This window comes from Kitasatospora sp. NPDC036755 (assembly GCF_040636595.1).
Taxonomy (GTDB): domain Bacteria; phylum Actinomycetota; class Actinomycetes; order Streptomycetales; family Streptomycetaceae; genus Kitasatospora.
In genome coordinates this window covers 1-50,175 of sequence record NZ_JBEZUT010000015.1, presented here as the reverse complement: position 1 = coordinate 50,175, position 50,175 = coordinate 1, and the positions used below count along the sequence as shown (strand labels likewise).

The window sequence follows — 50,175 nt, the reverse complement described above, 5'->3', positions numbered from 1 at the left end:
CGGGACGTCGACGTGCTGCGCGCGGCGCTCGGCGAGCAGCGCACCTCCTTCTTCGGGCAGTCCTACGGCGGGCTGCTGGGCGCGGTGTACGCGCAGCTGTTCCCGCGGCGCGTCGACCGGCTGGTGCTGGACAGCGCCCTGGACCCGGCCCGGTACGGCATCGGGGCGTTCCAGGACATGGCGGGCGCCAACGAGCGTGCCCTGGACGGCTTCGCCGCGTGGGCCGCGCCGCGGGACGCCGCCGTCCACCTGGGCGCCACCCCGGCGGCAGTGCGGGCCACCGTCGAGGACCTGGTGCACCGGGCCGAGGCCGCGCCGATCGCCGTCGACGGGTTCCGGCTCGACGGCGCGATGCTGCCGGTGCTGCTCGCCCTGCTCCAGAGCGACGACCGCGACAACGCCCTCTACGCCGACGTGCTGCGGCAGTTGCTGGACGCCGCCGACGGCGGGCCCGTCCAGGCCGGCCCCGTCCTGCACCAGCTGCTGACCCTGCTCCTCACCCCCAGTGCGGAGGCCGGCGCCGGCCTGTCCGCCACGCTCGGCATCCTGTGCGACGACGTGGCGATGCCGCGCACGGCCGCCTGGTACCGCGACGCCGTCGAGCGCTCCCGCGCCGCCGAGCCGGTCTTCGGCCCGGTCTACAACGGCCCCGTGCCGTGCGCCTCCTGGCGCGGCACCCCGCTGGAGGCCCCGGTCGAGGTCCGCAACGCCGTCCCCGCCCTGCAGCTCCACGCCACCGGCGACACCCACGCCCCGTACCAGGGCGCCCTGGCCCTGCACTCCCGCCTGACCGGCTCCCGCCTGGTCACCGTCCCGGGCCGCATCCACACCCTCACCCTCAACGGCTACGACGCGTGCGCCAACGGCGCCGTGGACGCCTACCTGTCGACGGGGGTGCTGCCGGCCTCCGACACCGTCTGCTGACGGTCCCGGCCCGCCGGCGGGCACACCCGCGCGAGCCAGGAGACCAGCAGGCGGTTGACCTCCCGGGGGCGTTCCTGCTGGACCCAGTGGCCGCAGCCGTCCAGCAGGTGGGAGGAGACCAGGGCGGGGAGCGTGGTCGGGAAGGCGGCGATGGCGTCGGCCAGCCAGGTCGTGGAGGCGTCCAGGGCTCCGCCGACGAACAGGGACGGCTGGGTGAGCGGGGCCCCTTCGAGGTCGGCGAGGTCCTCCCAGTCGCGGTCCATGTTCCGGTAGCGGTTGAGCGCCCCGGTCATGCCGGTGCGCTCGAACTCCCCGGCGCAGTGGTCGAGATCGTCCTCGGTGAGCCAGGAGGGCCGGCCGGCGGGGAAGCGGTCGCGCAGGGTGCCGCCCGCGCTGACGAAGTGCGGGTCCGGCTCCCCCGGGGCCGGCATGGTGTCGGCGGACAGGGCCGCGTAGAAGCCCGCCAGCCAGCCCCGGACGTCGGGCTCGATCTCGGCCTCGGCGCGGCCCGGCTCCTGGAAGTAGGAGACGTAGAACTCCTGCCCGCCGGCGCCCGGGCCCGCGCCCATCCGCGCGAAGACCTCGCTGGGGCGGGGGCCGCCCGGCGGGGTGTAGGGAACGCTCAGCAGGCCCACCGCGCGGAACACCTCGGGGTGGAGCAGGCCGGAGGCGGCCGCGATGTTCGCGCCCCAGTCGTGCCCGACGACCACCGCCGTCCGCTCGCCCAGGGCGCGCACCAGGGCGAGGTTGTCCTCGACGAGGGCGCGCATCCGGTACTCCGGCGTCGCGGACGGCTTGGAGGAGCGGCCGTAGCCGCGCACATCGAGGGCCACCGCCCGGTACCCGGCCGCCGCGAGCGCGGGCAGCTGGTGGCGCCAGGAGTACCAGGACTCGGGGAAGCCGTGGACGAGCAGGACCAGCGGCCCGGCCCCCTGCTCGACCAGGTGCAGCCGCCCGGCGGGGGCCTCGACGGTGCGGTGGCGCGGACGGCTCGACTCGGTCATGGGGACTCCTCGGGATCCGGTGGCCGCGGTGGCTGCGGCGGTGGCTGCGGCGGTGGAACCGATCATGCGGCCCGTCGGCCCGGGGATGCGAACAGCCTTGACGTTTTGGCAAACTCGCAGGACAGGGGCGGTGGGCGGAGGCCCCACCGAGGAAGGGCCCACCGAGGAAGGGCCCCGTCGAGAAGGGCGGAACCGCGATGACCGGGAACGGCACCACCACCGGCGGGCCGGCCGGGGACGACGTCGCCGACGTACTGGCGGCCGTGGGGCCCCGGCTGCGGGCCGCGCGCGTACGGCACGGACACACCCTCACCGAGGCGAGCCGCGCGGCCGGCGTCGCCCTCAGCACCCTGTCGCGGGTCGAGAACGGCCGGCGCAGGCCCACCCTGGACCTGCTGCTGCACCTGGCGAGGGCCTACGGCGTCTCGCTGGACGAACTCGCCGGCCTCGCGCCCGCCCCACCCCGCGAGGCGCCGCGGCCCGCGCCGCGGCGCCCGGCGGGCGGCAAGGCCGTGCTGCCGCTGACCCGGTACGTCGGCGGCCTGCACGCCCACAAGCACGTCCTGCCCGCCACCGAGACCCCGCCGTCGCGGCCCCGGCAGGTCTCGCACGAGGGGTACGAGTGGCTGTGCGTGCTCTCCGGCCGCCTGTGGCTGGCACTCGGCGACCGCGACCTCCTCCTCACCGCCGGGGAGGTCGCCGAGTTCGACACCCGCACCCCGCACGGGCTCGCCAACGCCGGACACGGCGGACCGGCCGAGTACCTGATCATGTTCGGACCGCAGGGCGAACGCCTGCGCCCCCGCACCGGGCCCCCGGCCCCCTGAGGCACCGACCGTACGGCCGGGGCCGGGCCACGGTCGGCGGCCCGCACCCTGACGCCCCCCCCCGGCCCCGGCCCGGCCCCGGCCCCGCCCCCGGTCAGCCGATCACCGCGTCCACCTCGACCTCCACCAGCCACCGCTCGTCGATGAAGCGCGACACCTCCACGAACGTGGTGGCCGGGCGGATCAGCGAGAACCGTTCCCCGTGGGCGCGCGCCGCCTCCCGCCACTGGCTCATGTCGGTGAGCATGACGCGGGTCCGCACGACGTCCGCGAGGACGGCGCCGGCTTCCCGCAGGGCGGCTTCGGCGATGTCCAGGCAGCGGACGGTCTGGGCGTGGACGTCGCCCTGGCCGACCGTCGTGCCGTCCTCGCCGATCGGGGCGGTGCCCGCGACCGCGACGTGGTTGCCCTTGCGCACGGCCCGGGAGAAGCCGATCCGCGGTTCGAGGGGCGAGCCGGAACTGACTGTCTGTCGAGTGCTCTCCATCGCCCCATCGTGCCCCACCGGCACACCCGTCACCCCGCACCGGCACACCCCGCCGCGCCGCGCCCACGCACCCGCCGCGCCGCGGGCACGCGCGGGTCGGGCCGGGCGCCCGGCCGCGTCCGCCACCCTCATCCGCGCGGGTCACCAGCGCAGGCCGAATCCGCGGCCGGAGGGGAGAAAGGAAGCCGACCGACTCCCCGTACGAAGGTATGGACAATGACCCAGAGCATCACCAGGCCCGACGCCGAGCAGCGGCAGGCCGACGCCGCGCTCGTCTCCAGCGTCGAACAGGCCCTGGCCATGGAACGCCTGCACCGGATCGCCGACCCCGAGGAACGCCTGGCCTACTACCAGGACACCGTCTCGGAGGACGTCTACAACCTCGGCATCGCGAACAACGTGCTCCTGTTCGACCTGCTGGACGAGAACGTCTTCTCCCGGATCGAACTGCGGGAGAAGGACGCCAAGTACGCGTCGCCGCCCTACGGCGCGCAGAGCCTGCTCGACGTGGTCACCGCGTTCCTGCGCCCCCGGTTCTCGGCCGGCATCGACCCGAAGTTCGACGTGTACGCGACCGCCGGCGGCTCGGGCGCCCTGGAATGCCTGGCCTTCGGGCTGATCCACGGCGGGGTGCTCAAGCCCGGGGACCGCGTCATGCTGCCGGCCCCGTTCTGGCCCGGCTTCCTGTGGTGCTTCCAGCAGCGGCCCGGACTGCAGTGCGTGCCCGTGCGTCTCGACGGGGCGGACCACCTCACCCTGACCGTCGACGCCCTCCAGCACGCGTACGACGCCGCCTCCGAGCCCAAGCCCAAGCTCCTCGTCCTGACCAACCCGCACAACCCGCTGGGCGTCAACTACAGCGAGGAGCTGCTCGACGACGTCTGCCGATGGGCACTGGACAAACAGATGCACATCGTCTCCGACGAGATCTACTCCTACTCCCAGAGCACCGGCACGGACGGCTTCCACAGCGTCCTGTCGACCCGGGCCTACGCCACCGACCCCGACCGCATCCACCTCGTGTACGGGCTGACCAAGGACTTCGGACTGTCCGGCTTCCGGATCGGCTTCCTCGTCTCCAAGTCGAACGACGTGCGCCGGGTCATGCAGGGCGACGAGACGCTCAAGTCGCTGACCTGGTTCGGCCCGCTCGACTCCCTCAAGAGCGCCTACGTGCGCAAGCTGTTCCTCACCGACGACGGCAAGCCGAGCGACTTCCCGAAGACCCTCATGGCCGACTACGCCGGACGCCTGGAGACGGCCTTCGACCGGACCGCGGCGAAGCTCGGGGAGCACGGCATCCGGTACGTGGGCGACGACGGGAAGCCCGGGGACCGCAACGCCGCCCAGTTCTTCCTGCTCGACCTGAGCGCCCACCTCGACAAGGCGTTCCCCCCGGACCTGGTGCCGATCAACCACGAGATCGACCAGCGCGAGGCCCTCCTGGGGGCGTACCTGCTGAAGGACGCGAAGGTCAGCCTCCTGCCCGGCGGGGAGATGCACTGCCCCAGGCCCGGCTACTTCCGGATGTGCTACACCGCCGACACCACCGACCGGGTCGAGAAGGCCGTAGACGCCATGGCCGCCTCGCTCGCGAAGCTCAAGCCCGCCAAGGCCTGACGCCCCGCACGGCCCTGGCACCGCACGGCCCTGGCACCGTACGGCCCTGAAGCCGCCGGGCCGCTACCGGGTGCGCGGCTGGTTGAAGCGCAGCATGTTGCCCGACGGGTCCCGGAAGGCGCAGTCGCGCACCCCGTAGGGCTGGTCCATCGGCTCCTGGAGGACCTCCGCGCCGGCCGCCCGCAGCCGCTCGAAGGTGGCGTCGCAGTCGTCGGTGCGGAAGATGACGCCGCGCAGCAGGCCCTTGGCCAGCAGTTCGGCGGCGGCCCGGCGGTCGGCCTCGGCGGCGTGCGGGTCGGCCAGCGGGGGCTCCAGGACGATCTCCACGCCGGGCTGGTCGGGCGAGCCGACGGTCACCCAGCGCATGCCCTCGAAGCCGACGTCGTTGCGCACCTCGAAGCCGAGGACGTCGCGGTAGAAGGCGAGCGCCCGGTCGTGGTCGTCGACGGCGATGAAGCACTGTGCGAGTTCGATGCTCATGGGCGTCACGCTACGGGAGCGCCGGGGCCGCCGTCCCCCCGGGCGGCGGGCCCGGCGCCCGGGGTGCCGCGGGTCTCGGTGCGCCGCACCGGGCGGGTGCGGATCTTGGCGATGCAGGCCGGGATCGCCGCGCCCGGCTCGTGGTCGCGGGCCCGGTAGGCGCTGGGGCTCTCGCCGACCAGCTCGGTGAAACGGGTGCTGAAGGAGCCCAGCGAGGTACAGCCCACCGCCATGCACACCTCGGTCACGCTCAGGTCCCCGCGCCGCAGCAGCGCCTTGGCCCGCTCGATCCGGCGGGTCATGAGGTAGCTGTACGGGGTCTCGCCGTAGGCGGCGCGGAAGCTGCGCGAGAAGTGGCCGGAGGACATCAGCGCGGTGCGGGCCAGCGCCGGCACGTCCAGCGGCTGCGCGTACTCGCGGTCCATCCGGTCCCGGGCCCGGCGCAGCCGCACGAGGTCGTCGAGCGGCACCCGGTTCGCGGGAGCCGAGCCGGCGGACGAAGACGGGGACGAGGACGGGGACGGGGAGGACACACCGGCCACCGTACCGACTCCCGCCGACAGCCGGCGCGCGCCGTCCGGGGTCCCCCGCCCGGCGCAGTCCGCTCGCGCCCGGCCCGCCGCACCGACCACCCTGGAGGGACGGCCGGACGGCGGAGAGACGGCGGAGAGGGCGACACCGGGGTGCACGGCGACGACCAGCGACCCACCGGCCCGCGCGCCCCCGGCAACCGGACGGTGGCGCTCGCCGTGCTGGCCGCCACCGCCGCCGTGCTGCTCGTCCAGGCCGCCACCGGCACCAACTCGCGCCTGGTCCTGCAGCTGGTGCTGCTGCCCGCGCTGCTGGCCGGCCTGGGCACCGTCGCCCAGACGGTGGCCGCCGCGGTGTGGGTGACCGCCGTGATCGTCGTCCACTCGCTGCTGTTCCCGCCCGGCGACCTGACGGCCCGCCTCGGCACCCTGCTGCTCGTGGTGGTCGCCCAGGCCGTCGTGATCGGCCTGTGCACCCGGCGGGTGCGGCGCGAGACGCAGCTGTCCCGGATGCGGCAGAGCGCCGTCGCCCTCCAGCGCCAGCTGCTGCGCCCGCTGCCCGTCACCACCCCGGACCTGCGCCTGGACGGGCTGTACCGGCCGGTGGAGCAGGACGCCATGGTCGGCGGCGACCTGTACGACGTCGCCGACACCCCGCACGGCACCCGGGTGCTGGTCGGCGACGTCCAGGGCAAGGGCCTGCCCGCGATCGGGACGGGCTTCGCGGTGCTGAGCGCCTTCCGGGAGGCGGCCTTCCGCGAGGCACGGCTGCCCGACGTCGCCGACGCCCTGGAGGCGGCGGTGGAGCGGCACAACGCCTACGCGGTGCAGAGCGGCGAGCAGGAACGGTTCGTCACCGCCACGGTGCTGTGCGTCGGCGGGGCGGACCCCGAGGCGGGCCCCGAGGCGGACGCGGGCCCCGCCCCGGGCCCTTCTGCGGGCCCCGGGGCGGACACGGCCGGAGGCGCGGGCGGGAGCGGGGGCGCCACCGAGGTACGGGCCGTCAACTGCGGCCACCTCTCCCCCTACCTGCTGCACCCCGACGGCCGCGTGGAGCCCGTCACCCTGGACGCCGGCATCCCGCTCGGCCTCGCCGCCCTGGCCGGCACCGGCGAACCGCGCCCCGTACGGCGCTTCGCGCTGCCCGGCGACGGGGTGCTGGTCCTGCTCACCGACGGCATCACCGAGGCCCAGGACGCCTCCGGCGCCTTCTACCCCGTCGAACAGGGCCTGGCCGACCTCGCCGCCGTCCCCGCCGACGCCCTGCCCGAGGCCCTCGACCGGCGGGCCCGCCGTTGGAGCGGCGGGCGCAGCCGCGACGACGTCACCGTCCTCGCCCTGCGCCGCCCCGCCCCGTAGGCCCCAGGCCGTCCGCGGGGACCATCGGGCCGTCCATGGGGCCGTCCGGCCCTTGACCCCCGGCTGCGGGTTCCACCTGCGGCGATCTAGGGTGCTGGCATGATCCCCACACCGATATCCGGTTCCGAGCCCGACCCGACCGACGGCCTGACGGGCGACCTGACCGACGGTCCGACGGACGACTTCCTGACCGACCCCGTCCAGGCCCTGCGGGTGATGATGGAGGGCAACGCCCGGTTCGTCGCGGGCAACCCCGAACACCCCAACCAGGACGCCGGGCGCCGCACGGCGCTCGCCCCGGCCCAGCGGCCCTTCGCGGTGCTGTTCGGCTGCTCGGACTCCCGGCTGGCCGCCGAGATCATCTTCGACCAGGGCCTGGGCGACCTGTTCGTGGTGCGCACCGCCGGCCACGTCACCGGGGCCGAGGCGCTGGGCAGCATCGAGTACGGGGTGAGCGTGCTGGACTGCCCGCTGGTCGTCGTCCTCGGGCACGACTCCTGCGGTGCGGTGGCGGCCGCGCTGGACTCCCTGGAGGAGGGCCGGCTGCCGGGCGGCTTCGTGCGGGACGTGGTGGAGCGGGTCACCCCGAGCGTGCTGTCCGCCAAGGCCGCGGGCATCGAGGACCGGGACGGCATCGTCGACGAGCACATCCGCCAGACCGTGGACCTGCTGGTGGAGCGCTCGCAGGCGCTGGCCGCGCGGATCGCCGAGGGGAAGGTGGCCGTGGTCGGCCTGTCCTACCGGCTGCTCGACGGCCGGGCCCGGCTGGTCGCCTCCCGCGGGCCGGTGGGCTGACGGGCGGCGCGCGGTAGCGGGGCGGCCGTCCTCGGGGCTCTTCGGGGCTCTTCGGGGCTCTTCGGTGCCGTACGGGAACGTACGGGAACGTACGGAACGCGATGTCCGATCACCGCCAGCGCCCCCGGGCGGGCGGGGGCAGAGTCGGTGACCGACGGCGACGCGGATCTCCCGCGTCGCCGGGTTCCGAGTTTCCCGAGTTTCCGAGGACGGCAGTTCCCGTGCACAAGGTCATCGATCTCAAGGTCCTGTACTTCGGTACCCCCGTGGTGCTGATCGGCTCCCGCAACGAGGACGGCAGCGCCAACCTGATGCCGATGTCCTCGGCGTGGTGGCTGGGGCAGTCGTGCGTGCTGGGCCTGGGCGACAGTTCCCAGACCGCCGCCAACCTGCGGCGCGAGGGCGAGTGCGTGCTCAACCTGCCGTCCTCCGCGCAGGTGGGCTCCGTGGACGCCCTCGCGCTGCTGACCGCCAACCCGCACATCGCCGAGTACCGGCAGAAGCAGGGCTACCGCCACGAGCGGCGCAAGTTCGCCGCCGCCGGCCTGACCGAGCTGCCCGGCGAGCTGGTGAAGGCGCCGCGCGCCGCCGAGTGCCCGGTGCAGCTGGAGTGCCGGGTGGAGTCGGCGACGGCACTGACGGGCGGCGGGCGCACCGCCTTCGAGGTGACGGTGGTGCGCGCCCACGTCGAGGAGAGCCTGCTGGTGCCCGGCAGCGACCACTACGTCGACCCGGTCGGCTGGGACCCGCTGATCATGAAGTTCTGCGAGTTCTTCGGCGACGGTCGGCGTCTGACGCCCTCCCGCCTCGCCGAGGGCTGGCAGATGCCCGGGCGGATGCCCGCCGCCGTGTGACGCGGCCTCGGCTCGGTCCCGCGCCCGCCGTTCCGGCTCCCGCTCCGGCTCCGGTTCCTGCTGGTGCTGGTGGCCCTGTCGTGTCCGCGGCCCGCCCGACCGCTCCGCTCACGGGGCGACGGTCGCGCCGCTCACCGCCGGGTGCCCCGGCTCACGGGGCGACGGTCGCGCCGCAGGAGTCGCACACCCGGGTCGCGGGCAGTTCGAGGAAGCAGTTCGGACAGATCGCCGGCGGGCGCGGCACGGCGGTGGCGGCGGCCTTGCGCTCCACCGAGGCGCGCAGGCGCGGGGCCAGGGCGGGTATGCCGCCGTCGGCGGGCAGGTCGGCGCCGAAGTGCCGGTAGCAGGCCAGCCGGGCGGCGGCCGCGTGCTGCTCGCGGTCCATCTCCGCGGCCACCGGTGGCTGTCCGGCCACCGCCAGCACCTCCTGGTAGCCGGGGCCGACCCTGCCGTCCGTGGCGTGCACCACCAGGGCCGTCAGCGGCGGGTCGCCGCGCCGGTGCGCCTCGCGGATCACCAGGGACAGCACCTTGCCGATCCAGTGCCGCTGGTTGATCCGGGTGCGCACCCCGGAGGCCTCCTGGACCGCCTCGGCCAGGTCCGCGTAGCTGATCACCGCGTGGTAGCGGCCCGCCACCTCCACCAGGGCCGGGTAGGCCGCCCTGGTCCACACGATGTGCGCCTGGCCGGCGCTCACCGCCGCGCCGTCCGACGCCCGCCAGTAGCTGTGCTGCTCCGTCATCCGCCCGCCCCTGTCCGTCTTGTCCGTGTCTGTCCTCCGCAGGCCCCCGCCGGGAGCGAGGCTACCCGGCCCCCGGACGCCACCTTCCGGCGGGGCCTCGCCTCGGGCCGGACTTGACTTCAAGTGCTGTTGAAGTCGTGGAATGGGTGCCGACCGCAGCCGTACGGGCATCGCGGTCGATGCCCCGCCCGTACGGCACCCGTACCGGGGCCGGGGCCGCCGCCTTCCTGATCGTGCCGACGGCGGCCCCGGCCCTCGTACACCCCCCCCCCGCACCCCTCCCGCTCACGCGTGAGCCGCCTGGCTCCCTGGGCTACCGTCCGGCCCTCGCGAATCTCGAAGGTCATTGCACTCCCCAGCTGGGGTGTTGCAACGATCCCCAGAACTCAAGTTCCCTGGCCGGGGGCCTTCGTGTTGGGCGGGCCTCAGCCACCGGAAACCCAGCTGCCCCTGCGGGCACCCGCCCCGGCGCCTCGGCAGGGCTTCCCCCACTTCACCGCCGCGAGGACGACGGTCGGCAATCCATCCCAGTCCCGGGACCGCATCTGACGCATCGTCAACTACCGACCAACAGATCCCCCAGTGCCGTCCGCCGGTGCAGCACCGCCTTGCCCGCCCGCACGGTGGTGATCAGCCCCGCGCCCCGCAGCGCCCCCGCGTGGGCGGAGACCGTGGCGGCGCTGACGCCCAGCCTGCGGGCCAGTTCGCTCGTGGTGTGCTCGCGCGCGAGCAGGTGCAGCAGCTCGCCGCGGGTCGCTCCGAGCACCGCGGCCAGGGCGCGTTCCCCGGAACGGCCGTCGGGGCGGGGCAGCAGCCCGGTCCCGGCCGGGTAGGTGAGGGCGACCGGGCGGCCGGGGGGTTCGGCGGGCAGCGCGGGGCCGTACCAGTGGAAGGTCGGCAGCAGGAGCAGCCCGCGCCCGGCCAGGCGGATCTCCCCGGGCGCGCCCGGCAGCTCCCACACCGCCTCCCGCAGGCGCGCGCCGGGCACCAGAGCGGCCAGCAGCGCCGCCGCGCCGTCCTGCGCCAACTGCACGGCCCGGCGGGCGAATTCGGCGCGGTGCAGGTCCCGCACCTGGTCCCAGACCGGGGCGAGCAGCGTCTCGTACGCCGCGTGCTGCGCCCGGTGGACCAGCCGCCGGGCCGGCGCGTCACCCCGGGCGAGGTCGCGCACCCAGGGCGGCGGGGCGCCCCGCACCGGCTCGTACGCGCGGCGCAGCTCGGTGCGGACGTACCCGGGCGGGGCGGTGCGGACCTGCTCCAGCGCCTCGGGCAGGCCGTCGGCGAAGACGTCGAGGAAGGCGGGCGCGCGGCCGGCCGGGACGAGGTCGGCCAGCGGGGCGGCGGACGGGGGCAGGGCGTGCAGGGCCCGGCGGCGCCAGGGGGCGTGCAGCGGGTCGGCGTCGGTGCGGCACATCGTGGCCAGCGCGGTGTTGAGCTCCTGGAGCGGCGCGGGGCGGGGGGCGAGGGTGATGCGGGTGAAGTCCTGCGGGGTGAAGTGGATCCGCAGCACGGTGCCTCCTCGCGGCCGGTGTCCATCCTTGAGCGCTGGGCCTCAAGGATGGCCCGGGGGCGGCCGCCCGGCCGAACCTGGCCGCATGAACCGCGACTTCGACGTCCGTCTCCCCCTGAGCCGGCGCGCCCTCATCAGGTCCGCGACGGCGGCACCCGCCGCGCTCCTGCTGCCGGCTCCCGCCGCGTCCTCGGCCCCGTCCCCGCCCCCGTCCCCGTCTTCGTCCTCGGCCCCGTCCCCGTCCCCGTCCCCGTCTTCGTCTTCGTCTTCGTCCTCCGTCCCGTCCCCGTCGGGCGTCGTCCTGGCCCTGCCCGCGCCGACCGGGCCGTACCCGGTGGGCTGCCGGTCCGTGTACCTGGTCGACTCCTCCCGGCCCGACCCGCTGACGCCGGAACTCCCGGTGCGGGAACTGATGGTGACGTTCCTCTACCCGGCCGCCGCCCACTCCCCCGCCGTGCCCGCACCGCAGCTGCCGCCCGGGGCGGCGGCCTGCTTCGGGCGGATCGCCCCACTCACCCCGCTGCGGCTGCCCGCCACGGGCGTGGACTGGGCCGCCACCCGCACCCACGCCCGTCCCGACGCCGCCCCCGCGTCCGGGGGCCGCCGGCCGGTGCTGGTGTACAGCCCCGGCGGCGGCGATCCGCGCGGCCTCGGGACCTGCCTGGGCGAGGAGTTGGCCTCCCACGGCGCGGTGGTGGTCCTGGTCGACCACCCGGGCGACGCGCTCGCGGTGGAGTTCCCGGGCACCACCGCCTTCCGCACCGAGCCCGTACGGGCCACCGTCCTGCGCGGTGACCCCCGCGACGAACCGGCGCTGTGGCGCACCGTGGTCGACACCCGGATCGCCGACCTGCGCTTCGTCGTCGACCGGCTCCACCACGCCGCCGAACTGCCGCTGCCACCCGGCCTGGCCGCCGCCCTCGACCTCGGCCGCCTCGGCCTGTACGGGCACTCGGCGGGGGCGAGCGCCGCCACCGAGGTGTTCCACGAGGACCGCCGCGTACGCGCCGCCGTCAACCTGGAGGGCTACCTCGACCACCCGCCCACCACCCCGGGCGCCGACCCGCAACCACTGCGGATCACCGCGGAGGGCACGGACCGCCCGCTCCTGCTGCTCGGCAGCGAACTCTTCCCCCACCGGGAGGAACTCGACCGCTCCTGGTCGGTCCTGGCCGCCCGCTCGCCCGGACGCGTCCGCCGCGCCCTCCTGCCCGCCACCAACCACTGGGCCTTCACCGACTACGCCGCGATGGTCCCCCGCCTCCAGCGGGCCGGCCTCCTGACCCCCGCCCACCGCACCACCCTCGTCGGCCCCCTCCCCGCCGCCACCACCGTCCCCCTCCTGCGCACCACCGTCCGCCGCTTCCTCACCCACCACACCCCCACCCGCACCTGACCCTCGGCGCCCCGTCCCGCGCCAGAAGTCGGCCCCGCCGACTTCCCGCGCGCCCCGCCGCGCACCACGGGCGTGGCACCAGGTCCTGGGACCGACCGGCCTACGTCCGCAGCCCGTTACGCCCGCCGTGCCCGCCCGCGTACCGTCCCCGTCATGGATGCCACAGGGACTTTGGACGAGGCGCTCGAGCGTCTGCACCGCTCGGGGCCCGAGCGGCTCGGGCGGCTCACCAACCACGCGCCGATGGCCGTCGAGGCCCTCGCGGCCCGTGGACGGGCGGGTGCGGTGCACCGTTGGCTCGACCTGTACGCCCGCAAGCTGGAGGAGTTCCCGTCCCGCGTCGAGCCGGTCACGGCCGCCGACTGGCGTTCGGCCCTCGGTGAACCGGGCCGGGTGGCCGACTGGATCGGCTTCTTCGAGCGCGAGGTCTCCGAACGTCCCTGGCGCGATGTGCTCGGCCGGTGGTGGCCCCGTCTTCTGCCCGGCCTGTACGGCGGCTCCACGCATCCGGTGATCCGGGTGGGTCACGCCGTCCGCACGCTGCTGTCCGGCGAGGTCACCGAGCCCCGGCTGTCCGAACTCGCCCACGGCCTGGGCTACTGGGCCGCGCGCCACCGGCCCGTCACGGGTCTCGCCCCGCCGGCCCGCACCGCCGGCGCCGACGGCGCCGCCGCCGCTCTCGACGCGGTGCCGCGCATCGCCGTCCAGGACGGCGGCTTCCCCGCCCGGCTCGACCGCGTCGAGGTGCTGCCGGTGTGGGCGGGCGCGGTGGTGGAGCCGGCCGAGGCGCACCGCCGCCTCACCGAGCTGGTGCGGGCGGCGACCCACCGGTACGCCACCCACGGCCACGGCGAGGAGACGATGCTCGTGCACGCCGCCACGGCTCCCAACGCCGTGCTGCGCGTGCTGCCCGCCCTCCCGCGCGACCTGTGGCCCTCCAGCCTCCGGTCCGCCTGGACGGCCTGCGCGGCGGTGACCGCGATGTACGCGCCGGCCGTGGCCGTCCCGTGCGCCGCGCCCGGTGGCCTCGCTCCCGAGGAGGTCTTCGAACTCGCCCTGTCGCACGGCGACGAGCACGTCATCAAGTTGACGGACACGGCCCTCGACGTCGGCGACGCGCCGGCCCTGGCGGCCGCTCTGCGCTCCATGGAGCTGACCCCTCCGATGGGATGACCGCAGCCCCGTCCGCGCGGGACGCCGTAGGAGGCTCCGGGCCCGGGCCCCGGGGGGTGTCCCGTGGCGGTGCCGCGGTTCACGTTCCCTCCCTGCCGTCGGCGAGACGGCGGCGCCACCACGGGTCGGGGCGCCGCTGCCGCCGGTCGGCGAAGGGATCCGGCGGGGTGCGCCGGAGGCAGGCCGCTTCCGGCACGGCCACGCGGCGTCCTGGCTCCTCGCGGGCGCGGGCGGGCAGTTCCCGCAGCAGCTGGTCGAGGACGTCCCGGGCGTGCCGCACGTCGTCGAAGGAGCATCCTCGGCACGAGCCGTGCGCGCCCTGCGGGTAGCGGGGGCGGCGTCCTGTCGGCAGGGTGAAGGCGCGGTGGCGGCGCGGGGCCCGGTCCGTGGCACCGGGGTGCACGCAGTAGTCGGTGGAGAGCTGTTCGACCCGGTGTGTCGCCGGGCCGGCGCGGGTCGAGAGCCGGGGGATGCGCGCCGGTGGCGGATCGTCCCAGGTGCGCGGCTCGTGTCGGTGGTCGGTGCGGAGCCCGGCCGGCCGTCTGCGCGGCATGGGCCTTTCGGGCGGCGGTCATGAGGGTCGTGACGATCATGAGGCCGGCTCGCCGGGGTGCCGGGAGCCCTTGGCCGTACGCGGGACGTCGGGCCCGCCGGCTTCCCGCGCGGGGGCGGGCCCGGCGGGGCGCTCCTGCGGGGGCACGGTGATCAGTGGGTGGTAGTGGGTGACTTCGGCGGGTTCGTCGACGGGGCGGCCCTCGGCCTCGATCCAGGCGTGGGCGCGGAAGGGCGCGGTGCGCACGCCGGTGCGCCAGGTGGGCCAGGTGCCGCGGGCGCGGCACAACAGGGCCGCGGCGATGGAGCGTTGGAGGCATCCCTGGCCGGCGCAGCGCATGCTGAGGGCGACGACGGCCTGCCGGGCGGCTTGGGCCTGGGGGCGGTCGGCGGGGCGGGCGCCGCGGCGCAGGGCGAGCATGACGCGGCGGATGCGGGCCGGGGGGAGCCGTTCGATCAGCCGGGCCGCGCCGATGGCGGCGAGTGCGGCGGGGCGGCGGTGCCAGGGCGGGCGGCCGGTTCGGGTGGCGTGGGCGTGCAGGCTCATCCGGTGACCAGTCCGGCGGTGCGCAGGTCCTCGTGCAGCCGTCGGGCGTCGGAGCGGGCCCGCTCGGCGGTGACCGGGTGGCGGCGGCCGAGGTCGGTGGCGATCTCGTCGGTGGTGCGGCCGTCCAGCAGGGCGCGCAGGATGAGCAGCCCGGTGCGGTTGAGCTGGTAGTAGCGGCCGGTGCGCTCGTGCAGGAGGACGGCGCCGTCCTCGGTGGCGGTGAGGGTCACGTCGGGGCTCAGTTCGGCGGCCATGCGCGCTCCTTGGGCGAGGGGGCGGCGGTCGGGTGGGCGGCGGCGGGGTGGGCGCGCAGCCAGTGCTCGCAGGCGAGGGTCGCGTCGAGGGCCGCGTAGGGGGTGCCGGGCGGGTAGAGCCCGAGGCAGGCGCGGCGCAGCGCGTCGGGGTCGACGAGTCCGGCGCGGGCCAGGGCGCTGTCCTCGATGAGCGCGGCGAGGGCGGGGCGGTGGCGGGCGAGTCCCTGGTGGGTGTCGGGAGTGAAGTCGCCTTTGCCGGTACGTCGCAGGAGCTCGGCGGGCATGTGGGGGGTGAGGGCCTCGGTGAGCAGCGGCTTGTAGGCGAAGGGTGTGCCGCGGGTGGCGGGGTCGGCGGCCAAGCAGGCGTCGAGGACCTGGTCGTCGAGGAAGGGCACGCTGTAGGGAACGCCGAAGTGGGCTGTGGTGTCGGCGAGTTGGCGCAGGGCGGAGGCGCTGTGCCGGACCATGTGGAGGGTCTGGTGCTGGGTGTGCCGTGGTGCGAGTGGCTCCGTTTCGTCGGCGAGGGCGGCGAGTTGTCGGCGCACGAGGTCGGCGGCGGTGGCGGTGGCCCAGGGCGGTAGGCGGGGTTCGGTTCCCCAGCCGAGGAGTTGGGTGGTGGGGGGCGGGTCGGGGTGGGTGAGGCGGTGGCTGGTGTGGGCGAGCCAGGCCGGGTAGGGGCGGGGGTCGGTGAGGGCGCGGAGGGCGTCGGGGAGTTTCCAGCGCAGGCGGGCGCGGTGGCCGCGCAGGTGGCGGGTGGCGGTGGCGGGGTGGTGCGGGAGGAGGGTGCGCAGGTAGGCGGGGAGGGCCTGGAGGACTTCGTCGCCGCCTTCGCCGCTGAGCCGGAGGCGGGCGCCTCGGGTGGCGAGGAGGCGGGTGACGGCTTCGTCGCGGGCCCGGGTGCGGGTCCAGGCGAACGGTTCGTCGCCCTGGGGGCCGGGGGTGTCGATGTCCGCGAACATGGCGGGGAGTTGCTCGGCGGGCAGGACGAGGCGGGTTCCGGGCAGGTGGCGGGCGGCCCGGTCGGCCCAGGCGGCGTCCTCGTGGTGGGGGTCGAGGGAGCCGAGGGTGACGGTGAGCAGGTCGGCGGGGCCGGTGGCGGCGAGGAAGCACAGGGGGGTGGAGTCGAGGCCGCCGGAGAGGTCGGCGGCGACGAGTCCGCCGACGCGGGTGCGGGCGGCGACGGCGCGGTGCAGGGCGTGGCCGAGGGCGGCGGCGGCTTCGGGGCGGGGCCGGGTGGGGGCCGGCGGGTGCCAGTGGGCACGGGTGCGGGCGGGGTGGCCGGGGGTGAGGACGGCGGTGTGGTGCGGTGGTACGGGGGTGATCCGGTGCCACAGCGGCAGGGTGTCGGCGGGGTGGGGCAGCGGGTGGGCCAGGCGCAGGGCGAGGCGTTCGACGGAGGGGGTGAGGCGGGCGGCGGCGGCGAGGGTGTCGGCGTGGTCGGCGAGGACGGGGATGCCGTGGATCTCGGCGTGGTGGAGGCGGCGCAGGGCGGACAGGGTGCCGCGGGCGGCGACGGTGCCGTGGACGGTGGCGATCAGGTGGAAGCTGCCGGCGAGGGTGTCGGCGAGGGCGAGGGCGTCGTACGGGTCGCGGACGCGTTCGGCGTGGCGGCGCAGGCGGTCGGTGTCGGTGTCGCTGGTGCCGATCACGGCGAGGGCGACCGGTCCGGCGCGGGCGGTGAGCACCTCGCCGTCGGGCCAGTGGCCGAGGATCCAGGGGCGCCCGCTCGGGTGGTGCAGGGCGCGGCGTTCGGCCGCGCCCTGCACCGGGGTCAACGCGGCCGCGGCGGGCCCGGTTTCGGTGTCCGGCAGGACCACGAACCGGGTCTGCCGGTGACCGCTCACGGCCCGGTCCTCAGGGGGCGAGGTAGTAGCCGTGGACGTCGGACTGGTTGCCGATGTCGAAGCCTCGGGTGAGGTCCGCGAAGTCGCCGAGTTCGATCAGCATGGGGGGCTCGTACACGTCGTCGTCGGTCATGGCAATGTCCTCTCGTTGGCGGGGAGTTGGACACGATCGCCGGCCGGCTGGCTCCACTCTTCCCTCTCGGTTCGCCGACGGACAAGCGCTGCCGGGGGCTTCGGCCGGATCCCGTCGGCGCGCGCGGGTGTGGTCGGCGGCGCTGACGGGACTGGTGGGCCCCGGGGTGGCGGGGCGGCGGTGGCGGCGGGAGGTGCGGCCGGTTTCGGCCAGCCTGCGGCGAAGTGGTGTAGACCTGTCCGGACGCCGGGCAGGCCCGGGCCGGGCCGGGAGTTCGTGTTCGCGGCCCGGCACCCCTGAGCCCGGGCACGCCCCTCGGTCCCGGGCACGCCCCTCGGTCCCGGGCGCGCCCCTCGGTCCCGGGCGCGTCCCTGATCCCGGATGTGCGCGAGAAGTCGGCCGGGTCGACTTCTCGCGTGCGGGAAGGGTGTTCCAGGGCCTGCGGCACGCTCAGGCGGTCTGCTCGGCGAGGGTGTGGGCGACGAGGGCGTTGGCGTGGCCGTGGCCGAGGGCGTGCTCGGCCTTGAGCCAGGCGACGAGTTCCATGTGCTTGGTGAGCGGGGAGGCGCGGATGAGGTCCTTCCACTCCGCGATCGGGCGGCCGTACTTCTTCTCGATGGACGGGAAGTAGGAGGCGGGGCCCTTCACGGCGGCGGCCTTGGCAACGGCGGCGGCCTCGGCAGCGGCGGCGGTCATGAGCGGTTCCTCTCGAAGGGCACAGCGGGAAGCGGTGCGGTCACGGATGAGGACCGTGACCGCACCGCGAACTCATCGCCCCCGCCGGGTGATCCCCGTCACACCCCGGCGGTGGCCCGGCCGCGGCGGCGGCGTCCGGCGGGCGGGGTGGGGTCGGCGTCCCAGGCGGCGACGGGGTTGCCGAGCCAGCGGCCGGCGCCGGGGACGCTCTCGCCGCGCATGACCAGGGAGGCGGGGCCGACGGTGGTGCCGGCGCCGAGGGTGGAGTTGAGCAGCACGATGGAGTGCGGGCCGGTGGTGGAGCCGGCGGCGAGGTGGACGGGGCCCAGGCGCATGACGCGGTCGTGGAAGAGGTGGGTCTGCAGCACGGTGCCGCGGTTGACGCTGGCGCCGGCTTCGACGGTGACGAGGTCGGTCTCGGGCAGCCAGTGGGTCTCGCACCACACGCCGCGTCCGATGCGGGCGCCGAGGCTGCGCAGCCAGGCGTTGAGGTAGGGGGTGCCGGTGATGGTGTGGCCGCCGAAGGGCATGGCGAGTTCCTCGACGAAGGTGTCGTAGAGCTCGTTGCGCCACACGAAGGAGGACCACAGCGGGTGTTCGGCGACGCGGAAGCGGCCGACGAGCAGCCATTTGGCGGCGGTGGTGACGGCGCAGGCGATGACGGCGGCGGCGGTGAGGACGAGTCCGGCGGCGGCGAGGGCGGCGCCCAGCCCGTAGTCGTCGCGCAGTTCCTGCAGGGCGGCGAGGACGAGGTCGCCGAGCAGGGCGGCGAGGACGATGGGCAGCAGTCGGCACAGTTCGACGCCGGCGCGCGCCCACATCAGGCGCCGGGGCGGGTCGTAGGTGCGGGCTTCGGTGCCGGTGTCGGCGACGCGGGGCAGGGCGAAGGCGGGGCGGCCGAGCCAGGAGGAGCCTTCGGGGGCGTGGGCGGGGGTGTCGGACAGGACGCCGACGAGGGAGTTGTCGGGCAGGTGGCGGCCGGGGCCGACGATGCCGGAGTTGCCGACGAAGGAGCGGCGTCCGACGTGGGCGGGGCCGAGGTGGAGCCAGCCGCCGCGCAGTTCGTAGGGGGCGACGAGGGTGTCGTCGGCGAGGAAGGCGCCGTCGTCGACGCGCATCAGGCCGGGCAGGGCGAGCACGGTGGAGGCTTCGACGCGGCGCCCGACGCGGGCGCCGAGCAGGCGCAGCCACACGGGGGTGAAGAGGCTGGCGTAGAAGGGGAAGAGGGTGCGCCGGGCGGTGTCGCTGAGGCGGCTGACGGCCCAGGCGCAGAAGGCGACCCGGCCGGTGGCGGGGTGGAAGCCGGGGCGCAGCGGGCGGGACAGGAGGCGGACGAGGAGCGCTATGAGGGTGGCGTAGCAGGCGAGGGTGAGGGCGGCGAGGGGGATGGTGGCGGGCAGGAGTCGGATGACGGCGCCGGCCAGGGTGGCGTCGGTGTCGATCATCGGGTAGACGATGAGCAGGGCGGGCAGGGCGGCGATGATCGGGACGAGGCCGAAGACGGCGAAGCCGGCGCCGTAGGCGAGGTTCCAGCCGCGCGGGGCGGGGGCCGGGGCGGTGGTGGGCCAGTCGGCGGGGGCTTCGGCGGCGGGGCGGGCCGGGGATCCGGTCCAGTGTTCGCCGGGTGGGACGGCGGTGGTGGCGGTGAGGCAGGAGCCGGGGGCGATCTCGGCGCCGGCGCCGACGCGGGCGCCGGGCATGAGGGTGGCGCGGTGGCCGACGCGGGCGCCTTCGCCGATGTCGATGTGGCCGAGGTGGAGGGTGTCGCCGTCGAGCCACCAGCCGGCGAGGTCGGCTTCGGGTTCGACGCAGGCGTGGGCGCCGAGGCGGGCGAGGCCGGTGACGGGCGGCAGGGTGTGGAGGCGCACGCCGGGGCCGACGCGGCAGCCGAGTGCGCGGGCGTAGCGGGGGGCCCAGGGGGTTCCGGCGAGGGCGGCGGTGCCGAACAGGGCGGTGTAGCGTTCGGCGGCCCACAGGCGCAGGTGGACGTGGCCGCCGCGGGGGTGGCTGCCGGGGCGGATGCGTGCGGTGAGCAGGCGGGCGCCGGTGGCGGCGAGCAGGGTGCGGCCGGGGGCGCTGTAGAGCAGGAGCAGGCCGGCGCCGACGGGCCACCAGGAGCTGTGGGGGGCCCAGGCGAGGTGGTCGCCGGTGAGGTTGTCGAGGGCGATCAGGACGAGGATCCAGCGCAGTCCGGCGAGGGAGAACATGCCGAGGAGCAGCAGGGTCTGCCACAGGCCGGCGCTGCGGGGGGTGCGGCGCACGGTGCGGGTGCGGGCGGTGCCGGTGGCCTCGGTGGCGGCGGTGCGGTCGGGCGGGGTGGCGGGGGTGAGGCCGTCGAGGTGGGCGGCGAGGTCGGCGAGGACGGGGTGGGCGTACAGGTCGGCGACGGAGACGCCGTTGTGGCGGGTGCGCAGTTCGGAGACGAGGCGGGCGGCGGTGAGGCTGGAGCCGCCGAGGGCGAAGAAGTCGTCGTCGGGGCCGGGGGTGGTGCCGAGCAGGCGTTGCCAGTGGGCGGCGAGCCGGCCGGCGGTGCCGTCGAGGGGCTGGGCGGTGGGGGCGGTTGCGGTGGTGGCGAGGGGCCAGGGCAGGGCGGCCCGGTCGACCTTGCCGGAGGTGCGGGTGGGCAGGGAGTCGACGAGTGCGAGGACGGGCACCAGGGGGGCGGGCAGGCGTTCCAGCAGCTGTGTGCGGGCGGTGGTGAGGTCGGGGGTGGCGCCGGGGTGGGCGACGAGGTAGCCGACGAGCAGGTCGGCGCCGGCGGGGGTCCTGCGGACGGCCGCGGCGGCGGCCCGGACGTCCGGCAGGGCCTGGAGGGCGGCGTCGATCTCGCCGAGTTCGACGCGGCGGCCGCCGAGTTTGACCTGGTCGTCGGCGCGGCCGAGGAAGACGAGGCCGTCGGGGTCGTTGCGGACGAGGTCGCCGCTGCGGTAGACGCGGGGTGAGGCGAGGGCGGGGTGGGCGCTGAACTTCTCGGCGTCCTTGGCGGGGTCGAGGTAGCGGGCGGTGCCGACGCCGGTGATGAGCAGTTCGCCGGTGGCGTGCCAGGGGACGGGGTTTCCGGCCTGGTCGACGACGGCGATCTCCCAGCCGTCGAGGGGGGCGCCGATGCGCACCGGGTGGCCGGGGAGCAGGCGGGCGGCGGTGGCGACGACGGTGGTCTCGGTGGGGCCGTAGGTGTTCCAGAACTCGCGGCCGTCGACGGCGAGGCGTTCGACGAGTTCGGCGGGGCAGGCCTCGCCGCCGACGATGATCAGGCGGACGGCGTCCAGGCATTCCTGCGGCCACAGGGCGAGCAGGGTGGGGACGGTGGAGACGGCGGTGACGCGCCGTTCGACGAGCCAGGGGCCGAGGTCGGTGCCGGCCTTGACGAGGGCGCGGGGGGCGGGCACGAGGCAGGCGCCGTGGCGCCAGGCGAGCCACATCTCCTCGCAGGAGGCGTCGAAGGCGACGGACAGGCCGGCCAGGACGCGGTCGCCGGGGCCGAGCGGGCGCTCGGGCAGGAACAGGCGGGCTTCGGCGTCGACGAAGGCGGCGGCGCTGCGGTGGGTGACGGCGACGCCCTTGGGGCGGCCGGTGGTGCCGGAGGTGAAGATGATCCAGGCGTCGTCGGCCGGGGTGGGCCAGGCCGGGGAGCCGCCGGGGCGGGCGGCGGGGCCGGGGTGCAGGGCGCGGCCGGGGCCGAGGACGGCGCAGACGGCGGCGTCCTGCCAGATCATCTCGGCGCGTTCGTCGGGGTCGTCGGCGTCGACGGGGACGTAGGCGGCGCCGCAGCGCAGGACGGCGAGGATGGCGGTGTAGAGGTCGGCGGTGCCGGAGGGGATGCGGATCCCGACGCGGTCGCCGCGGCCGATGCCGTGTGCGGCGAGCTGCCCGGCGAGGGTGTCGACCTCGTGGAGCAGGCGGCGGTAGTCGAGGACGGTGTCGCCGGTGTCGAGGGCGGGCGCGTGGGGGTGCGCGTCGGCGGTGGCGGCGACGATGTCGAGCAGGCTGCGGGGGTGGGCGGCCTGGGCCACCGGCCAGCCGGCCGCGGGGCCCTGGTGGGGGCGGGGCAGCGTGCCTGGGCCGGCCGTTTCGTGGCGTGCGTCCATGGATGGGTTTCCTTGGCTCCGGGGGTCCTGGGGAGGCGTGTTCTGGGGTTTTTCGGCCGTACGTCGTTCGGGTTCTTCGGGTTCTTCGGGTGCGGGAGCGCCCACTCACCATGACTCCGCTGGGAGTCGGCTGGATGCAGCGAAGGTTCGATCAAAGGAAATTCTCATCATCGATGCCGCAATAGGGCGACAACGGTATGAATCGAATGGCATTTCGCGGGTTTTCGATCGTTTTCGCTGGTGAAGAGTAATCGCCGAATACCGGAGCGGCCCGACGGGAGAGCGAAGAGTGATGAACGCCATGGCGACCGGCACCGTACCGGTAGTGAGGGGCTCGCTGCCGAATAGGGGGATTCCGGTCGGATCATCGGGCTGTTCACGGTTTTCACATCTTCGTGTGGGAGCCTTTCGCACCCCGCACCGCGGCGCCTTCCTGTGAGCGGGCCGGGCGAAGGCCCTTCCGGCTGGAATTCCGCTGACGACGACGGACCGCGGAACGGCCGCCCCGGCCGGAAAGGGAGCACGCTCGTCTGGTACGTGGCGTACGGCTCGAACCTGCACGCCGCCCGCCTCGCCCACTACCTGCGCGGCGGACGCCCCCAGGGCGCGGTGCGGGCCCACCCCGGCAGCCGCGACCCGCGCCCGCCGCGCCGGTCGGCGGCCACCGCCCTGCCGGGCACGCTCTACTTCGCCGGGCACTCGCTCACCTGGGGCGGCGGCGGCACGGCCTTCTACGACCCGGCACCGGTCGGCGAAGTCCCCTGCCGCGCCTACCTGGTGACGGTCACTCAGTTCAGTGACATCGCCGCCCAGGAGATGCGCCGCTCCCCCGGCACCGACCTCGACCTCGCCCCCGTCCTCGCCGCCGGGCGCGCCGAACTGGGCCCGGGCCGCTACGAAACCCTGCTGCACGTCGGCACCTTGGACGGGCACCCGCTGCTCACCTTCACCTCCCGCGCGGGCGTGGCCGGGGACGAGCCCACCTCCCCCGTCCCGGCCTACCTGCGCAACCTGGCCGTCGGCCTGGCCGAGTCCCACGGCTGGGGCCCCTGGCGCACCGCCGGCTACCTCGCCACCCGGCCCGGCGCGGCCGGGCACTGGACGCCGCGGGCGGTGGCGGCGCTGCTGGACTGACCGGCGGCGGGCCCGGACTCCCCCGCCGGGTGACGCCCGCACGGCGGTGCCCGCACCGCCGAACGGCCCCTCCCCACCGGGCCGTTCGGCAGGCCGGCCCCCGCGGCGGGCCCGCGGCGGCCCCGGGCCGGGGCCCCGGGCCCGGGCCTGTCGGAGGGCACCGCTACGGTGCCGCCCATGACCACCGACCCCACCGCATCCGTGAACTCCCCCACGCCGCAGTCCGACTGGGACCGCGAGCTCGCCGACGCCTTCGCCGTCCTGCTCGGCCGGCCGCTGGAGGAGTACGACCCGAAGGCCGTCTACGCCGCCCGCGTCGGCGGCAACCTGTTCGACGAGTCCGGCTTCGGGCGGGACGCCGCCTGGGTGCACCCGGCAGCCCTGCGCGGCGAGCGGCCGGTCGCCGCGGACCTCTACCTGTACGACGAGGCCGAGCGGACCCCGGACTTCGACGCGAGCCGCTCGGTCTTCGAATTCCGGCCCGCCGACGCGCCGGAGGCGGACCTGCCGGAGGGCTTCGCCGCCGCCGTCGAGGCCGCCTGCTTCCGCGGGGCGCTGCTGCGCGGCGCCGACCTCGGCGCCCTGGCCGAGCGGTACGGGGTCGACCTCGCCTCCCCCTCCCTGGCCGGCGCCTGGACCGTCCACTTCGCCCTGCTCGTCTGCGACGGCACCCTGCTGGACGCCCTGTGCGCCGCCCTCGGCACCGGCCGCACCCCCGAGGACCTGGTGCCCTTCTCGGCCGAGCCCGAGGAGGACTGGGAGCAGGAACTGGCCGCGATACCCCACCCCGGGCTCCGCGCCCACCTCGGCTTCTTCTGCACCGACGGCGACGAGGGCCTGATGCCCCTGCTGGAGGACGCCACCGCGGGCGGCCTGGAGGACGAGGGCTGCGAAGCCGTCGCGGGCTGGGAGGACGGGCACGGCCAGCTCGACGTCACCGTGGTCCGCCTCGGCGACCTCGTCGCCGGCCCGCGCCGCTGACCCCACCGCCGGCCCTGGGCGCCGAAGTGGCTGAACGGCTTCCTCGGCACCCGGGCCCACGGTGTCCTCTTCCCGCCGGCGGCCGTCCCGGTCGCGCTGATGACCGAGCGTCCTCGCACCTCCGCCACGGCCGTGTCGACATCCCGATGGCCCGTGCGGAGCTCCCCCCGGGGTTCGCGCTGTGCGACCGAGCCGTGTCGGCGCCCCGGACACACTACGGATCATGGCCGGTTCCCATGACCGTGGGCGCACGGCGCGGGCCCGGTTGCCTACCCTGAGGCGCCATGTGGACCTCCGCCCCGGCGGTGAGGCGTACAGGCCTCACCGCCGTCATCGCGCTCCTTCTCTGTTTCGTGACCCTGAGCCGGCCGGCCGCCGCCGTCGAGCCGCCCCCACCCCGCTTCGTGGTCTCCGTCGACGACGCCACCATGACGCCCGGCCAGATCTCCAGCGTCAATGTCACCTTCACCAACCGGGAGAGCGAACCCGTCCGGTTCGTCTACGTGATGCTGCGGGAGTTCAAGGCCGAGTTCCTCGGCTGCACCGGAGCGAGCTGGTGCTCGTTCAGTCAGGACAACACCGGCACGGAGGTGTTCAACCTGGCCGCGCCGCTGGTCCCGATCCTCCCGGGGGAGAGCCGGACCGTCCGGCTGCCCTTCCGCTTCCGCGCGGACCTGGACTGCGTCTCGCAGTGGACCGCGACCTTCCGGGTCTGGTACTCGTACTACGAGTTCGGGCAGGGGCAGACCGCCGAGGTCTTCGACCCCCCGGAGTCGATCGCCCACAGCACGCTGGTATGCCCCGCCGCGTGATCGGCCGCGGCCGCTGACGCGCGCGGACCGGGCACGGGGCCCGGACCGGCGGGGCGGCCGCGTCGAGATCCACCCGCGCGGGTGAAGCACCGCCCGCCGAACCCCCACCGCCCGTGCCCGGCAGGCTAGTCGAGGAAGGACTCGGGCCCGAAGCGCCCCCAGACCACGAAGGCGGCCAGCAGGACGTAGACCACGTCCACCGCCACCAGCCGGTACTCCCGGCGGCGCCACCGCACCAACGCCGCCCCGGCCATCAGCAGCACCAGCCCGAGGGCCGCCAACGGGACGAACACCGGCGCGACGCCGAGCACGGCGGGCAGCACCAGCCCGAGGGCCGCCAGCACCTCGACGACGCCGATGGCCCTGACTCCGCCCGCGCTGAAGTCCTCCACCCAGCGGCCGCCGGCCCCGGCCGCGGCGATCCTCTCCTTGGGCACGGCCGGCTTGAAGACCCCGCCCAGCAGGTAGGCGGTGGCCAGCAGCCCCGCGACGATCCACAGCGCGACGTTCACGGTGTTCTCCCTCCGGTGTCGGGGCGGACCGGTCAGCGGCCGCCGTCCTGCCGGCGGCCGCCCGTGCCGGCGGGCGTGCCTGGTCGGTGGGCGTGCCTGGTCGGTGGGCGTGCCTGGTCAGTGGGCGTACATGCCGACCTCGTAGGTGCCGCCGGGCTGGTGGGTCATCACGTTCGCCCGGTTGAAGGCGTTGATGATCGCGATCACGCAGACCAGCGCCGCCAGTTGCTCCTCGTCGTAGTGCTTGGCGGCGTTCGCCCACACCTCGTCGCTGACCCCGTCGGCGGCGTCGGCGAGCCGGGTGCCCTGCTCGGCGAGCTCCAGCGCGGCGCGCTCGGCGTCGGTGAACACGGTGGCGTCGCGCCAGACCGCGACCATGTTGAGGCGCACCGGGTCCTCCCCGGCGTGCACGGCCTCCTTGAAGTGCATGTCGACGCAGGCGCCACAGCCGTTGATCTGGCTGGCGCGCAGCCGCACCAGCTCCTGGACGGCGTAGGGCAGGCTCGACTCGGCGATGGGCTTGTTGGCGGCGATGATGTGCTTGAAGACCTTGCCCATGACGGGGCTGGTGAAGGGGTTGAGGCGGGGTTCCACGGCGGCTGCTCCTCGGTCGGCTTCCGTTGCTGCCCTTTAAGACAGAACAGCCCGCCGCTTTGTGACAGCCCCCGCCGTGACCCGCGTCACACCACCCGCCGCCGCGCCCCGGCCCGCTCCGCACTAGCCTGCCCGCAACGTTCGGAGCAGGGGGATTCCATGACGGGTACGACGGGCGCGACGGGTTCGACGGACGCGGCGGACGCGACGGGCGCGACGGACGGCGGGGCCGCCGGGTACCGGCCGCTGCTGTTCTCCATCGCCTACGGGATGACGGGTTCGGTCGGCGACGCCGAGGACCTCGTCCAGGACACCTTCCTCGCTCTGGCCCGCGCCGAGAGCGCCGGCACCGCGGTCGCCGACCCCAGGGCGTACCTGACGACGGCCGTCACCCGCCTGGGCATCAACCACCTGGCGTCCGCCCGGGTGCGCCGCGAGAGCTACGTCGGCCAGTGGCTGCCCGAGCCCGTCGTCACCACGGCCGGGCGCCCCGGGCCGGCCGAGCACGCCGAGCTGGCGGACACCCTGTCGATGGCGTTCCTGGTGTTGCTGGAGGCCCTCTCCCCGGTCGAGCGCGCGGTGTTCACGCTGCGCGAGGCCTTCGGGTACGGATACCCGGAGGTGGCGCGGATGGTCGGCCGCGGCGAGGCGAACTGCCGGCAGATCCTCGCCCGGGCCCGCAAGCGCCTGGCCGCGTCCGGGGCCGGCACCGAAGGTGCCCCCGGGGGTGCTCCCGCCGCGCCGGCCCGCCGCGCGGAGGGCGAGGAGCTGGCCCGCCGATTCTTCGCGGCCGCCGAGGGCGGGGACCTGGACGCCCTGCTCGGCATGCTGGCCCCCGACGTCGTGCTCCGGGGCGACGGCGGCGGCAAGGCCCGCGCGCTCGCCCGCACCCTCAGCGGCGCGCGCGTCGTCGCCCAGCTGCTCGCCGGGGGCCTGCGCCGCGTGCGCCGCCTGGGCGCCCGCCTGGAACCGGCGCGGGTCAACGGCCGCCCGGGCGCGGTGGTCCGCGACGCCGAGGGGCTCGTGCTCAGCGTCGTCGAGCTGGACGTCGACGCCGACGGCGCGGTGCGGGCGGTCCACGCCGTGTCCAACCCCGACAAGCTCGCCCACCTCGGGCCGCTCTCGCGGCTCGGGCTGCTCCCGGTGCCCGAGCCGCCCGAGTAGCCCGCGCCGCGCGGTGAACGGCCCGCACACGGCGAACGGCCCGGGCCCGGATCGCGGGCCCGGGCCGTTCGCCCCGGCAGGTCAGGGAGTGGTGCAGACGGCGGTCGCCAGGATGGACTCCGTCGCGGTGCCGGTGTTGGTGCCGCGCACCACCCAGGAACTGCCGCTCGGGTAGGAGTCGGTGACGAAGATCCGGAAGGCGCTGGTCTGGCCGCCACCGCCGGTCGGCACCTCGCCGGACGGGCAGCTCACCGTGGCGTACCCGTTCGCGCCGGGGGCCACGTCGACGAAGTCGCCGAAGACCTGGTCGTGCGCGGCCAGCATCGACGGGTTGGCGGCGGCCTGGTCGTGCGGGACGGTGATGCTCGGCTTGCCGCCGGGCTTGCCGTCGGCGAAGGCGGCCGCGGCGCTCGCGGCCAGGACGGTGACGGCGACGAGGGCGGTCAGGGCGAGGGGTTTGGTGCGGGCCACGGCGGCCTCCTGGGGCGTCTGAGGGTTCGTCGGCGGGGGCCACTCCCCGCACCGGCCCCCGATGCGTACCCGAACCACCCGGCCCGCCGGGGGAGGAAACGGCCGCGGCTACTCGGCCGGAGGAACACCGCTGCCCGGCCGGGCTAACCCCGGGCCGCCGGCTCCCCGCGAGCGTGTCCGCGCCGCGCCGGCGGCGGGCGCCCGGCGGCGGGACAGCGGACCGCGGGGCGGCCGGCCCGGGCCGCTGATCGGCCACCCGGTGGCCGACCTGCGCGAGCGCGGCGGCGGGGACGTCGTACGCCGGCTGGAGGAGGGTCTGATCGCCGCCCTGGGCTCGCCGGGCCTGCCGGCCGTCCGCCGGGACACCCCGCCCGGGCGCAGAGCCTGGTCGGGGTGTGGACGCCGGAGCACCGGAAGGCCGCCTCGACCGGCATGCGGATCCCCGGCGGTGCGCGACGCCGTGGCCGCGGCGCTCGGGGCGGCCTGACGGCCCGAGTGCCGCTCAGGCCGCCGCAGATGTCCGGCGGGTGCGGGTGAACCAGCAGGCCAGCAGCAGGTTGGGCACCCAGCACAGCCAGGCGATCACCGTGTAGGAGGTGCGGAAGTCCAGCCGCGCGGCCGCCACGGCGAGCAGCATCAGGCGCAGGGTGACGGCGGCGAAGGTGAGCGCGAAGCTGCGGACCATCCAGCGGCGGTGGTCGGCGACCCGCCCGTCCAGGATCGCCCGCAGCCCGGCCCCGCCGGTCACCAGCCAGGCCACCGCCAGGCAGGCGAAGCCGAGCCCGGACACCGCTCCCCCGTACGCGACGGGCGCCATCAGCAGCGCCCCGACGCCGCCGACCAGGCAGCCCAGCAGGTAGGTGACGCCGATCCCCCGGTGCAGGCGCGGACGGCGCTCGCGCAGCCGCCGGGAGAACTGCCACGGCCCGACGGCCAGGGCGGTGACCGCGCCCAGGATGTGGACGTAGAGCGGGAGTCGGTGGCTCAGGTAGGTGGCGCGCTGGTTCTCGAAGAACGTCGAGGAGTCGAAGCTAAGGTACTTCGCGGAGACGGCGACGACGAGGAGGGAGAGCACCGTCATGACGGCCCGACCGGCCCGGGTGATGCGCATGGACCGAGTCTCGGGCCCGGCGGTACGGCACGGCATCCGGGTCAACCCTGACACGATCCCCCAGTGGACCCCCATCTCCCGTGCGGGGAGGGGTGTTTGGCCTCCCGCACCATCCGCGACGGCGCCGGGCCGGGCGCCGGGGGCGGGCCGGCGGTGCCGAGCGGGTTCTGTTCGCGGTGAATCGTCAGCTCCACCTGCCGGGCGCAGGGGTGGGTGAGGGCGTAGGTCTCAACGGCTTCGGCCCCGGCGACGGGGTGGGTGCTGGTGAGCACGGCGATCCGGCGGAACCCGGCGACGGTGAGCTGGGCGAGCGCGTGGCCGAGCATCGGGGTGCGGCCGGCGTCGGTGTCGATCGGCACCAGCACCTTCGGCGTGCGGCGCAGCTCGGCATCGGGCGCGTCCCGCATCCGGCTGCCCTTTCCTCCGGCCAGGAGCAGTGCGACGGCGCGGGTGGGCAGGGACACGAGCGTGCTGCTGTAGTACGGGGCGGGGGTCTCGGTGGTGCTCCGTTCGGTCACGGGGTCCTCCCGGACGGCGGGTGGGTGGGCGTGGGGTGCCGGCCCGCCCGCTCCGGGATCACAGGAGGTTCAGTGCGTCCAGTGCGAGGTAGGCGGCGGCGGTGTCGGTCATCTCACCGCGGCGGAGCACACCGCGGCGGAGCTCCGCGAGGTCGAGGGTGACGACGTCGATGAACTCGGTGCGCTCGGGGGCGGGTTCGGCGACCCTGACGCACCCAGTGGCGTAGAAGGCGAAGCGGCGGGCGTTGGAGTAGGCGTCCAGCCAGTAGGGGCCTGCGGCGTGGACCTCGCCCTGGTAGCCGGTCTCCTCCAGCAGTTCCCTGGCGATGGCGTCCGGCGCTTCCTCGCCGGGTTCGAGGAAGCCGCCGGGCAGTTCGTAGAGCACCTGGTCCGGGCCGGGCCGGTACTGGCGGGCGAGGACTACCCGCTGGTCGGTGGTGAGGGCGAGTACCGCGCCGGCCGGACGCTCGTTCTTGAGGTAGAACTCCTCCTTCCGGCCGTCGGGCAGCTCGAACTCGACGCGGTCCACGGATCGTCCGAACTTGCTGAACACGGTGGTGCGTTCGATCTCGCGCCACGAAGCGCTGGTGGTGTCGGTCGTCATGGCCGGGACTGTACGGCCCCGTCCCCGGCACGGGTGGCCGTTTCCGCTGTCGCTTGTCGGCCGGTGCCTGGTGGCGGGTGGGGCACGTCCAGGAGACCACCGGATCGGGTGACGGCGGCAGGGCAGATCGGTAGGCAGTCCGTGGCCGCCTCGGTACGCTGATTTCTCTGCCTGGACCGGGGGTTGGGGGCGGGGCACCGTGGCGAACGTGCTGTTCAGACGCGCACGGCTCGCGCTGGGCCTGACACAGCGGCAGGTGGCGGAGCGAGTGCGGGCGCTGGTCGAGGCGGCCGCTGGGCGGGAATCGCCGTTTGACGCCGCCTACGTCTCGCGCATAGAACGTGGCCTCATCACCTGGCCGCACGGGCACTACCGGCAGGCCCTCTGCACCGTGCTGGGGGCGGGGACGGCGGCCGAGCTGGGCCTGATCGCCAAGCAGGTCCACCAACACGAGCCCGATGAGGTGAGTTCCTCGAACCGCCGAGACGTCCTGGCCGCCGCGCTGTCCGCCCTGCTGCCGTCCGCACCGCCTCTCTCGCGCCTGCGCATGGGTGACATCCGCGCCATCACCGAGCGCACCAGCGTCCTGGAGCACTGGGACCGGACCTCGGGAGGGCGGGCCGTGCGTGATTTCGCGCTGCGCGAGCTGCACACCGCGGTCGGGCTCACCGCGGCGTCGACCAGCCCGGCCGTACGCGGCGCGCTGCTCGGCGCGATCGCCCGCCTGGCGAACCTGACCGCCTGGTCCTCGTTCGACGCCGGTCTGTTCGACGAGGCCCACCCGCTGTTCCGGCTCGGCCTGACCGCCGGCCGCGAGCACGGCGGCACCGGGCTGCTGTGCCATCTGGCCACCAACGCGGCCCGTCAGGAGATCCACTTGCGCCGCCCCGAGCGGGCTCTGGAACTGGCCGGCCAGGTGGGCGGGCGTCTTCCCGCAGCGGCGCGGGCGATGCTCTGCGCCGTACGGGCCCAGGCCCACGCCCTGGCGGGCGACGAGCGGCAGGTGGCCCGCCATCTGGTCGCGGCCGAGCACGCCTACGACAAGGTCACCGACCTCGCCTCCGGCCCGGCCTGGACGCAGAGCATCACGGCGGCCAAGGTCGGCAGCGACAGTGGCTTCGCCCTCTACCTGCTGTCCGCCGCCACCGGCCGTGACAACCCCCGGGTCGTCGCCGATCTGCGCCGGGCTGCCGAGGCCGACACCGCCCAGGCCGCCCGGGTACGGGCGATGGCCACCGCCCGCCTGGCCACCGTGCTCTACCGTCAGGGCGAGCGCGCGGAAGCCGACCGGCACGCCGCCCGGGCCCACGACCTGGCGGCCACCATCGGCTCCGCCCGCCTGGCCACCGCGCTCACTGTCATGCACCACGCCGCCCTGCGGTAGGACTTCGGGAGCACAGGACCGGAAAGGCCGGTGGATCCGGCGCGAACGTCCCGGCCCGGCGCGAACGTCCGCGCCGGGCCGGGGTGGTGTGCGCGGTCGGGGTCAGGCGGCGCGCTCGCCGTGGAGGAGGACGGGCAGGGAGCGGTTGGCGAGGGCCTCGACGGCCCGGGCGGCCTGGGAGGGCGCCATGAAGTCCCGCAGGTCCTGGACGGCGACGAAGCGGGCGCCGAGCAGCCCGCTCCTGCGCCGCGAGGGGACCGTGATCCGGGTGCTGTCCGGCACGGTGCCGCCGTCGAAGACGAGGTTGAGGCGCTCCAGGTAGCGGTCGGCCGGGGTGTAGTCGACCGCGACGATGTGGCTGACGCGCACGATCAGGCCGGTCTCGGCGTGCAGGTGGCGGGCGGCCGCCCGGTGCGGGGGCTCGTTGGGGCGGGCGGAGCCGCCGGGCAGGATCATGCCGTCCAGGTAGTCCGGGTCGACGAGCAGGACGTCGCCGCGCTGGTTGCGGATCAGGACGAGGCAGCCGAGCCGGCAGACGGGGGGCTTGGCGAGCAGGCGGGGGTCTTGCATGGGGGTGGTCGTCGCTTTCGGTCGTCTTCAGTCGTCGAAGGTGAGGCGCTCGTAACGCAGGCCCTTGCGCAGCAGGTCGACCATGCGCAGGAGGTCGAGGGGACGGGCGGTGATCCGCAGGAGGTAGCTGCACGTCAGTCGGCCGGTGTCCCAGTCGACTTCGAGGGTGGGGAGGGTGACGCCGCCGATCGCGAGGACGGTGGTGAGGTCGTCCAGGACGTCGGCGGCCCGGCGTCGCTGCTCGGCGGTCGCACGGGAGAGGGTGGACATCACCGCTCCCCGGGGCGCTTGTGGACTTCGAAGGTGCGCCAGGCGCTGTAGGCGTCGCCGAAGAAGACGAAGGCGGCCAGTTCGCCACCGGGCCGGCGCAGCCACTCGCCGGTCGTCTCGTTGCGGACCCGGTAGCGGTCGGCGGCGGTGTCCCAGCGGACGCCGTAGCCGGGCAGGAGGGGTGCTTGGTCGTGAGCCATGGGAAGGGAACCCTCTGCGATCGTAGATTCACGTTCTGTGCACATGATGGCCCGCCAGCACCTACGATCGGAAGCGCAAACAACTTGACTGCGGTGCCAGCGTGGATTTGGAGCAGCCATGGTGAACATCAAGGAGATCGACCCGGAGTCCGGCCCCTGGGCCCCCTTCGCGATCCAACTCCGCAACTCGCGCAAGGCCAGGGGCCTCCTGCAGTACCAGCTCGCCCGCAAGTGCGGAGTCAGCGCGTCGTACGTCTCGTTCGTTGAACTTGCGCATCGGCCGCCGAGTAGAAAATTTGCTACCAAGGCCGACGAAGTCCTGGAGACCGGCGGGACTTTGATGCTGATGTACTTCCAGGCCAAGCACACGGCCCTGGTTCCGGGCTTCCCCGAGTACGCCAACTACGAGGCGACCGCCGAGAAGATCAGGCTCTTCGAAATCAACGTCATCCCCGGACTGTTGCAAACCCGGTCGTACGCGGTCGCTTGGGAGCAGGGCAACCTTCGGCGAGGAACCGTCACGCCCGATCAGGCCCATGAACGAATCGAGTTTCTGCTCGCCCGGCAACACATCTACGACCGCACACCGCCCCCGCTCCTGCACGCGGTGATCGACGAGAGCTGCCTCAGGCGACCCATCGGCGGCCGAGACGTCATGGTCGAGCAGCTGCTCCACCTCGAAGAGATGGCCTCCCGACCCAACATCATTCTCCAGGTGGCACCGTACTCCTTGGGCGAGAACAGGCCGTTCACCCGACTGGTACACCTCCTTACCATGCCCGACCGTAAAGAGCTTGCTTACGGCGAGACTGAACAGCGGGGCTACCTCGATCGAGACTCCGACGCGATCACCGCACTGAACAACGACTACGATCGGCTCGTGGTCGAGGCCTTGGGTCAGACCGAGACGGTAGGCGTGGTCCGTGCGGTACGGAGGGACTTTGAATGGATGTCGACCTGACTAGCGCCCACTGGCGGAAGAGCTCGTACAGCGGCAGCGGTGGTACGTGCATCGAGGTCGCCGACGGCTTCGCCGGCGTCATGCCCGTACGCGACTCCAAGGACCCCTCCGGCCCCGCCCTCCTCTTCCGCTCCTCCGCCTGGCAGGCCTTCGTCACCGCCGTCCGCACCGGCGAGTTCGACGTCCGCTGACCGCAGCGACCGGCCCCGCCGCCCCCGGGGCGGCGGGGCCGACTGCTTTCCGCCAAATTGGTCTCTACCATTGCCCCGAATCCGGGATTCCGGAAGGCTCGCCGCCGAACGCCGGGAAGCGGACTCCGGCGTTCTCGTTCGAGGTGAGGAAGACACCGACATGGCTCTTCGCAAGGCGGTTTCCACCATGGCCCTGGCCGGACTCCTGACGGTCGCGGGCGGCCTGATGGCCTCCCCCGCCGCCCAGGCGTCCACCACCCGCACCACCGGTTACACCTACGTCGGCATGTACCCGAGCGGCGCCGCGTGCGAGGCCGCCGGCAAGGCCTACGTAGCCCGGGGCGAGGCCGTCTCCTACTTCTGTGACGTCGCGCCGAACACCGCCCGTCTCTCCGTCTGGTTCTTCTAGTCACCCCCGGAGCGGGAAGTCGGCATGGCCGACTTCCCGCTCCTCCCCTACGCTGGTGGCCGGTTGGCGGCGCGGCCTCAGGAGGGCATCACGATGGACACCACCGGCATCACCACCTGGCGCAAGAGTTCGTACAGCGGCACCGGTGGCGGCGCGTGCGTCGAGGTCGCCGACGGCATCCCCGGCCTCGCACCCGTCCGCGACTCCAAGGACCCCTCCGGCCCCGCCCTCCTCTTCCGCGCCCCCGCCTGGCAGGCCTTCGTCACCGCCGTCCGCACCGGCGAGTTCGACGCCCGCTGACCATCAGCGCGGCCGCGCCTACGACTTCACCGCCGGCAGCACGTTGGCCGCGAAGTCCTGCGCCTCCTGGCCCAGCCGGTAGGAGTTGCCCGGCGGCGTGAAGTCGCACGCGATGTAGGTGTCGAACCAGAAGTCGCCGTCCGCCCGGGTACTCGCGGGGCGCAGGCCGCCCACCCGCGCGCAGCCGACCTTCGTCGTGGACTTCCACACCAGTTGGGTGAAGTTGCCGGCCTTCCTGGTGAAGCCGGGCTTCGCGAAGTCGTAGTGCTGGATCTCGCCGTACCAGACGTCCACCGACTCCTTGCAGGTGCGCGGGGTGTACGCGGCGTCGGAGTGGTCGCTGAGGTAGGCGCCCCAGTCGAGGAGTTCGCCGTAGGCGGTGCCCAGGCCGTCATGGTTGAAGCCGCCGGGCTGGGACACCTTCTGCGCCCTCGCGCGGGCGTAGGTCACCAGCTCGGGGTCGACGGTGAGCGGGGGCGCCTGGTGCTTGGCGCGGGCGGCGTTGAGGGCGGTGAGGCACTCGTTCTGGAACGCGCTGTCGGCCTGTTCCGTGAACGCGCGTTGGGCCGCGCCGGCGGTCGGTCCGGCGGCCGTCGCGGGCTGCGCCGCCGTCATCGTCGCCATCGCCATCGCCGTGGCCAGGGTGGTGGCGGCCGCGGCCCGGGCGGTCCTGCGGATCGGGGGTGTCGTCACGGTGTTCTCCCTCTCGCGTTGATCTCGCTGCACCGATCAACGCGGCCGGGGGCCGCCGGGGCACGGACCCGCGGCGGCCCGTCGGCGGGCGCGGAGGCGGCGCGCCCCGCCCCGCCGGAGCACACCGCCGTCCCGGCCCTTCCACCTGAAGGGTTCCTCTCGCACGCGCAAGCTATGTGATGGATCATCACCGGATCAGGTGATCTTCTGCCCGGCTTCCTTGTGCCCTGATCACCCCGCGCGGTGTGCTGGCCGCACGGGTCGAGGGACGACCCCACCGAGGGGAGCCACACCATGAAGACTCCGGTCACCACCGACGTCAAGGTCAGGGACAAGTCCGCCTGGGTGCGCTGGCTGCCGAACGCCCTGCCGGCCGCGGGCTACATCACGCTCGACAACACCGCCGACAAGCGCTATGAGATCACCAAGATCAAGAGCCCGGACTACAAGAACATCACGATCTACCAGACCGTCACCGACAGCGAGTCCTCGAAGATGGTGAAGCTCGACAAGGTCACCCTCTCCGCCAAGGGCGGGTTCGCCTTCGTGCCGGGCCAGTTCCACCTCATGCTGGAGAAGCCGACCCACCTGATCACCCCCGGCGACAACGCCCGCCTCATCTTCTTCCTCGACGACGGCACCGTCCTCAAGGTCAGGATCCCCGTCCGCACCTCCCCCGAGCTGTACTGACCCCGCCACCCCCGCCCCCTGGAGATCCGGACATGACGACGTACCACCTCGACCTCGGCGACAACCGGGCCGAAGCACTCGACTCCGTCACCAAGCTCACCCTCGTCGGCAGCGACCTCGACCTCGACTCCCTCCTCACCACCGGCGTCAGGGCCCCCGTCCCGCTGTGGGGCGACGTGCTGCTCACCCGCGGCGACGACCGCCACCCGGCCACCACCGCCTGGGCCGAGGACGTCGAGAACACCGCCACCCACCAGGACGTCGTCCTGATCGCCGGCGACCCGGCCGACCCCTCCTCCCACCGCGTCCGCCTCGCCGACGCCTGGGCCAGCACCACCTACCACCTGGACGAGGACGACGACCCGGACGCCTTCGTCATCAGCTTCAAGGACATCAGCATCGAGAAGTAGCGGTACCGGAGCGGGACTTCGGCCCCGCCGGCTTCCCGCTCCTTCCCCGCGCGCAGGGGGCCGGTACGCTCCGGAGATGACCGACCACGGCATCGCCCAGCCCCTCTTCCGCCGCCAGGTCGTCCAGGCGGTCTCCGCGCTGGCCGATCCCGCGCTACCGCGCCAAGTGCGGCTCGATCCGGCCGGGTTCGAGGACCTCGACTACACCGTCTGCGTCCTGTTCGACGAGTTCTGCGACACCGACGAGCCCTTCCCCTGGCTCGGGCAGAGCCTGCGCACCGAGGAGGAGGTCGAGCTGATGGCCGCGCTCGGGGTCGCCTACACCGCCGTCCAGGACGCGCTCGGCCCCTGCGCCCCCGACGCCGCCCACCTCGACGCCCCCGGCTGGCCCGCCGTCGTCGCCGCGGCCGCCCGCCTCGCCCCGCTGCTCGCGGCCAACGACCTGGCGGCGTGAGCCCCACCGCACACGCGTGAGCGGGACGCCGGCCGGGCCGGCGTCCCGCTTCCTGCTTCCCGCTGTCGGGTCCGTCGGCGCCGTCAGCGCTGTCGGGTCCGTCGGGTCCGGTAGCGCCACCGGCGTCGTTCGGGCGTGAACCGGCGGGCCCGGGCGAGGAACGGCAGGGCCGCCACGGCCACGGCCGCGACCACGACCGTCGCCCACGGCCGGCCGGCCAGGCACCCCGCCCCCAGCACCCCGAGGACGACGCTCATCACCAGGACGGTCCCCAGCGACGCCGAACCGGCCTCGGGGTCGTCGCCGGCCGGGCCGACGCCGCCGCCCACGAGGCGGCTCCCGGCGATGGCGAGGCGGGCGTTGCGGGCGTGGACGCGGGCGGTGGCCGGGCAGCAGCCCAGCTGTTCGGCGATCTCGCCGTAGTCCCACCCCATCACGTAGCGCAGGTAGGCCACCTGCCGCCGGCGCCGCTGCGGCATGCCCCGGATGACGGCGGTGACCTCCCGGGCGGCGGCGAAGTCCTCGGCGCCGGCGGCCGGTACGGCCGGGCTCCAGCGGACGGCCCCCAGCTCGGCGTGCCCGGCCGGGTCCCCGTGCGCCCGGCGCATCGCCCCCGGGACGCACCCGGCCACGCGGCGCCGGGCCACGGTGTGGAGCCAGGCCCGGGGGATCCTGACGGTGTCCCAGACCCGCAGGGCCTCCTCGAAGGTGTCCTGGACGATGGCCTCGGCGTCGGCGTCCCGCTCGGCCAGTCCCAGCGCGGCGGCCCGCGCGCGCACCGAGCGCACGAGCCCGCCGTAGTACAGGCCGTACGCCGTCTCGAAGGGCATCGCCGGCGCGGCTCCGCACGCGCCGCAGGGCTCACCGTTCACCGCTCACCGCCCGCCGGCCCGTTCCCCGCGCGGTTCCCCGCACCGTTCCCCGTCTGCCGGGCGCAGCGGGCCGGGGTCCGGGCCCGAGTCCGGGTCCGGCCCTGGGCCTGGGTCCGGGCCTGGGCCTGGGTCTGAGCCCGGGTCAGGTCGGCGCGGGCGCGCAGCAGCAGGCTCCGGGCGAGGGCGTCGGCGACTTTCAGTACCGCGGGGGCGGTGCCGAGCAGGAGCAGGGTCACGGGATCCATCATGGCGGCGTACCTTCCGGTGCATCCCGCCCTCGGCGGCTCCCGGTCCGGGGCGCCTGGGCGGCTGACCGGAAGTGGCGTGCGGGGGCGGGGGCGTTTACCGCGCGGACCATGATCTTTTCACCGCCGCCGTCGGCCGGGCGCGGCGGGCGGCGGGCGGCGGGCGGCCGACCGGGGAACTCTTCGGCGTCCGGGGGTGGTTCGGCCGTCGGGCCTCGATGTCTACAGCTGTATACTTCCGGGGTCGGCGGGCACTTCGCGAGCACGCCCACGAGAGGGGAGAACACCGGATGGACCTCGAACTGACCGGAAAACGCGCACTCGTCACGGGTTCGAGCGCGGGGCTCGGCCGAGCCATGGCGAAACTGCTGGCGGCGGAGGGGGCCGCGGTCGTCGTCCACGGCCGCGACGGGGAACGCGCCGAAGGCGTCGCACGGGAGATCCGCGAGGCGGGCGGAACGGCGCACGCGGTGGTCGGCGACCTCTCCGACGACGGCGGCGCCGAACACGTCGCACGCGCCGCCACGGCGCACGGGCCCGTCGACATCCTCGTCAACAACGCCGGCTTCTACCGGCACCTGTCCTGGGCCGAGGCCACCCCCGACGAGTGGCGCGACACCTACAACGTCAACGTCGTCTCGGGCGTGCGGATGATCCGGCACCTGGTCCCCGCCATGCGCGAACGCGGCTGGGGACGCGTCGTCACCATCGGCGGCGGACTCGCCTCCCAGCCCACCGGCGCCCTCCCCCAGTACAACGCCACCCTCGCCGCCCGGCACAACCTCGCCGTCTCGCTCGCCCGCGAACTCAAGGGCACCGGCGTCACCTCCAACGTCGTCTCCCCCGGGGCGATCCTCGTCGACGCCACCCGGGAACTCATCACCGGCATCGGACCCGGCCACGGCTGGGGCGACACCTGGGAGGAGATCCGGCCCAACGCCGTACGGGCCATCGCCCCCAACGACCAGGAGCGCTTCGGCGAACCCGAGGAGATCGCCGCCGCCGTCGCCTACCTGTGCGGCCCCCGCGCCCAGTACGTCAGCGGCGCCACCATCCGTGTCGACGGCGGGCTCGTCCGCTCCGCGTTCTGAGGCTCCGCGCCCGGTGGCCGGCGACGAGTTCAGCACCCAGTGGAGACCCGCAGGAGAGAGCCAGCCCACCGCCCTACGGTCCTCCCCCGCCCATGTCGCCGGCGGGCCCGCGAGCGGGCGCGTGGAAGGGGCGTCTGTGGGCCTTGGAGGATCAGGGCGCGGCATCGGGGTGCGCGCATCGCGAGGCGGGGACGGGACACCTCCCGGCCGAAGGCTCGGGGGCGTCGCGCACCCGGTGGAGACCCGCAGGAGACGCCCTGAGCGCCCGTGGCCCGGCGGGAGTCACCCGAGGTCGGCGCCGTCCGTGCCGGTGACGAGCGGGTCGAGCATGTCGGCGAGGAGGGCGGCCAGGCGCTCGTCGTCGGCGCTCGCGAGTGCGGTGGTGGCGACGACGCTGCGCAGCAGCCAGGTGCCGGCGACCAGGGCGAGGGCGAGTTGGGCGCGCAGTTCGGCGTCCGGGCCGTCGAGCAGTGCGGTCAGGCGGGCGCCGACGTGGGTCTCCACGCCCTGGCGCAGGACGGTGGCCGCCTCCGGGTCGGGGGCCGAGCGCAGCAGCAGGAGGAAGGGGTCGAGTCGCTCGGCTCCGGCGGCGGTGCGTTCGGCGAGGCTGCGGGCCAGGGTGCGGGCCAGGGCGGCGGGTTCGTCGCCGACGACGGTGGGCGGGGCGAAGGCGCGGTCGACGGCCTGGGTGAACAGGCCCTCCTTGGAACCGAAGTAGCGGTTGATCATCATCGCCGTGACGCCCGCCCGCTCGGCGATCTGCCGCACCCCGGCCGCGGCGTAACCGTGCTCGGTGAACTCCACGACGGCGGCGGCGAGGATCGCCTCGCGGGTCGCGGCGCCGTCGCGCTTGCGGGTGGGGGGTGCGGTGCTGCTCATGCCAGGAGCATACGGGGCCGGTCGCGGTGCGCCCGGCGGGCCGTCAGGCGTCCGGGGCCGGGGCGCGGCGGTCGCCGCCGGCCTCCGGGGCGTCGACGGGGCCGCGGCCGGAGAAGCGGAAGGTGAGGACGAGTTCGCCGGCGGACGTGGTGGCCGGGCGGCCGACCGGAAGTGGTGTGCGGGGGCCGGGGGCGTCCACCGCGCGAACCGTGCTCCTTTCGCCGTCGGCCGGGCCCGGCGGGGTTGTTGCGAGTAGGAAGTCGGCCGGGCCGACTTCCCACTCCTCCCCTGCTGCCTTCCGTGCGGCCCTGTGCGGCAGGGCACGGCAGGCGGCGGTCCCCGGCGGCCGGGGGCGGTGGCGAGCAGAGCCTCGCCGGGGTGCTGCGCGAGGTCGGTCGGCATCGTCGGGCAGGGCGGCGACCTTCGGCCCGGGGCAGGGCGCGCAGCCGCGGGTGGGCGCGGGCCGCCTCGACGGGTTCCCGCAGCGCGGCGGTGCGCTCGTTCGCGGCGTGCTCGCGCGGTTGGCGCCGGCGCACGGGGATGGCGTCGCCGCGTTCGTGGGCTTCGGCCGGTTCCCAGGTGCGCGGGAAGGGGTGGCGGGCGAGGAGTCCGGCGACGCGGGCGCCGGGCTGCCGGGTGTCCATGGCGCGGGCCGCCTCGGCGAGGTCGTCGGTGCTGCCGGTGGCCGTGTGGATGCCGTCGGCCCAGCAGCTGACGGTGAAGCCTCGCCCCCCGGCGCCGTGCGGACCTGCGCCGGCCGGTCCCCCGGCCGCCTGTGCCTGCGGGGCTTCGGGGCTTCGGGGCTTCGGGGCGGTGGGCCGCGTACGGGCGCGGGGCGTCGTCCGGCTGGGCGCCGGGGGTGCGTTCGGACATGCGGTCGAGCCTGGCAGGTCGGCCGGGTTGGCTCATCTCCCTTTGTTGACGGTCGAGTTGTGCGCCGCCGGTGATTCGCCCTAGCGTGCCGTCGACTCCGCGCGCGCCGGCGGCCCTGGCCGGGCCGGGCCGCCCGGACGGGTCACTGGGAGCAGGGGAAGGTGTCAGCCGGGTGTCGAACGTCGGATGGGCCGCGACGGCCGTTGCCGTCATGGAGGAGAAGGCGGGCCTGCTCAGGCGCGCCCTTGCCCAGGTGTCCGTGGTGAGCCGCGAGGTCACGAGGCTGTTGAAGGACGCGGACGAAGTCCGTCGGGCGTACCGGCGCCTGGTCGGTGACAAGCCGTCGCGGTGACGCGGTGACGCGGTGACGCGCGGGGCGGCCGGGTCAGGCCCCGGTGGTGGCCGGCGGCAGGCCGAACAGCGGCAGGCAGGGTGTCAGCCCGTCGACGGTGACGGGCGCGGTGCGGTGGTCCTGCCAGCGGTGCCGGGTCAGGCGCAGGCGGCGTTCGGTGACGGGGCGGCCGCGCACGGCGTGGCGGGTGGTGCCGTCGGGTTCGTAGCCGTGCTTGCGGGAGACGGCGTAGGAGGACGGGTTGTCCTCGAACGCGCCCGATCTGGCCTCGGCGGCGTCCAGGCCAGCGAAGGCGAGGTGCAGGACGGCGGCGCGCATCTCGGTGCCGATGCCCTGGTTCTGGTGGGCGGTGCCGAGCCAGGAGCCGGTGGTGACCTGCCGCAGGACGGCGAAGTGGCGGGCGGCGAGGGTCTGCAGGCCGACGACGCGGCCCTCGTGGAGGACGGCGAGGTTCAGGGCCCAGTCGTCGGGGGTCCAGGTGCCCAGGCGCAGCCAGTGGTGCTGGACGACGGAGCGGGCACGGTCGGCGGGCGGCAGGTCGGTCCACGGCACGATGAACGGCATGCGGTCCGGTTCGTGGACGCCTCGGGCGGCGAGGTCGGCCAGGGCGGCGAGGTCGCCGTCGGCGGGCAGGCGCAGTTCGAGGCGGGGTGTGCGCAGGCGCAGGCCCAGCAGCGGCCAGTGGTCGGTCAGCATACGTCATTGTCGGTGGTGGTGGCGGCTCCGGTCATCCGGTTTCCGCGCCGGGGACCGCGCCCGCCCATCGGCCCGCCCGCCTGGCGTCACGCGCGTGGGAAGTCGGCCGGTCCGACTTCCCACGCCGCGCGCCCTGCCGCAGCGTGACGCGCCGCGCCCGTCCTACTCGACGACCTCGGCCTTCGTGATGACCACGTCGTCCTTGGGGACGTCCTGGTGGCCGGACTTGGAGCCGGTGGGTACGGCCTTGATGGCGTCGACGACGTCCCGGCCCTCGACGACCTCGCCGAAGACGGCGTAGCCCCAGCCCTGGGCGTTCTTGCCGCTGTGGTTGAGGAAGGCGTTGTCGGCGACGTTGATGAAGAACTGGGCGGTGGCCGAGTGCGGGTCGCCGGTGCGGGCCATCGCCACCGAGTACTTGGTGTTCTTCAGGCCGTTGTCGGCCTCGTTCTGAATGGAGGCGCGGGTCTTCTTCTGCTTCATGCCGGGCTCCAGTCCGCCGCCCTGGACCATGAAGTTGTCGATGACCCGGTGGAAGACCGTCCCGTCGTAGAAGCCGTCGCGGACGTACTGGAGGAAGTTCTCCACCGTCGCCGGGGCCTTGTCCGCGTCGAGGCGCAGGACGATGTCGCCGTGGTTGGTGCTCAGCTTGACCTTCGACATGATGACCTCACTGTCTGCATGGTGATGACTACGGAATGCTCATGGGGCATTGTGACAGGAGGGGTTGCCGGGCACGGTCGAGGCGCTCAGTTGGCGAGGCTGAAGTCGCCGCCGACGGGGGCGGCGAGCTTGTCGATGCCGGTGAGCGCGGTGAGGGTGGGCACCGGGGTGCTGCTGTCGGTGGTGGTGCCGTCACCGAGCTGGCCGGAGCCGTTGCTGCCCCAGGAGTGCACGGTGCTGGTGCCGGACAGGGCCACGGTGTGTTCGCGGCCGGCGGCCACCAGGCGCACGCCGGTCAGGCCGGGGACGGTGACGGGCAGGACGCGGAAGACGGTGGTGCCGTCGCCGAGCTGGCCGGCGGTGTTCTGCCCCCAGGCCTTGAGGCGGTGGTCGCCGTCGACCACGGCCATGCTGTGGTTGCAGCCGGCCGCGATCTGGGTGACACCGCCGGTCCAGGTCGCCTGGGTGGTGACCGGGGTGTAGCGGTTGATGGTGGTGTTGTCGCCGAGCTGGCCGGTGGCGTTGTAGCCCCAGGCCTTCACGGCGGCGCCGGCGCCCGGCGCGCCGACCAGGACGAGGTTGTGGCCGGCGCCGGCGGCGATCCGGCTCACGCCGCTCAGGCCGATGACCGGCGCGGGGATGCCGCGGCTGGTCGAAGTGCCGTCGCCCAGCTGGCCGTTGCCGTTGTAGCCCCAGGCCCACACGGTGCCGTCCTCGCGCAGCGCCAGGCTGTGGTGCAGGCCGGCGGCGACGGCGACGACCCCGGCCAGGCCCTCGACCCGCGCCGGGACGGCGCTGTCGGCGGCGGTGCCGTTGCCGAGCTGGCCGTGGTCGTTGCGGCCCCAGGCCCACACGGTGCCGTCGGCGAGCAGGGCGAGGCTGTGCGCGCCGCCGGCGGCGACGTCGGTGGCGGCGGCGGTGAGGCCGGTGACCTGCCCGGGCGCGTTGTGGCTGAACACCGTGCCGTCGCCCAGCTGACCGGAGCCGTTGACGCCCCAGGACCGCACCGTACGGTCGGTCAGCAGGGCCAGTCCGTGGCCGGTGGCGGCGCCGAACCCGCCGGCGGCGATCTTCACCACCTCGGCGCTGGTGAGCCCGAGCACGGCGGTGGCCGTGGTGCGGAGGTCGGCCCAGGTGCCGTCCCCGAGCTGGCCGGAGCGGTTGTTGCCCCAGGACTTCAGGCGCTTCTCTGCCATGCGACGATGCCTCTTTACTGATACGACAATAAGTCAAATCGTCGATACGTCAGGCGGGTTGACGATTCCACGATCATGGACCGACGCTACCCACGCACCCGCCACGGCACGGGGAACGGCAACGTCGGCCACTCGATCGGGTGATGACGGCCCCGGCGGCGCCCGGGCGGGCCCCGTACGAGTCCTGCGGGCTCACCGGGCGGGCCCACCGCCCGGGTTGCCTGCCCGGGATCCCTGCCCGGGTTCACCGCGCGGCGCGGAAGGCCCGGCGGTAGGCGCCGGGGGTGGTGCCAGTGCGGGCACGGAAGCGGCGGCGCAGGTTGACGGCGGAGACCAGGCCCACCCGCACGGCGATCGCCTCGACGGGCAGGTCGGTGTCCTCCAGCAGGGTGCGGGCGGCCGCCAGCCGGCGGGACAGCAGCCAGGCGCCCGGGCTGGTGCCGAGCCGCTCGGCGAAGCGCCGGGCCAGGGTGCGCGGCACGTACCGTCGACGGCCGGCGGCTGCACGCTGTTCGTGTTCTACCCGCGGGGATAGGGCCGTGGTGGCGCACACCCCGCGGCTCGGAGTGCCGGACGCCCCGGGGCGCGGGATGCGCGGGCGCGGGATTCGCGAGCGCGGGATTCGCGGGGCGCCGGGGGCCCTACCCCGCGCCGAAGTGGCGCTTGGTGTCGGCGATGAGCGTCCGCAGGAACCCCGTGCCGGGCAGGTCGGTCAGCGCGGCGGGGCGGCGCAGCAGCGGGCTCGGCTCGTAGGCGAAGGTCCAGGTGAAGCGGGTGCCGCCGGCGGGGTGGGGTTCGACGAGGTAGTCCTCGCCGAAGCGCCGGTACAGCGGCAGGCTGGCCCGGGTGACGCAGAAGGCGTGGCGCCGGCCCTCCTCCCGCTCCTCCCAGTGCACGAACTCCTCGCGCAGCCGCAGGATCCGCAGTGCCGTGACCTCCCGGGTGGTGCCGACGCCGTGCGGGGCGGGCGAGGTGTAGCGGCCGCCGGCCAGGCCTCGGCACCAGGACAGCGGGGTGGGCCCGGCCAGGCCCTCCCACACGCTCGCGGGCGCGACGGGCAGGTCCATCGTGAAGCGGTGGCGGTGCGGGGCGGTGTCGAAGAAGGACGCGTCGAAGCGCTCCAGCGCGAACCAGGGCATCGGGGGCCTCCTCGTGCGGGGGGGTGCGGGGGTGCGGTGCGGGTGCGGGAAACGGCCCCCGAGCGTAGCGGGCGCGGGCCGTCAGGCCGGGTGGTGGGGGGTCAGGCGGTGGGCCAGGCCCGGGTAGTCGGCGACCAGGCCGTCCGCGTCCAGCCGCAGGTCCGCCCGGTAGTCGCCGGCGGCGTAGCGGACGGTGGCGCCGCCGTCCTCGTGGCGGTGCAGGTGGGTGTAGGTCTGGCTGGAGGGCACGACGACCAGATCGGGCACGCGGATCCAGGCCATCAGGAAGTGGTGCTCGCCCGGGCCGCGGTGCAGGGCGTGGCGCAGGACGGGCGGGGTGTTGGTGAGCGGGGACAGGCCGAGGTCGCAGTCGAGGGCGCCGTCGAGGTCGGGGCGCGGGGTGCCGTCGACGCTCCAGCGGCCGGTGGCCTCGTCGCGGCGCAGGTCGAGGGTGCGGGTTGTGTCGGGGGTGTGGGCGGTGACGTGCATGCGGCGGGTGGTGAAGCCGTCGCCGGTGTCGAGCCGGTAGTCGAGCCAGTACGGGGCGGGTTCGGCGGCGGCCACGCGGCCGCGGGCGGTGAGGGCGGTGGGGCCGAGGTCGATCCAGGAGGTCTCCAGGCCGGCCGTCTCGGTGACCCGCCAGGTGGGGACGACGGTGCGGGCGGCGTCGGCGTCGGCGGCGGTGCGCGCGGCGTCGGCGGTCCGGTCGGTCCGGTCGGTCCGGTCGGTGCGGTTGTTCATTCGTGCACGGTACGCCCGAGGTCCGACAACGGCCCCGACGGGCCGTCAACGCGGGGCGTTCCTTCGTACGGGTGAGGGCGGGGGCGGGGCGTGCCACGTGGTGGGGCGCGGAGAGGGTCGGAGCAGGCGCGCGGCGCGTCCCGGGCTCTCCATAATCGCGTGGGTGATCACATCCTGTGACGAAGCGGTGGCCCGGTTGCGGGCCGTACCCGGGCTGTCGTTCTGCGCCCGCCCCCTGTTCCTGCTGCCCCTGCTGCGCACCGGCTGTCTGTCCGCGGTGCTGAGCGTGGAGGGCGCGGACGCGGGCTGGGCGGGCGAGTTCGGGGCCGGCTTCCACGCGCTGGAGCCGGTGAGCGGGGTGCGCGACCACACCTCGCTGGGCGACGGCGTGCACGAGGTGCTGCGCCGGATCGCCGCCGCCGAAGCCGCCGGGGCCGCCGACGGCGCGGCGGGCGGCTGGCGGGGCCGGGAGCTGGCGCTGCTGCCCTACACGGCGATGAAACCCGAGTGGCGCACCGCACTCGCCGCGCTCGGCGCCCGCCTGGAGGAGCCGCCGACCCGCCTGGCCCTGCCGGTGCTGGGCGACAAGCGGGCCCAGCGCGCGTGGCTGCGGTCGGTGGGCGCCGCGACCCCGCCCGACGCGGTGGTCCCGGCGCTGGACCACCGGGAGCTGCGCCGGCGCTTCGGCGACCGCTACGTGGTGCAGGAGCCGCGCGGCTCCAGCGGCCGGGGCACCCACCTGGTCACCGAGGAGGGCGACCTGCGGGAGATCCGCCGGGCGGGCCGCGGGCCCTGGCTGGTGAGCGGCTACGTCGAGGGCGCGGCCCTGAACCTGCACGTCCTGGTGTCGGCGGACAGCGCCGTACGGGTGCTGCGCCCGTCCGTCCAGCTGACCCGCGTCGAGGGCATCGGCGCGCCCTTCGGCACCTACTCCGGCTGCGACTTCGCGGCCCCGGCCCTGCTGGCGCCGCTCGCCCTGGCCCGGGCCGGGTCCGCGGCGCGGCGCATCGGCGAGGCGCTGGCGGCGCTGGGCTACCGGGGCCTGTTCGGCGCCGACTTCGTCCTGGACGGCGAGCACCCGCTGCTGCTGGAGCTCAACTGCCGCATGCAGGGCTCGACCTGGCTGCTGGGCGAACTCGAACTGGCCGAGCACGCGCTGCCGTCCGCGCTGCGCCACGTCCTGGAGCTGTACGGCCACGCCACCGGCGGCGAGGCGCGCACCGACCCGGCCGGGGCCGTGCAGCTGGTGGTGCGGCACACCGGCGGCCCGGTGCGGGTGACGGCCGCGCCCGGCGGCGGGCTGCACCGGCTCAAGGACGGGCTGCTGCGGTACTGCGGCGCCGGGTTCGGCCTGCTGGAATGCGGCCCGGACGACTGCGTGCTCCTGCAACTCCCCTCCCCCGGAACGGTGTTGCTCCCCGGCGTGCCGCTGGCCCGGATCGTCGCCCGGCACTGCCTGACCACCCCGGACGGCACCGCGCTCACCGCCTCCGGGCGCCGGCTGGTGGACGCCCTGCGCGCGGGCTTCACCCTCGAACCCCTCGACCCCCTCGAAGAACCCCTCGAAGAACCCGCCGACGGCCCCCTCGCCCCCCACGGCGCGCCGTGCTGAGCCCGCCCGTGACGCTGTACGTCCGCCCCGCGGTGCCCGCCGACCTGCCCCGGCTGGCCGCCCTGCGCGCGGAGGCCGCCGCCTGGATCGCCCTGGAGCACGGCTCCGCCCAGTGGTCGTCCCCGTACGACTCCGAGCGCGGCCTGGCACTGATCGCCCGCGGCGCGACCGCCGTCGCCGCGCTGGCGCCCAGCGGCGAGGCCGTCGCCACCGTGACCCTGCGCCCCGCCGGCAGCCCCCGCCTGTGGACCGAGGAGGAACTCGCCCGGCCCGCCCGCTACTTGAGCTCCTTCACGGTGGACCGCCGGTACGCCGGGCACGGCATCGGCGCCCGCCTGGGCGACTGGGCCGCCTGGCGGGCCGCCCGCTCGGGCGCCGCCCTGCTGCGGGTGAACGTGTGGAGCGACAACACCGCCCTGCACGCCTACTACCGCGCGCAGGGCTGGCGTTGGGTGCGCACGGTGCCCGGCAGCCGCAGCGGCGCCCTGTTCGAACGCGCCGCACGGGCGGCGGCGCCACCCCACGTCCACGAGGCGGGCCGCCTGCGCGCGTAGTACGAGGCGACGGCGCGCGCCGTGCCGCGGCGGGCTCCCGGGACGGGGCCCGCCACGACGGGCCAAACCCGGCCGGGCCCGACGGCGGAGCCCGGGTCCCGGACCTCAGGCCCGGCGGCCTGCCGGTGGACGGCCATCGCACCCCCGACGCCGCCACGCTCCCCACCAGATCCGGCGAACCGCCGTACGGCGTCGCCCGGGACCCCGGCCGCCGCACAGGCGCGCGGTCGTCCGCAGCGGTCCGCTCCGGCCGCGCGGAAGGTGCTGTCCCTCAGCTGACCCAGACGCCGTCCGGCGACAGCCGGCGGGCGAGCCGCCGGCCCTTGGGGCTGACCGGTGTCGACCACGACACGTCCTCGACACCGGCGTTCTTCGCCGGGCCGGCGGTCGGCCGGCACCGGAGGTCGTCGGGAAGGGACGCCCATCATGCCGCTTCCGCAAGGCAGTTGTGGCGCCCCTTGACAAGCGGGACCGGCGGCCACCCGACCGTGACGGGCGGCTCGGCCGGACTTCGCCCGGCGGCTCGGGCCGGGATGCCGACACCTCCCGGGACCGGCTCCGACGGCTCGCTCCGGCCGAGGTGGCGGAGCGGCCGGCCGGCTTCCTCTTGTGCCGTGTGTAACAGGATCCTTGGGCCGGTTAACGCTGCGGCTCCCTGATGACTCCTGATGGTGGAAGTGTCGAACGGTATCGAGGAGTACATGTGGACCCCGTCACAGGTTCGGTCGCAACGGCGTTGCTGGGACTGCTGGGGGCCCTGGCCACCCTCCTGGGACAGGTGCGGCGGTCACGGCAGCGGGATCTGCCTCCCCCGCCCCCGCCACCCGCGGTCGTGGTCGTCCTGGCGTTCCGCCGCGATGCCGACGGGATCGGCTCGGTACGAGCGGTGCAGCAGGATGAACGGGGTCTCGGCGCACATGAGTGAGATCGGTCCGGACGGGGAGGCTGCCTCGGCGGCCTCCCTCGGGCACCTTTCGGCTTCCGGGAGCGGGAGTGAGACGAGTTCCCGGAACGGGGAATTCGACTATTTCTACCGGACGTTCATGATCAGGCTGGTCGCGTTCCTGATGTGGCAGGGCGCACCGGCCGCTCTGGCTTCGGACTTGGCCCAGGACACGATGCTCAAGGCATACGAACGGTGGGACCGAATCCAGTCGCCGGAGGCGTGGAGCAGAAGAGTGGCCTCGCGCGAGCTGGTGCGGGCCTTCAGTCAGGTCGAGGAGAGCATCGGCGAACTCGCTCTCGAGCCGACGTCCTTGCTGCCGGCGCCGGATGAAGCCGCTGAATGGGAGGACACGCAGGAGATCCTTCACCTGCTGCGCGACCTCCCGGCCCGCCAGCGGCAGGTTCTCGCCTGGACGCTGGACGGCTACAAGCCGGCGGAGATCGCGGCCGAACTGGGGCTGAAGGCCGCAGCGGTCCGGGCCAGTTTATTCAAAGCACGACTGGCCGTTTCCAGCAAGATGAGGGATCGAGAGGGGGACTGATGGACGATCGTTTTGTTCCGGGAGCGCGTACCCGGAAATTCTCGGGCCGGCTGACAGACATGCAGGCGCAGTTCCTGGAAGGGCTTGGTGGTCACCTGGACGTGGAGGCCGGCCTGCGCGAGGTGATGCTGTCCGCCAACCACCGGGACCTGGTCGAGGGTCTGAACGAGGTGTTGGACATCGAGGCCGGACTGGCGTCCATCACGTCCCGGAACAGCGCCAGGACGGAGTTCGAGGAGACGGCCGCGCCCCTCTACGACGTCGGCCGGCTGCACCAGCGCTTCGAGCTGCTCGGCCCTGAGCGCCGGCTCGAACTGCGCGAGCATCCCCTGGTCACAGCGGCCATCCTGGCCGATCTCCTGATCCGGACGGTCACGCTGGCCCAGGATCTCACCGACGGCCTCGGCTTCGGCCGCTATCACGGCATGCCCCTGAAAAGGGCTGCTTTCGCGGCGCAGGGAATCGCGGAAGGAATCGCCCAGGGGCTGGACGGGCGGGCCGCTCTGGCCTGGGGACTACGGGACATGGCTCACGAGATCGTGGCTCTGCTCGAACCCCACTATCCGGCGATCGACCAGGCGAGCAGGGTCGGAAGGGTTCTCGTCCGGGAAATGGTCTCGACGATCGACCAGCGCGTGCGGAGCGCGGATCATCCGGCGATCGCGGAGTTCCTCCGGGCCTGCCAGGTGTTCACGTACGCGGTACGCGGTGGCGATCTCATCCGCGCCGTCCAGGAAGTGGAGTACCTCGCCCGGGCGCTGGCCTCCCGGGTCGGAGAACTTTTCGGGCTCGGCGAACCCGAGGCTCTCGACCTGGAATTCCTCTCCGAGATCCTGGACGACTTCACCACCGCGGACCTGAGCACCGCCGACCTCACGCACGTCGACCTCGCGGGAGTGCGCTGGTCCGAGTTGCGCACGCGGTGGCCGACCGAAGTCAGCATCGACCGGCTCCGGGAGGACTCGCGAGAAACGCTGCCCGGCTCCGGGGTCTACATCATCCGACCGGGAACCGGAACGCGGGACGTGACCAGGGTCTGACCTCCCGCCACCGCTGTGCCCGCCGACCTGCCCCGGCCGGCCGCCCTGCGCGCAGAGGCCACCGCGCGGGCCACGGCCGGTCCGTGGCCACGGCGTCGGCCCCGGCGTCGACCCCGGCTTCGGCCCCAACTTCGGCCCCGGCGTCGGTCCCGGCCCCTCCGGTGCGTCGCCCGGGCTTCCCGGCGCGGTGGGGCCGTCGCCTAGAGTGGGGGCTTCTTGCGGACGGGACCGGGTGACGGCACGAGCGGGGAGGGGGACCGAGTGGAGCGACGCGTGCGTCGGGCCGCGGCGGCCGCGCTGTCCTGCGCGTTCCTCGCGGTCTGGGCCGTCTGCCAGGTCCTCCTCGGCACGGTGACGGGCACGGCGCCAGGCACAGCGCCGGGCGCCGCCCCGGCCCGAGGGCATCGAGGGCTACCTGGGCACCGGGACGGCCGGCAGCGTCGTCTCGGGCCGGGTGTCGTACACGCTGGGTCTCGAGGGCCCTGCG

Annotated in this window: 60 protein-coding genes and 1 pseudogene; 27 read left to right on the top strand and 34 right to left on the bottom strand. The window is 74.9% G+C overall.

From position 1 onward, the window contains the following. On the top strand, nucleotides 1–924 hold a 924-nt coding region (locus AB0E96_RS04195; RefSeq protein WP_359818204.1), incomplete at its 5' end, for an alpha/beta hydrolase. Here AB0E96_RS04195 and AB0E96_RS04190 read toward each other — a convergent pair. Continuing rightward, the gene (locus tag AB0E96_RS04190) at nucleotides 879–1,928 is read right to left on the bottom strand and encodes an alpha/beta hydrolase (protein WP_359818202.1); all 1,050 of its coding nucleotides are present in this window, start codon (nucleotides 1,926–1,928) and stop codon (nucleotides 879–881) included. The two genes, AB0E96_RS04195 and AB0E96_RS04190, sit on opposite strands and share 46 nt — an antisense overlap. A gap of 197 nt (nucleotides 1,929–2,125) precedes the next feature. Between AB0E96_RS04190 and AB0E96_RS04185 the strand changes: the two genes are divergently transcribed. Further along, nucleotides 2,126–2,755, top strand: a complete 630-nt coding sequence (locus tag AB0E96_RS04185) for an XRE family transcriptional regulator (protein WP_359818200.1) — start codon at nucleotides 2,126–2,128, stop codon at nucleotides 2,753–2,755. A 94-nt stretch (nucleotides 2,756–2,849) separates the two neighbouring features. Here AB0E96_RS04185 and AB0E96_RS04180 read toward each other — a convergent pair whose 3' ends face one another. After that, nucleotides 2,850–3,242: a RidA family protein gene (locus tag AB0E96_RS04180; protein ID WP_359818197.1), complete on the bottom strand. Its 393-nt coding sequence runs from the start codon at nucleotides 3,240–3,242 to the stop codon at nucleotides 2,850–2,852. A 216-nt stretch (nucleotides 3,243–3,458) separates the two neighbouring features. Between AB0E96_RS04180 and AB0E96_RS04175 the strand changes: the two genes are divergently transcribed. Further along, nucleotides 3,459–4,862: a pyridoxal phosphate-dependent aminotransferase gene (locus AB0E96_RS04175; protein WP_359818195.1), complete on the top strand. Its 1,404-nt coding sequence runs from the start codon at nucleotides 3,459–3,461 to the stop codon at nucleotides 4,860–4,862. Between the two features lie 63 nt (nucleotides 4,863–4,925). Here the strand turns inward: AB0E96_RS04175 and AB0E96_RS04170 are convergent, their stop codons facing one another. After that, nucleotides 4,926–5,342, bottom strand: coding sequence for a VOC family protein (locus AB0E96_RS04170; RefSeq protein WP_359818193.1), 417 nt, complete (start codon nucleotides 5,340–5,342; stop codon nucleotides 4,926–4,928). Nucleotides 5,343–5,347: 5 nt separating this feature from the next. Continuing rightward, complete coding sequence (locus AB0E96_RS04165; RefSeq protein WP_359818211.1) at nucleotides 5,348–5,812, bottom strand: helix-turn-helix transcriptional regulator; 465 nt, start codon at nucleotides 5,810–5,812, stop codon at nucleotides 5,348–5,350. Between the two features lie 213 nt (nucleotides 5,813–6,025). On the opposite strand from AB0E96_RS04165, the gene AB0E96_RS04160 reads away from it, so the two are divergent. The 3 genes from AB0E96_RS04160 (at nucleotide 6,026) to AB0E96_RS04150 (ending at nucleotide 8,880) form a co-directional block, all read left to right on the top strand. Beyond that, the gene (locus tag AB0E96_RS04160; RefSeq protein WP_359818190.1) at nucleotides 6,026–7,231 is read left to right on the top strand and encodes a PP2C family protein-serine/threonine phosphatase; all 1,206 of its coding nucleotides are present in this window, start codon (nucleotides 6,026–6,028) and stop codon (nucleotides 7,229–7,231) included. Nucleotides 7,232–7,447: 216 nt separating this feature from the next. Further along, entirely contained in the window at nucleotides 7,448–8,026 is a 579-nt protein-coding gene (locus AB0E96_RS04155) for a carbonic anhydrase (protein ID WP_359818209.1), read from the top strand. Between the two features lie 221 nt (nucleotides 8,027–8,247). Continuing rightward, nucleotides 8,248–8,880, top strand: a complete 633-nt coding sequence (locus AB0E96_RS04150) for a flavin reductase family protein (RefSeq protein ID WP_359818188.1) — start codon at nucleotides 8,248–8,250, stop codon at nucleotides 8,878–8,880. A 151-nt stretch (nucleotides 8,881–9,031) separates the two neighbouring features. On the opposite strand, the gene AB0E96_RS04145 is transcribed toward AB0E96_RS04150, so the two are convergent. Together AB0E96_RS04145 and AB0E96_RS04140 are read right to left on the bottom strand one after the other, a co-directional pair. Then, a complete protein-coding gene (locus tag AB0E96_RS04145; protein ID WP_359818186.1) occupies nucleotides 9,032–9,622 on the bottom strand; it encodes a hypothetical protein in 591 nt (196 codons plus the stop codon). Nucleotides 9,623–10,178: 556 nt separating this feature from the next. Beyond that, nucleotides 10,179–11,132: a winged helix-turn-helix domain-containing protein gene (locus AB0E96_RS04140; protein WP_359818184.1), complete on the bottom strand. Its 954-nt coding sequence runs from the start codon at nucleotides 11,130–11,132 to the stop codon at nucleotides 10,179–10,181. A 349-nt stretch (nucleotides 11,133–11,481) separates the two neighbouring features. Here AB0E96_RS04140 and AB0E96_RS04135 point away from each other — a divergent pair, with 349 nt between their 5' ends. Further along, nucleotides 11,482–12,528, top strand: coding sequence for an alpha/beta hydrolase (locus tag AB0E96_RS04135; RefSeq protein WP_359818182.1), 1,047 nt, complete (start codon nucleotides 11,482–11,484; stop codon nucleotides 12,526–12,528). Between the two features lie 153 nt (nucleotides 12,529–12,681). Beyond that, nucleotides 12,682–13,701, top strand: a complete 1,020-nt coding sequence (locus AB0E96_RS04130; protein ID WP_359818179.1) for a questin oxidase family protein — start codon at nucleotides 12,682–12,684, stop codon at nucleotides 13,699–13,701. A gap of 79 nt (nucleotides 13,702–13,780) precedes the next feature. Here the strand turns inward: AB0E96_RS04130 and AB0E96_RS04125 are convergent, their stop codons facing one another. The 7 genes from AB0E96_RS04125 to AB0E96_RS04095 all read right to left on the bottom strand — a co-directional run bounded on the left by AB0E96_RS04125 (nucleotide 13,781) and on the right by AB0E96_RS04095 (nucleotide 21,815). Further along, nucleotides 13,781–14,254 carry a hypothetical protein gene (locus AB0E96_RS04125; RefSeq protein WP_359818177.1) on the bottom strand — a complete coding sequence of 158 codons (474 nt, stop codon included), beginning with the start codon at nucleotides 14,252–14,254 and terminating at the stop codon, nucleotides 13,781–13,783. Nucleotides 14,255–14,290: 36 nt separating this feature from the next. Beyond that, nucleotides 14,291–14,800: a lasso peptide biosynthesis B2 protein gene (locus AB0E96_RS04120; protein ID WP_359818174.1), complete on the bottom strand. Its 510-nt coding sequence runs from the start codon at nucleotides 14,798–14,800 to the stop codon at nucleotides 14,291–14,293. After that, complete coding sequence (locus tag AB0E96_RS04115) at nucleotides 14,797–15,054, bottom strand: lasso peptide biosynthesis PqqD family chaperone (RefSeq protein ID WP_359818172.1); 258 nt, start codon at nucleotides 15,052–15,054, stop codon at nucleotides 14,797–14,799. Before AB0E96_RS04115 ends, AB0E96_RS04120 begins: the two co-directional genes overlap by 4 nt. Then, entirely contained in the window at nucleotides 15,039–16,898 is a 1,860-nt protein-coding gene (locus AB0E96_RS04110; protein ID WP_359818169.1) for an asparagine synthase-related protein, read from the bottom strand. Before AB0E96_RS04110 ends, AB0E96_RS04115 begins: the two co-directional genes overlap by 16 nt. A 10-nt stretch (nucleotides 16,899–16,908) precedes the next feature. Beyond that, the gene (locus AB0E96_RS04105) at nucleotides 16,909–17,031 is read right to left on the bottom strand and encodes a lasso RiPP family leader peptide-containing protein (RefSeq protein WP_359818167.1); all 123 of its coding nucleotides are present in this window, start codon (nucleotides 17,029–17,031) and stop codon (nucleotides 16,909–16,911) included. A gap of 450 nt (nucleotides 17,032–17,481) precedes the next feature. Continuing rightward, nucleotides 17,482–17,727, bottom strand: coding sequence for a DUF4287 domain-containing protein (locus AB0E96_RS04100; protein ID WP_359818164.1), 246 nt, complete (start codon nucleotides 17,725–17,727; stop codon nucleotides 17,482–17,484). Nucleotides 17,728–17,825: 98 nt separating this feature from the next. Then, nucleotides 17,826–21,815 carry a Pls/PosA family non-ribosomal peptide synthetase gene (locus AB0E96_RS04095; RefSeq protein WP_359818162.1) on the bottom strand — a complete coding sequence of 1,330 codons (3,990 nt, stop codon included), beginning with the start codon at nucleotides 21,813–21,815 and terminating at the stop codon, nucleotides 17,826–17,828. 537 nt (nucleotides 21,816–22,352) lie between these two features. On the opposite strand from AB0E96_RS04095, the gene AB0E96_RS04090 reads away from it, so the two are divergent. The 3 genes from AB0E96_RS04090 to AB0E96_RS04080 all read left to right on the top strand — a co-directional run bounded on the left by AB0E96_RS04090 (nucleotide 22,353) and on the right by AB0E96_RS04080 (nucleotide 24,742). Beyond that, on the top strand, nucleotides 22,353–22,949 hold the full coding sequence (locus tag AB0E96_RS04090) for a histone deacetylase (RefSeq protein ID WP_359818159.1): 597 nt from the start codon (nucleotides 22,353–22,355) through the stop codon (nucleotides 22,947–22,949). A gap of 177 nt (nucleotides 22,950–23,126) precedes the next feature. After that, nucleotides 23,127–23,930 carry a hypothetical protein gene (locus AB0E96_RS04085; RefSeq protein ID WP_359818157.1) on the top strand — a complete coding sequence of 268 codons (804 nt, stop codon included), beginning with the start codon at nucleotides 23,127–23,129 and terminating at the stop codon, nucleotides 23,928–23,930. 353 nt (nucleotides 23,931–24,283) lie between these two features. Beyond that, on the top strand, nucleotides 24,284–24,742 hold the full coding sequence (locus tag AB0E96_RS04080; protein WP_359818155.1) for a hypothetical protein: 459 nt from the start codon (nucleotides 24,284–24,286) through the stop codon (nucleotides 24,740–24,742). Nucleotides 24,743–24,867: 125 nt separating this feature from the next. Here the strand turns inward: AB0E96_RS04080 and AB0E96_RS04075 are convergent, their stop codons facing one another. Together AB0E96_RS04075 and AB0E96_RS04070 are read right to left on the bottom strand one after the other, a co-directional pair. After that, nucleotides 24,868–25,254 (bottom strand): DoxX family protein, encoded by a 387-nt coding sequence (locus tag AB0E96_RS04075; RefSeq protein ID WP_359818153.1) that lies wholly within the window; start codon nucleotides 25,252–25,254, stop codon nucleotides 24,868–24,870. Between the two features lie 117 nt (nucleotides 25,255–25,371). After that, the gene (locus AB0E96_RS04070; RefSeq protein WP_359818151.1) at nucleotides 25,372–25,848 is read right to left on the bottom strand and encodes a carboxymuconolactone decarboxylase family protein; all 477 of its coding nucleotides are present in this window, start codon (nucleotides 25,846–25,848) and stop codon (nucleotides 25,372–25,374) included. Nucleotides 25,849–26,007: 159 nt separating this feature from the next. On the opposite strand from AB0E96_RS04070, the gene sigJ reads away from it, so the two are divergent. Next, entirely contained in the window at nucleotides 26,008–27,012 is a 1,005-nt protein-coding gene (sigJ, locus tag AB0E96_RS04065) for an RNA polymerase sigma factor SigJ (RefSeq protein ID WP_359818150.1), read from the top strand. Between the two features lie 81 nt (nucleotides 27,013–27,093). Here sigJ and AB0E96_RS04060 read toward each other — a convergent pair whose 3' ends face one another. The 4 genes from AB0E96_RS04060 to AB0E96_RS04045 form a co-directional block, all read right to left on the bottom strand. Continuing rightward, nucleotides 27,094–27,483 (bottom strand): hypothetical protein, encoded by a 390-nt coding sequence (locus tag AB0E96_RS04060; RefSeq protein WP_359818149.1) that lies wholly within the window; start codon nucleotides 27,481–27,483, stop codon nucleotides 27,094–27,096. Between the two features lie 502 nt (nucleotides 27,484–27,985). Then, a complete protein-coding gene (locus AB0E96_RS04055; protein WP_359818146.1) occupies nucleotides 27,986–28,594 on the bottom strand; it encodes a DUF2306 domain-containing protein in 609 nt (202 codons plus the stop codon). A 41-nt stretch (nucleotides 28,595–28,635) separates the two neighbouring features. Next, entirely contained in the window at nucleotides 28,636–29,112 is a 477-nt protein-coding gene (locus AB0E96_RS04050; RefSeq protein WP_359818144.1) for an NTP transferase domain-containing protein, read from the bottom strand. A gap of 58 nt (nucleotides 29,113–29,170) precedes the next feature. Then, a complete protein-coding gene (locus AB0E96_RS04045) occupies nucleotides 29,171–29,716 on the bottom strand; it encodes an NUDIX hydrolase (protein ID WP_359818141.1) in 546 nt (181 codons plus the stop codon). Between the two features lie 208 nt (nucleotides 29,717–29,924). Here AB0E96_RS04045 and AB0E96_RS04040 point away from each other — a divergent pair, with 208 nt between their 5' ends. Then, nucleotides 29,925–31,100 carry a helix-turn-helix transcriptional regulator gene (locus tag AB0E96_RS04040; protein ID WP_359818138.1) on the top strand — a complete coding sequence of 392 codons (1,176 nt, stop codon included), beginning with the start codon at nucleotides 29,925–29,927 and terminating at the stop codon, nucleotides 31,098–31,100. A 102-nt stretch (nucleotides 31,101–31,202) separates the two neighbouring features. On the opposite strand, the gene AB0E96_RS04035 is transcribed toward AB0E96_RS04040, so the two are convergent. The 3 genes from AB0E96_RS04035 to AB0E96_RS04025 are packed head-to-tail and all read right to left on the bottom strand — an operon-like array spanning nucleotide 31,203 to nucleotide 32,140. After that, the gene (locus AB0E96_RS04035; RefSeq protein WP_359818136.1) at nucleotides 31,203–31,670 is read right to left on the bottom strand and encodes an NUDIX hydrolase; all 468 of its coding nucleotides are present in this window, start codon (nucleotides 31,668–31,670) and stop codon (nucleotides 31,203–31,205) included. Nucleotides 31,671–31,697: 27 nt separating this feature from the next. Next, nucleotides 31,698–31,940, bottom strand: a complete 243-nt coding sequence (locus AB0E96_RS04030; RefSeq protein ID WP_359818133.1) for a hypothetical protein — start codon at nucleotides 31,938–31,940, stop codon at nucleotides 31,698–31,700. Continuing rightward, entirely contained in the window at nucleotides 31,940–32,140 is a 201-nt protein-coding gene (locus tag AB0E96_RS04025) for a hypothetical protein (RefSeq protein WP_359818131.1), read from the bottom strand. The genes AB0E96_RS04030 and AB0E96_RS04025 overlap by 1 nt, the downstream gene beginning before the upstream one ends. Nucleotides 32,141–32,258: 118 nt before the next feature. Between AB0E96_RS04025 and AB0E96_RS04020 the strand changes: the two genes are divergently transcribed. From AB0E96_RS04020 to AB0E96_RS04005, 4 genes are all read left to right on the top strand, one after another. Beyond that, the gene (locus AB0E96_RS04020) at nucleotides 32,259–33,101 is read left to right on the top strand and encodes a helix-turn-helix transcriptional regulator (RefSeq protein WP_359818129.1); all 843 of its coding nucleotides are present in this window, start codon (nucleotides 32,259–32,261) and stop codon (nucleotides 33,099–33,101) included. Further along, nucleotides 33,086–33,292: a DUF397 domain-containing protein gene (locus AB0E96_RS04015; protein ID WP_359818127.1), complete on the top strand. Its 207-nt coding sequence runs from the start codon at nucleotides 33,086–33,088 to the stop codon at nucleotides 33,290–33,292. Before AB0E96_RS04020 ends, AB0E96_RS04015 begins: the two co-directional genes overlap by 16 nt. Nucleotides 33,293–33,452: 160 nt before the next feature. Further along, complete coding sequence (locus AB0E96_RS04010) at nucleotides 33,453–33,701, top strand: hypothetical protein (protein WP_359818124.1); 249 nt, start codon at nucleotides 33,453–33,455, stop codon at nucleotides 33,699–33,701. Nucleotides 33,702–33,725: 24 nt separating this feature from the next. Continuing rightward, a complete protein-coding gene (locus tag AB0E96_RS04005; RefSeq protein ID WP_359818122.1) occupies nucleotides 33,726–34,001 on the top strand; it encodes a DUF397 domain-containing protein in 276 nt (91 codons plus the stop codon). Between the two features lie 18 nt (nucleotides 34,002–34,019). Here AB0E96_RS04005 and AB0E96_RS04000 read toward each other — a convergent pair whose 3' ends face one another. After that, nucleotides 34,020–34,694, bottom strand: coding sequence for a CAP family protein (locus AB0E96_RS04000; protein ID WP_359818119.1), 675 nt, complete (start codon nucleotides 34,692–34,694; stop codon nucleotides 34,020–34,022). A gap of 294 nt (nucleotides 34,695–34,988) precedes the next feature. Here AB0E96_RS04000 and AB0E96_RS03995 point away from each other — a divergent pair, with 294 nt between their 5' ends. The 3 genes from AB0E96_RS03995 (at nucleotide 34,989) to AB0E96_RS03985 (ending at nucleotide 36,248) form a co-directional block, all read left to right on the top strand. Then, nucleotides 34,989–35,384 (top strand): copper chaperone PCu(A)C, encoded by a 396-nt coding sequence (locus tag AB0E96_RS03995; protein ID WP_359818117.1) that lies wholly within the window; start codon nucleotides 34,989–34,991, stop codon nucleotides 35,382–35,384. 32 nt (nucleotides 35,385–35,416) lie between these two features. Beyond that, on the top strand, nucleotides 35,417–35,794 hold the full coding sequence (locus AB0E96_RS03990; protein WP_359818114.1) for a hypothetical protein: 378 nt from the start codon (nucleotides 35,417–35,419) through the stop codon (nucleotides 35,792–35,794). 76 nt (nucleotides 35,795–35,870) lie between these two features. Beyond that, a complete protein-coding gene (locus AB0E96_RS03985) occupies nucleotides 35,871–36,248 on the top strand; it encodes a hypothetical protein (RefSeq protein WP_359818111.1) in 378 nt (125 codons plus the stop codon). Between the two features lie 83 nt (nucleotides 36,249–36,331). Here AB0E96_RS03985 and AB0E96_RS03980 read toward each other — a convergent pair whose 3' ends face one another. Both AB0E96_RS03980 and AB0E96_RS03975 read right to left on the bottom strand, forming a co-directional pair. Further along, a complete protein-coding gene (locus tag AB0E96_RS03980; protein WP_359818109.1) occupies nucleotides 36,332–37,078 on the bottom strand; it encodes a sigma-70 family RNA polymerase sigma factor in 747 nt (248 codons plus the stop codon). A 38-nt stretch (nucleotides 37,079–37,116) separates the two neighbouring features. Continuing rightward, on the bottom strand, nucleotides 37,117–37,368 hold the full coding sequence (locus AB0E96_RS03975; protein ID WP_359818106.1) for a hypothetical protein: 252 nt from the start codon (nucleotides 37,366–37,368) through the stop codon (nucleotides 37,117–37,119). Between the two features lie 287 nt (nucleotides 37,369–37,655). Between AB0E96_RS03975 and AB0E96_RS03970 the strand changes: the two genes are divergently transcribed. Continuing rightward, a complete protein-coding gene (locus tag AB0E96_RS03970; RefSeq protein ID WP_359818104.1) occupies nucleotides 37,656–38,456 on the top strand; it encodes an SDR family NAD(P)-dependent oxidoreductase in 801 nt (266 codons plus the stop codon). A 282-nt stretch (nucleotides 38,457–38,738) separates the two neighbouring features. Here the strand turns inward: AB0E96_RS03970 and AB0E96_RS03965 are convergent, their stop codons facing one another. Further along, entirely contained in the window at nucleotides 38,739–39,335 is a 597-nt protein-coding gene (locus AB0E96_RS03965) for a TetR family transcriptional regulator (protein WP_359818101.1), read from the bottom strand. 43 nt (nucleotides 39,336–39,378) lie between these two features. Further along, nucleotides 39,379–39,534, bottom strand: a complete 156-nt coding sequence (locus AB0E96_RS03960; RefSeq protein ID WP_359818098.1) for a hypothetical protein — start codon at nucleotides 39,532–39,534, stop codon at nucleotides 39,379–39,381. An 846-nt stretch (nucleotides 39,535–40,380) separates the two neighbouring features. Between AB0E96_RS03960 and AB0E96_RS03955 the strand changes: the two genes are divergently transcribed. Continuing rightward, nucleotides 40,381–40,560 carry a hypothetical protein gene (locus AB0E96_RS03955; RefSeq protein ID WP_359818095.1) on the top strand — a complete coding sequence of 60 codons (180 nt, stop codon included), beginning with the start codon at nucleotides 40,381–40,383 and terminating at the stop codon, nucleotides 40,558–40,560. Nucleotides 40,561–40,593: 33 nt separating this feature from the next. On the opposite strand, the gene AB0E96_RS03950 is transcribed toward AB0E96_RS03955, so the two are convergent. The 6 genes and pseudogenes from AB0E96_RS03950 to AB0E96_RS03925 all read right to left on the bottom strand — a co-directional run bounded on the left by AB0E96_RS03950 (nucleotide 40,594) and on the right by AB0E96_RS03925 (nucleotide 44,995). Further along, nucleotides 40,594–41,256 carry a GNAT family protein gene (locus AB0E96_RS03950; RefSeq protein WP_359818092.1) on the bottom strand — a complete coding sequence of 221 codons (663 nt, stop codon included), beginning with the start codon at nucleotides 41,254–41,256 and terminating at the stop codon, nucleotides 40,594–40,596. Between the two features lie 162 nt (nucleotides 41,257–41,418). Next, nucleotides 41,419–41,919 carry a peptidylprolyl isomerase gene (locus AB0E96_RS03945; protein WP_359818089.1) on the bottom strand — a complete coding sequence of 167 codons (501 nt, stop codon included), beginning with the start codon at nucleotides 41,917–41,919 and terminating at the stop codon, nucleotides 41,419–41,421. A gap of 86 nt (nucleotides 41,920–42,005) precedes the next feature. Beyond that, the gene (locus AB0E96_RS03940; RefSeq protein ID WP_359818087.1) at nucleotides 42,006–43,115 is read right to left on the bottom strand and encodes a hypothetical protein; all 1,110 of its coding nucleotides are present in this window, start codon (nucleotides 43,113–43,115) and stop codon (nucleotides 42,006–42,008) included. A 244-nt stretch (nucleotides 43,116–43,359) separates the two neighbouring features. After that, nucleotides 43,360–43,593 (bottom strand): annotated as a pseudogene (locus AB0E96_RS03935) (helix-turn-helix domain-containing protein); the annotation flags it as partial. Between the two features lie 163 nt (nucleotides 43,594–43,756). Continuing rightward, nucleotides 43,757–44,254: an SRPBCC family protein gene (locus AB0E96_RS03930; RefSeq protein WP_359818085.1), complete on the bottom strand. Its 498-nt coding sequence runs from the start codon at nucleotides 44,252–44,254 to the stop codon at nucleotides 43,757–43,759. A gap of 81 nt (nucleotides 44,255–44,335) precedes the next feature. Then, the gene (locus AB0E96_RS03925) at nucleotides 44,336–44,995 is read right to left on the bottom strand and encodes a putative glycolipid-binding domain-containing protein (protein WP_359818083.1); all 660 of its coding nucleotides are present in this window, start codon (nucleotides 44,993–44,995) and stop codon (nucleotides 44,336–44,338) included. 163 nt (nucleotides 44,996–45,158) lie between these two features. On the opposite strand from AB0E96_RS03925, the gene AB0E96_RS03920 reads away from it, so the two are divergent. Then, nucleotides 45,159–46,607 carry an ATP-grasp domain-containing protein gene (locus tag AB0E96_RS03920; protein WP_359818081.1) on the top strand — a complete coding sequence of 483 codons (1,449 nt, stop codon included), beginning with the start codon at nucleotides 45,159–45,161 and terminating at the stop codon, nucleotides 46,605–46,607. An 8-nt stretch (nucleotides 46,608–46,615) separates the two neighbouring features. Then, nucleotides 46,616–47,161, top strand: a complete 546-nt coding sequence (locus AB0E96_RS03915; protein ID WP_359818079.1) for a GNAT family N-acetyltransferase — start codon at nucleotides 46,616–46,618, stop codon at nucleotides 47,159–47,161. A gap of 787 nt (nucleotides 47,162–47,948) precedes the next feature. Here AB0E96_RS03915 and AB0E96_RS03910 read toward each other — a convergent pair. After that, nucleotides 47,949–48,080, bottom strand: a complete 132-nt coding sequence (locus AB0E96_RS03910; protein WP_359818213.1) for a hypothetical protein — start codon at nucleotides 48,078–48,080, stop codon at nucleotides 47,949–47,951. Here AB0E96_RS03910 and AB0E96_RS03905 point away from each other — a divergent pair. From AB0E96_RS03905 to AB0E96_RS03895, 3 genes are all read left to right on the top strand, one after another. After that, nucleotides 48,019–48,648 carry a sigma-70 family RNA polymerase sigma factor gene (locus tag AB0E96_RS03905; RefSeq protein WP_359818076.1) on the top strand — a complete coding sequence of 210 codons (630 nt, stop codon included), beginning with the start codon at nucleotides 48,019–48,021 and terminating at the stop codon, nucleotides 48,646–48,648. The two genes, AB0E96_RS03910 and AB0E96_RS03905, sit on opposite strands and share 62 nt — an antisense overlap. Beyond that, nucleotides 48,648–49,688 carry a hypothetical protein gene (locus AB0E96_RS03900; protein ID WP_359818074.1) on the top strand — a complete coding sequence of 347 codons (1,041 nt, stop codon included), beginning with the start codon at nucleotides 48,648–48,650 and terminating at the stop codon, nucleotides 49,686–49,688. The genes AB0E96_RS03905 and AB0E96_RS03900 overlap by 1 nt, the downstream gene beginning before the upstream one ends. Before the next feature lie 403 nt (nucleotides 49,689–50,091). Next, nucleotides 50,092–50,175, top strand: an 84-nt coding sequence (locus tag AB0E96_RS03895; protein ID WP_359818206.1) for a beta-ketoacyl synthase N-terminal-like domain-containing protein, incomplete at its 3' end; no start/stop codon positions are given.

Coding starts and splice junctions, on each gene's coding strand:
- AB0E96_RS04190 (WP_359818202.1), bottom strand. CDS start 1,928: ATGACCGAGTCGAGCCGTCCGCGCCACCGCACCGTCGAGGCCCCCGCC.
- AB0E96_RS04185 (WP_359818200.1), top strand. CDS start 2,126: ATGACCGGGAACGGCACCACCACCGGCGGGCCGGCCGGGGACGACGTC.
- AB0E96_RS04180 (WP_359818197.1), bottom strand. CDS start 3,242: ATGGAGAGCACTCGACAGACAGTCAGTTCCGGCTCGCCCCTCGAACCG.
- AB0E96_RS04175 (WP_359818195.1), top strand. CDS start 3,459: ATGACCCAGAGCATCACCAGGCCCGACGCCGAGCAGCGGCAGGCCGAC.
- AB0E96_RS04170 (WP_359818193.1), bottom strand. CDS start 5,342: ATGAGCATCGAACTCGCACAGTGCTTCATCGCCGTCGACGACCACGAC.
- AB0E96_RS04155 (WP_359818209.1), top strand. CDS start 7,448: ATGATGGAGGGCAACGCCCGGTTCGTCGCGGGCAACCCCGAACACCCC.
- AB0E96_RS04145 (WP_359818186.1), bottom strand. CDS start 9,622: ATGACGGAGCAGCACAGCTACTGGCGGGCGTCGGACGGCGCGGCGGTG.
- AB0E96_RS04130 (WP_359818179.1), top strand. CDS start 12,682: ATGGATGCCACAGGGACTTTGGACGAGGCGCTCGAGCGTCTGCACCGC.
- AB0E96_RS04125 (WP_359818177.1), bottom strand. CDS start 14,254: ATGCCGCGCAGACGGCCGGCCGGGCTCCGCACCGACCACCGACACGAG.
- AB0E96_RS04120 (WP_359818174.1), bottom strand. CDS start 14,800: ATGAGCCTGCACGCCCACGCCACCCGAACCGGCCGCCCGCCCTGGCAC.
- AB0E96_RS04115 (WP_359818172.1), bottom strand. CDS start 15,054: ATGGCCGCCGAACTGAGCCCCGACGTGACCCTCACCGCCACCGAGGAC.
- AB0E96_RS04105 (WP_359818167.1), bottom strand. CDS start 17,031: ATGACCGACGACGACGTGTACGAGCCCCCCATGCTGATCGAACTCGGC.
- AB0E96_RS04100 (WP_359818164.1), bottom strand. CDS start 17,727: ATGACCGCCGCCGCTGCCGAGGCCGCCGCCGTTGCCAAGGCCGCCGCC.
- AB0E96_RS04095 (WP_359818162.1), bottom strand. CDS start 21,815: ATGGACGCACGCCACGAAACGGCCGGCCCAGGCACGCTGCCCCGCCCC.
- AB0E96_RS04085 (WP_359818157.1), top strand. CDS start 23,127: ATGACCACCGACCCCACCGCATCCGTGAACTCCCCCACGCCGCAGTCC.
- sigJ (WP_359818150.1), top strand. CDS start 26,008: ATGACGGGTACGACGGGCGCGACGGGTTCGACGGACGCGGCGGACGCG.
- AB0E96_RS04055 (WP_359818146.1), bottom strand. CDS start 28,594: ATGCGCATCACCCGGGCCGGTCGGGCCGTCATGACGGTGCTCTCCCTC.
- AB0E96_RS04045 (WP_359818141.1), bottom strand. CDS start 29,716: ATGACGACCGACACCACCAGCGCTTCGTGGCGCGAGATCGAACGCACC.
- AB0E96_RS04035 (WP_359818136.1), bottom strand. CDS start 31,670: ATGCAAGACCCCCGCCTGCTCGCCAAGCCCCCCGTCTGCCGGCTCGGC.
- AB0E96_RS04030 (WP_359818133.1), bottom strand. CDS start 31,940: ATGTCCACCCTCTCCCGTGCGACCGCCGAGCAGCGACGCCGGGCCGCC.
- AB0E96_RS04025 (WP_359818131.1), bottom strand. CDS start 32,140: ATGGCTCACGACCAAGCACCCCTCCTGCCCGGCTACGGCGTCCGCTGG.
- AB0E96_RS04020 (WP_359818129.1), top strand. CDS start 32,259: ATGGTGAACATCAAGGAGATCGACCCGGAGTCCGGCCCCTGGGCCCCC.
- AB0E96_RS04015 (WP_359818127.1), top strand. CDS start 33,086: ATGGATGTCGACCTGACTAGCGCCCACTGGCGGAAGAGCTCGTACAGC.
- AB0E96_RS04010 (WP_359818124.1), top strand. CDS start 33,453: ATGGCTCTTCGCAAGGCGGTTTCCACCATGGCCCTGGCCGGACTCCTG.
- AB0E96_RS04005 (WP_359818122.1), top strand. CDS start 33,726: ATGGCCGACTTCCCGCTCCTCCCCTACGCTGGTGGCCGGTTGGCGGCG.
- AB0E96_RS03995 (WP_359818117.1), top strand. CDS start 34,989: ATGAAGACTCCGGTCACCACCGACGTCAAGGTCAGGGACAAGTCCGCC.
- AB0E96_RS03990 (WP_359818114.1), top strand. CDS start 35,417: ATGACGACGTACCACCTCGACCTCGGCGACAACCGGGCCGAAGCACTC.
- AB0E96_RS03985 (WP_359818111.1), top strand. CDS start 35,871: ATGACCGACCACGGCATCGCCCAGCCCCTCTTCCGCCGCCAGGTCGTC.
- AB0E96_RS03980 (WP_359818109.1), bottom strand. CDS start 37,078: ATGCCCTTCGAGACGGCGTACGGCCTGTACTACGGCGGGCTCGTGCGC.
- AB0E96_RS03975 (WP_359818106.1), bottom strand. CDS start 37,368: ATGATGGATCCCGTGACCCTGCTCCTGCTCGGCACCGCCCCCGCGGTA.
- AB0E96_RS03970 (WP_359818104.1), top strand. CDS start 37,656: ATGGACCTCGAACTGACCGGAAAACGCGCACTCGTCACGGGTTCGAGC.
- AB0E96_RS03965 (WP_359818101.1), bottom strand. CDS start 39,335: ATGAGCAGCACCGCACCCCCCACCCGCAAGCGCGACGGCGCCGCGACC.
- AB0E96_RS03950 (WP_359818092.1), bottom strand. CDS start 41,256: ATGCTGACCGACCACTGGCCGCTGCTGGGCCTGCGCCTGCGCACACCC.
- AB0E96_RS03945 (WP_359818089.1), bottom strand. CDS start 41,919: ATGTCGAAGGTCAAGCTGAGCACCAACCACGGCGACATCGTCCTGCGC.
- AB0E96_RS03940 (WP_359818087.1), bottom strand. CDS start 43,115: ATGGCAGAGAAGCGCCTGAAGTCCTGGGGCAACAACCGCTCCGGCCAG.
- AB0E96_RS03930 (WP_359818085.1), bottom strand. CDS start 44,254: ATGCCCTGGTTCGCGCTGGAGCGCTTCGACGCGTCCTTCTTCGACACC.
- AB0E96_RS03925 (WP_359818083.1), bottom strand. CDS start 44,995: ATGAACAACCGCACCGACCGGACCGACCGGACCGACCGGACCGCCGAC.
- AB0E96_RS03905 (WP_359818076.1), top strand. CDS start 48,019: ATGCCGACGGGATCGGCTCGGTACGAGCGGTGCAGCAGGATGAACGGG.
- AB0E96_RS03910 (WP_359818213.1), bottom strand. CDS start 48,080: ATGTGCGCCGAGACCCCGTTCATCCTGCTGCACCGCTCGTACCGAGCC.
- AB0E96_RS03900 (WP_359818074.1), top strand. CDS start 48,648: ATGGACGATCGTTTTGTTCCGGGAGCGCGTACCCGGAAATTCTCGGGC.